General features: G+C 44.1%; 48 protein-coding genes, 5 tRNA genes and 1 pseudogene (2 of these 54 only partly in view). 22 read left to right on the forward strand and 32 right to left on the reverse strand.

What is annotated here, in order from left to right; translation table 11 throughout:
- The 4 genes in view from ACAY30_RS09435 to sdhC are tightly spaced (at most 12 nt apart) and all read right to left on the reverse strand, a layout consistent with a single transcriptional unit that may run on beyond the window.
- On the reverse strand, nt 1-346 hold the start of the coding sequence (locus tag ACAY30_RS09435; RefSeq protein ID WP_290251126.1) for a succinate dehydrogenase iron-sulfur subunit. The gene continues 365 nt to the left of window position 1, outside the view; 346 of the gene's 711 nt are visible here — the first part of the coding sequence; its start codon is at nt 344-346; the stop codon falls past the left edge of the window.
- 12 nt (nt 347-358) lie between these two features.
- A complete protein-coding gene (gene sdhA / locus ACAY30_RS09440; RefSeq protein WP_290251127.1) occupies nt 359-2131 on the reverse strand; it encodes a succinate dehydrogenase flavoprotein subunit in 1773 nt (590 codons plus the stop codon).
- Nucleotides 2132-2479 carry a succinate dehydrogenase, hydrophobic membrane anchor protein gene (gene sdhD, locus ACAY30_RS09445; protein ID WP_290251128.1) on the reverse strand — a complete coding sequence of 116 codons (348 nt, stop codon included), beginning with the start codon at nt 2477-2479 and terminating at the stop codon, nt 2132-2134.
- On the reverse strand, nt 2473-2847 hold the full coding sequence (sdhC, locus tag ACAY30_RS09450) for a succinate dehydrogenase, cytochrome b556 subunit (protein WP_290251129.1): 375 nt from the start codon (nt 2845-2847) through the stop codon (nt 2473-2475). Before sdhC ends, sdhD begins: the two co-directional genes overlap by 7 nt.
- A 546-nt stretch (nt 2848-3393) precedes the next feature.
- Between sdhC and ACAY30_RS09455 the strand changes: the two genes are divergently transcribed.
- The gene (locus ACAY30_RS09455) at nt 3394-4689 is read left to right on the forward strand and encodes a citrate synthase (RefSeq protein ID WP_290251130.1); all 1296 of its coding nucleotides are present in this window, start codon (nt 3394-3396) and stop codon (nt 4687-4689) included.
- Nucleotides 4690-4976: 287 nt separating this feature from the next.
- Complete coding sequence (locus ACAY30_RS09460) at nt 4977-6047, forward strand: hybrid sensor histidine kinase/response regulator (RefSeq protein WP_290251131.1); 1071 nt, start codon at nt 4977-4979, stop codon at nt 6045-6047.
- A gap of 54 nt (nt 6048-6101) precedes the next feature.
- Here ACAY30_RS09460 and blaDIM read toward each other — a convergent pair whose 3' ends face one another.
- The 3 genes from blaDIM to ACAY30_RS09475 all read right to left on the reverse strand — a co-directional run bounded on the left by blaDIM (nt 6102) and on the right by ACAY30_RS09475 (nt 8486).
- Nucleotides 6102-6821: a DIM/SIM/IMP family subclass B1 metallo-beta-lactamase gene (gene blaDIM / locus ACAY30_RS09465; protein WP_290251132.1), complete on the reverse strand. Its 720-nt coding sequence runs from the start codon at nt 6819-6821 to the stop codon at nt 6102-6104.
- Between the two features lie 114 nt (nt 6822-6935).
- Entirely contained in the window at nt 6936-7565 is a 630-nt protein-coding gene (locus ACAY30_RS09470; protein WP_290251133.1) for a hypothetical protein, read from the reverse strand.
- Nucleotides 7566-7694: 129 nt separating this feature from the next.
- Entirely contained in the window at nt 7695-8486 is a 792-nt protein-coding gene (locus ACAY30_RS09475; RefSeq protein ID WP_290251134.1) for a hypothetical protein, read from the reverse strand.
- 421 nt (nt 8487-8907) lie between these two features.
- On the opposite strand from ACAY30_RS09475, the gene ACAY30_RS09480 reads away from it, so the two are divergent.
- Nucleotides 8908-10062 carry an IS110 family transposase gene (locus tag ACAY30_RS09480; RefSeq protein ID WP_371189881.1) on the forward strand — a complete coding sequence of 385 codons (1155 nt, stop codon included), beginning with the start codon at nt 8908-8910 and terminating at the stop codon, nt 10060-10062.
- 372 nt (nt 10063-10434) lie between these two features.
- Here ACAY30_RS09480 and ACAY30_RS09485 read toward each other — a convergent pair whose 3' ends face one another.
- Complete coding sequence (locus tag ACAY30_RS09485; RefSeq protein WP_290251890.1) at nt 10435-11025, reverse strand: hypothetical protein; 591 nt, start codon at nt 11023-11025, stop codon at nt 10435-10437.
- A 742-nt stretch (nt 11026-11767) separates the two neighbouring features.
- Between ACAY30_RS09485 and ACAY30_RS09490 the strand changes: the two are divergent.
- Nucleotides 11768-12737 (forward strand): annotated as a pseudogene (locus ACAY30_RS09490) (integron integrase).
- Between the two features lie 25 nt (nt 12738-12762).
- Here the strand turns inward: ACAY30_RS09490 and ACAY30_RS09495 are convergent.
- Together ACAY30_RS09495 and bamC are read right to left on the reverse strand one after the other, a co-directional pair.
- The gene (locus tag ACAY30_RS09495; protein ID WP_290251889.1) at nt 12763-13233 is read right to left on the reverse strand and encodes a GNAT family N-acetyltransferase; all 471 of its coding nucleotides are present in this window, start codon (nt 13231-13233) and stop codon (nt 12763-12765) included.
- Nucleotides 13234-13535: 302 nt separating this feature from the next.
- The gene (gene bamC / locus ACAY30_RS09500) at nt 13536-14615 is read right to left on the reverse strand and encodes an outer membrane protein assembly factor BamC (protein ID WP_290251888.1); all 1080 of its coding nucleotides are present in this window, start codon (nt 14613-14615) and stop codon (nt 13536-13538) included.
- A 341-nt stretch (nt 14616-14956) separates the two neighbouring features.
- Here bamC and ACAY30_RS09505 point away from each other — a divergent pair, with 341 nt between their 5' ends.
- On the forward strand, nt 14957-15484 hold the full coding sequence (locus tag ACAY30_RS09505; RefSeq protein ID WP_290251887.1) for a glycine cleavage system protein R: 528 nt from the start codon (nt 14957-14959) through the stop codon (nt 15482-15484).
- A gap of 8 nt (nt 15485-15492) precedes the next feature.
- The gene (bcp, locus tag ACAY30_RS09510) at nt 15493-15966 is read left to right on the forward strand and encodes a thioredoxin-dependent thiol peroxidase (RefSeq protein WP_290251886.1); all 474 of its coding nucleotides are present in this window, start codon (nt 15493-15495) and stop codon (nt 15964-15966) included.
- A 69-nt stretch (nt 15967-16035) separates the two neighbouring features.
- Here bcp and ACAY30_RS09515 read toward each other — a convergent pair whose 3' ends face one another.
- On the reverse strand, nt 16036-17112 hold the full coding sequence (locus tag ACAY30_RS09515; protein ID WP_290251885.1) for an AI-2E family transporter: 1077 nt from the start codon (nt 17110-17112) through the stop codon (nt 16036-16038).
- 5 nt (nt 17113-17117) lie between these two features.
- On the reverse strand, nt 17118-17345 hold the full coding sequence (locus ACAY30_RS09520; RefSeq protein ID WP_290251884.1) for a sulfurtransferase TusA family protein: 228 nt from the start codon (nt 17343-17345) through the stop codon (nt 17118-17120).
- A 53-nt stretch (nt 17346-17398) separates the two neighbouring features.
- On the opposite strand from ACAY30_RS09520, the gene ACAY30_RS09525 reads away from it, so the two are divergent.
- From ACAY30_RS09525 to ACAY30_RS09540, 4 genes are all read left to right on the forward strand, one after another.
- A complete protein-coding gene (locus ACAY30_RS09525; RefSeq protein WP_290251883.1) occupies nt 17399-17533 on the forward strand; it encodes a hypothetical protein in 135 nt (44 codons plus the stop codon).
- Between the two features lie 104 nt (nt 17534-17637).
- Nucleotides 17638-19101, forward strand: coding sequence for a M48 family metalloprotease (locus ACAY30_RS09530; RefSeq protein ID WP_290251882.1), 1464 nt, complete (start codon nt 17638-17640; stop codon nt 19099-19101).
- Between the two features lie 35 nt (nt 19102-19136).
- Complete coding sequence (arsC, locus tag ACAY30_RS09535; RefSeq protein WP_290251881.1) at nt 19137-19487, forward strand: arsenate reductase (glutaredoxin); 351 nt, start codon at nt 19137-19139, stop codon at nt 19485-19487.
- Between the two features lie 20 nt (nt 19488-19507).
- The gene (locus ACAY30_RS09540) at nt 19508-19948 is read left to right on the forward strand and encodes a DUF2069 domain-containing protein (protein WP_290251880.1); all 441 of its coding nucleotides are present in this window, start codon (nt 19508-19510) and stop codon (nt 19946-19948) included.
- A gap of 160 nt (nt 19949-20108) precedes the next feature.
- On the opposite strand, the gene dbpA is transcribed toward ACAY30_RS09540, so the two are convergent.
- Nucleotides 20109-21512, reverse strand: a complete 1404-nt coding sequence (dbpA, locus tag ACAY30_RS09545) for an ATP-dependent RNA helicase DbpA (protein ID WP_290251891.1) — start codon at nt 21510-21512, stop codon at nt 20109-20111.
- 467 nt (nt 21513-21979) lie between these two features.
- Between dbpA and ACAY30_RS09550 the strand changes: the two genes are divergently transcribed.
- Together ACAY30_RS09550 and ACAY30_RS09555 are read left to right on the forward strand one after the other, a co-directional pair.
- Nucleotides 21980-23896 carry a hypothetical protein gene (locus ACAY30_RS09550; protein ID WP_290251879.1) on the forward strand — a complete coding sequence of 639 codons (1917 nt, stop codon included), beginning with the start codon at nt 21980-21982 and terminating at the stop codon, nt 23894-23896.
- Between the two features lie 143 nt (nt 23897-24039).
- On the forward strand, nt 24040-24654 hold the full coding sequence (locus tag ACAY30_RS09555; RefSeq protein WP_290251878.1) for a GDSL-type esterase/lipase family protein: 615 nt from the start codon (nt 24040-24042) through the stop codon (nt 24652-24654).
- A 167-nt stretch (nt 24655-24821) separates the two neighbouring features.
- On the opposite strand, the gene hda is transcribed toward ACAY30_RS09555, so the two are convergent.
- Both hda and ACAY30_RS09565 read right to left on the reverse strand, forming a co-directional pair.
- Nucleotides 24822-25523, reverse strand: a complete 702-nt coding sequence (gene hda, locus ACAY30_RS09560; RefSeq protein ID WP_290251877.1) for a DnaA regulatory inactivator Hda — start codon at nt 25521-25523, stop codon at nt 24822-24824.
- Nucleotides 25523-26641 carry a DUF2066 domain-containing protein gene (locus ACAY30_RS09565; protein WP_290251876.1) on the reverse strand — a complete coding sequence of 373 codons (1119 nt, stop codon included), beginning with the start codon at nt 26639-26641 and terminating at the stop codon, nt 25523-25525. The genes hda and ACAY30_RS09565 overlap by 1 nt, the downstream gene beginning before the upstream one ends.
- Before the next feature lie 171 nt (nt 26642-26812).
- Here ACAY30_RS09565 and purM point away from each other — a divergent pair, with 171 nt between their 5' ends.
- The 3 genes from purM to ACAY30_RS09580 all read left to right on the forward strand — a co-directional run bounded on the left by purM (nt 26813) and on the right by ACAY30_RS09580 (nt 29365).
- Nucleotides 26813-27853, forward strand: coding sequence for a phosphoribosylformylglycinamidine cyclo-ligase (purM, locus tag ACAY30_RS09570; RefSeq protein WP_290251875.1), 1041 nt, complete (start codon nt 26813-26815; stop codon nt 27851-27853).
- The gene (gene purN / locus ACAY30_RS09575) at nt 27853-28503 is read left to right on the forward strand and encodes a phosphoribosylglycinamide formyltransferase (RefSeq protein WP_290251874.1); all 651 of its coding nucleotides are present in this window, start codon (nt 27853-27855) and stop codon (nt 28501-28503) included. The genes purM and purN overlap by 1 nt, the downstream gene beginning before the upstream one ends.
- Nucleotides 28504-28600: 97 nt before the next feature.
- Nucleotides 28601-29365 carry a DUF3108 domain-containing protein gene (locus ACAY30_RS09580; RefSeq protein ID WP_290251873.1) on the forward strand — a complete coding sequence of 255 codons (765 nt, stop codon included), beginning with the start codon at nt 28601-28603 and terminating at the stop codon, nt 29363-29365.
- Between the two features lie 108 nt (nt 29366-29473).
- Here the strand turns inward: ACAY30_RS09580 and ACAY30_RS09585 are convergent, their stop codons facing one another.
- Complete coding sequence (locus ACAY30_RS09585) at nt 29474-30334, reverse strand: class II glutamine amidotransferase (RefSeq protein WP_290251872.1); 861 nt, start codon at nt 30332-30334, stop codon at nt 29474-29476.
- Nucleotides 30335-30820: 486 nt separating this feature from the next.
- Between ACAY30_RS09585 and fadE the strand changes: the two genes are divergently transcribed.
- Nucleotides 30821-33289 carry an acyl-CoA dehydrogenase FadE gene (gene fadE, locus ACAY30_RS09590; RefSeq protein WP_290251871.1) on the forward strand — a complete coding sequence of 823 codons (2469 nt, stop codon included), beginning with the start codon at nt 30821-30823 and terminating at the stop codon, nt 33287-33289.
- Nucleotides 33290-33529: 240 nt separating this feature from the next.
- On the opposite strand, the gene ACAY30_RS09595 is transcribed toward fadE, so the two are convergent.
- Nucleotides 33530-33967: an SRPBCC family protein gene (locus ACAY30_RS09595; RefSeq protein WP_290251870.1), complete on the reverse strand. Its 438-nt coding sequence runs from the start codon at nt 33965-33967 to the stop codon at nt 33530-33532.
- 234 nt (nt 33968-34201) lie between these two features.
- Between ACAY30_RS09595 and ACAY30_RS09600 the strand changes: the two genes are divergently transcribed.
- Nucleotides 34202-35341, forward strand: coding sequence for a mechanosensitive ion channel family protein (locus tag ACAY30_RS09600; RefSeq protein ID WP_290251869.1), 1140 nt, complete (start codon nt 34202-34204; stop codon nt 35339-35341).
- A gap of 89 nt (nt 35342-35430) precedes the next feature.
- On the opposite strand, the gene ACAY30_RS09605 is transcribed toward ACAY30_RS09600, so the two are convergent.
- The 6 genes from ACAY30_RS09605 to dnaQ form a co-directional block, all read right to left on the reverse strand.
- Nucleotides 35431-35507, reverse strand: a tRNA-Asp gene (locus ACAY30_RS09605).
- 27 nt (nt 35508-35534) lie between these two features.
- Nucleotides 35535-35611, reverse strand: a tRNA-Asp gene (locus ACAY30_RS09610).
- Nucleotides 35612-35644: 33 nt separating this feature from the next.
- A tRNA-Asp gene (locus ACAY30_RS09615) sits at nt 35645-35721 on the reverse strand.
- 26 nt (nt 35722-35747) lie between these two features.
- Nucleotides 35748-35824, reverse strand: a tRNA-Asp gene (locus ACAY30_RS09620).
- 38 nt (nt 35825-35862) lie between these two features.
- A tRNA-Asp gene (locus tag ACAY30_RS09625) sits at nt 35863-35939 on the reverse strand.
- 178 nt (nt 35940-36117) lie between these two features.
- A complete protein-coding gene (dnaQ, locus tag ACAY30_RS09630) occupies nt 36118-36846 on the reverse strand; it encodes a DNA polymerase III subunit epsilon (protein ID WP_290251868.1) in 729 nt (242 codons plus the stop codon).
- A gap of 93 nt (nt 36847-36939) precedes the next feature.
- Here dnaQ and rnhA point away from each other — a divergent pair, with 93 nt between their 5' ends.
- Together rnhA and ACAY30_RS09640 are read left to right on the forward strand one after the other, a co-directional pair.
- Nucleotides 36940-37407: a ribonuclease HI gene (gene rnhA / locus ACAY30_RS09635; protein WP_290251867.1), complete on the forward strand. Its 468-nt coding sequence runs from the start codon at nt 36940-36942 to the stop codon at nt 37405-37407.
- Nucleotides 37408-37757: 350 nt separating this feature from the next.
- Nucleotides 37758-39068, forward strand: coding sequence for an IS4 family transposase (locus tag ACAY30_RS09640; protein WP_371189879.1), 1311 nt, complete (start codon nt 37758-37760; stop codon nt 39066-39068).
- Between the two features lie 89 nt (nt 39069-39157).
- On the opposite strand, the gene ACAY30_RS09645 is transcribed toward ACAY30_RS09640, so the two are convergent.
- Entirely contained in the window at nt 39158-44179 is a 5022-nt protein-coding gene (locus ACAY30_RS09645) for a S8 family serine peptidase (RefSeq protein WP_290251742.1), read from the reverse strand.
- 730 nt (nt 44180-44909) lie between these two features.
- On the opposite strand from ACAY30_RS09645, the gene ACAY30_RS09650 reads away from it, so the two are divergent.
- A complete protein-coding gene (locus ACAY30_RS09650; RefSeq protein WP_290251743.1) occupies nt 44910-45782 on the forward strand; it encodes an MBL fold metallo-hydrolase in 873 nt (290 codons plus the stop codon).
- A gap of 194 nt (nt 45783-45976) precedes the next feature.
- Here the strand turns inward: ACAY30_RS09650 and ACAY30_RS09655 are convergent, their stop codons facing one another.
- Together ACAY30_RS09655 and ACAY30_RS09660 are read right to left on the reverse strand one after the other, a co-directional pair.
- Nucleotides 45977-46495, reverse strand: a complete 519-nt coding sequence (locus ACAY30_RS09655) for a DUF2919 family protein (protein WP_290251744.1) — start codon at nt 46493-46495, stop codon at nt 45977-45979.
- Nucleotides 46496-46600: 105 nt separating this feature from the next.
- Nucleotides 46601-47311, reverse strand: a complete 711-nt coding sequence (locus tag ACAY30_RS09660) for a DUF599 domain-containing protein (protein ID WP_371190269.1) — start codon at nt 47309-47311, stop codon at nt 46601-46603.
- A 265-nt stretch (nt 47312-47576) separates the two neighbouring features.
- On the opposite strand from ACAY30_RS09660, the gene ACAY30_RS09665 reads away from it, so the two are divergent.
- Nucleotides 47577-49919 (forward strand): carbohydrate binding family 9 domain-containing protein, encoded by a 2343-nt coding sequence (locus tag ACAY30_RS09665; protein WP_290251746.1) that lies wholly within the window; start codon nt 47577-47579, stop codon nt 49917-49919.
- A 126-nt stretch (nt 49920-50045) separates the two neighbouring features.
- On the opposite strand, the gene ACAY30_RS09670 is transcribed toward ACAY30_RS09665, so the two are convergent.
- From ACAY30_RS09670 to ACAY30_RS09685, 4 genes are all read right to left on the reverse strand, one after another.
- A complete protein-coding gene (locus tag ACAY30_RS09670) occupies nt 50046-51134 on the reverse strand; it encodes an alkene reductase (protein ID WP_290251747.1) in 1089 nt (362 codons plus the stop codon).
- Nucleotides 51135-51432: 298 nt separating this feature from the next.
- Nucleotides 51433-52806 (reverse strand): RDD family protein, encoded by a 1374-nt coding sequence (locus ACAY30_RS09675; protein WP_290251748.1) that lies wholly within the window; start codon nt 52804-52806, stop codon nt 51433-51435.
- A gap of 83 nt (nt 52807-52889) precedes the next feature.
- The gene (locus ACAY30_RS09680; protein WP_290251749.1) at nt 52890-54062 is read right to left on the reverse strand and encodes a VWA domain-containing protein; all 1173 of its coding nucleotides are present in this window, start codon (nt 54060-54062) and stop codon (nt 52890-52892) included.
- Entirely contained in the window at nt 54062-54907 is an 846-nt protein-coding gene (locus ACAY30_RS09685) for a MoxR family ATPase (RefSeq protein ID WP_290251750.1), read from the reverse strand. Before ACAY30_RS09685 ends, ACAY30_RS09680 begins: the two co-directional genes overlap by 1 nt.
- Nucleotides 54908-55216: 309 nt before the next feature.
- Here ACAY30_RS09685 and cysK point away from each other — a divergent pair, with 309 nt between their 5' ends.
- Nucleotides 55217-56185 carry a cysteine synthase A gene (gene cysK, locus ACAY30_RS09690; RefSeq protein WP_290251751.1) on the forward strand — a complete coding sequence of 323 codons (969 nt, stop codon included), beginning with the start codon at nt 55217-55219 and terminating at the stop codon, nt 56183-56185.
- A 107-nt stretch (nt 56186-56292) separates the two neighbouring features.
- Here cysK and ACAY30_RS09695 read toward each other — a convergent pair whose 3' ends face one another.
- Nucleotides 56293-56796, reverse strand: coding sequence for a GNAT family N-acetyltransferase (locus tag ACAY30_RS09695; RefSeq protein WP_290251752.1), 504 nt, complete (start codon nt 56794-56796; stop codon nt 56293-56295).
- Nucleotides 56797-56844: 48 nt separating this feature from the next.
- A protein-coding gene (gene ggt / locus ACAY30_RS09700; RefSeq protein ID WP_290251753.1) for a gamma-glutamyltransferase crosses the window boundary here: on the reverse strand, nt 56845-57671 show its final stretch. It continues 928 nt past the right edge of the window; only the last 827 of its 1755 coding nucleotides appear in the window; its start codon lies beyond the right edge, outside the window; it ends in the stop codon at nt 56845-56847.

The following is a 57671-nucleotide window of genomic DNA, read 5'->3' on the forward strand; positions in this document are numbered from 1 at the left end:
TGATCTTCTCGTATTGCGTGTAGAACTGGGTCATATCAATAATCAAGTCACGTACAACCGGTAAACCTGGCAATGGACGTAAAACGATTTTGCCGCCCTTTAACTCAGATAACGGGGTGATACACGCGAGACCGTTTTTGCCGTTCATGTTCAGACCGTCTGAACCACACACACCTTCGCGGCATGAGCGACGGAATGACAATGTTGGATCTTGTTCTTTTAACAAGATAAGCGCATCAAGCACCATCATGTCTGAGCCTTCAGAGATCTCTAGCTCGTAGTCCTTCATGTAAGGTGCATTGTCTACATCAGGGTTGTAGCGATAAATCGAAAACGTTTGTTTCATCGTTAATGCTCCTTAGTAAGTACGTGCTTTCGGTGGGAAAGCTTCACGGTGAACTGGTTTCATGTTCACATCGCGTTTTGACATTTCTTCGTTACCCGGTGTGTAAATCGTGTGACACAACCAGTTCTCATCATCACGATCAAGGAAGTCTTCACGTGAGTGAGCACCACGAGATTCGGTACGGAAGTTCGCAGCTTTTGCCGTACAGTAAGCTGTTTCCATTAAGTTATCTAACTCTAAACACTCAATGCGTTGGGTGTTGAACTCTGATGACTTATCGGCAAGGTGGGCATTTTGCAGACGCTCACGAATTTCCGTTAACTCTTTCATACCTTGAGCCATGGCTTCACCTTCGCGGAATACCGAGAAGTTAAGCTGCATACATTGCTGTAGGTCTTTGCGAATTTGTACTGGGTCTTCACCACCAGTTGAGTTTTCCCAACGGTTGTAACGAGCTAGTGCCGCTTCAAGGTTAGCGTCGTTTGCATCGCGAGATGTATCGGTTTCTGCAAGGTACTTACCAAGGAAGTTACCCGCCGCGCGACCAAATACCACTAAGTCAAGCAATGAGTTACCACCTAAGCGGTTAGCGCCGTGCACTGATACGTTGGCAATTTCACCAACAGCAAACAAACCTTCAATGATTTTGTCTTCACCCGTTTCTGGGTTGAACTCAATTGCTTGGCCATTGACGTTACAAGGAACACCACCCATTTGATAGTGACAGGTAGGAATAACTGGAATTGGCTCTTTTGCCGGATCAACGTGTGCGAATGTTTTTGACAAGTCACAAACGCCTGGTAAGCGCAGATTTAGTGTTTCTGCACCTAAGTGGTCAAGCTTCAACTTGATGTGCTTACCAAATTGCGGGTGATCACAACCGCGACCTTCGCGAATTTCGGTCATCATTGAACGCGCAACAACGTCGCGGCCCGCCAAGTCTTTGGCGTTTGGCGCGTAGCGTTCCATGAAGCGCTCGCCGTCTTTATTCAGCAGGTAACCACCTTCACCGCGACAACCTTCAGTAACAAGTACACCCGCACCGGCGATACCGGTTGGGTGGAACTGCCACATTTCCATATCTTGCATTTGTACGCCAGCACGCAGTGACATACCAACACCATCACCCGTGTTGATATGGGCGTTTGTTGTTGATGCGTAAATACGACCAGCACCACCTGTCGCTAATACCGTTGCACGTGCCTTAAAGTACACAACTTCACCGGTTTCGATACAAATTGCCGTACAACCAACAACATGGCCGTCGTCATTTTTTACTAAGTCTAATGCATACCACTCAGAGTATACATTGGTTTGATTTTTAACGTTTTGTTGGTACAGACAGTGTAGCAACGCATGACCGGTACGGTCAGCCGCTGCCGCTGTACGAGCCGCTTGCTCACCACCGAAGTTTTTCGACTGGCCACCAAACGGACGTTGATAAACTTTGCCGTTTTCAAAACGAGAGAACGGCAGACCCATGTTTTCTAATTCGATAATCGCTTCAGGGCCTGTTTTACACATGTACTCGATCGCATCTTGATCACCGATAAAGTCAGAACCTTTAACGGTATCGTACATGTGATATTCCCAGTTATCTTCATGGGCATTACCCAACGCAACGGTAATACCACCTTGAGCAGATACCGTGTGCGAACGGGTTGGAAATACTTTAGAAATCAAAGCACAGCTTTGACCTGATTCAGAGATAGCTAAAGCGGCGCGCATACCTGCGCCACCAGCGCCAATTACAATGGCATCAAATTCACGAACAGGAACGCTCACTTATACACCCCACACTGACAACAATACCGCTGCAACATAAACAAACAGGGTAATAGTAAATAAAAATTGTAAAACACCACGCAAAAATGTTGCTTTAACGTAATCTGTCAACACTTGCCAAATACCAATCCACGCGTGAAACAGTACGGCGACTACCGCTAATACGGTAAAGATTTTCATGCCCAGGTTAGAGAACAAACCGGTCCACGCTTGATACGTCACCTCGGGTGTCATCACAAACCAAGCCATCATAAATACGCTGTATAAAGCTAAAACAATGGCACTTGCGCGAAGAAGAATAAAGTCGTGAACGCCACTTCTACCTAGCGTTGCTGCGTTGTTTACCATACCCAAGCTCCTGCTAATACTGCTAATACAACCCAAAGAGCAATAGCGATACGAGCGCTAGTTTGACCAGAGCCTTTCTCTTCAAGGTGACCTAAATCCATAATCAGGTGGCGAATACCACCAACGAAATGATATGCAAGGGCGGTAATAATACCCCACGCAACAAATTTACCCAGTGCACCAGTAAAGCATTCTTTAACCGATGCAAAACCTTCTGGAGAAGATAGCGACACAGAAAGTGCCCAAATTAGGATACCCACGCCGAAGAACATCACCACACCACTTACGCGATGCAAAATTGATGCTTTTGCGGCAGCCGGTAACTTGATTGTTGTTAAATCAAGATTTACAGGTCTTTGTTTTTTCACAGTTATCTTGCCTAATACGTTATTTTTCTAACAACATCTACCAAGTTTCACGTCGCAGTAACATACGTTAATGAAGAGCACACAGTTCAATGTGATTACGTCAATGCGCTCGCCACAAAGCCGACACCTGCTGATTGAGCTTGGTAATAAAATGTTTCTTACCCACTTTCGGATCGTCGGGAATTATATCCATGTGGATCAAAAATTACAATTTTATCGACGGTTTATTTAAACTTGGTTAGAGTATTTGCACAAAATATCAACAAATGTATGTTTTTCTATCATTTGCTAAACATTTAAATTGACTTTGCACCCCGCTTTTGGAGTAGAATGTTGTCACTTTTTCGTCGCTGGTTATCGACAAAACATGCATGACCCATGCATAACTTTGTGTTTACAGCCCATTACAAAGCGCTGTTGTATACAAATAAAACATGCTTTTTTGCATAGTTATTTAAGCGCCGTTACACCCCGTAATAAGCGTTATCAAATGTGATAGTCGGCATTTAAGACATACAGAAATTGAAAGAATATAGAGGAAGAACTATGGCTGAGAATAAAGCCACTCTGAGCATTAATGGCAAAGAGGTTGCTGAACTACCCATCCTATCAGGTACTGCAGGAAACGATGTTATCGACATTCGTACACTAGGTAGCGCTGGCTATTTTACCTACGACCCTGGCTTCCTAGCAACAGCGTCTTGTGAATCAGAGATCACCTTCATCGACGGCGCCAAAGGTGTATTACAACACCGCGGTTACGCTATTGATGATTTGGCAAAAAACGCTGACTACTTAGAAACGTGTTACATTTTGTTGAACGGTCAGGCGCCGACGCAAGAGCAATACGACGAGTTTGTTAACGTTATCACCAACCACACCATGGTACACGAAAAGTTAGTTAACTTTTTCCGTGGATTCCTACACAACGCGCACCCAATGGCGATGGTATGTGGTGTCGTTGGCGCATTATCGTCATTTTATCACTCAGACCTAGATATCAATGACCCAGCTCAACGCAAGCGTTGTGCACATCGTTTAATCGCGAAAATGCCGACCATTGCCGCTATGGCGTACAAATACAGCTTAGGTCAACCGTTCGTATACCCGCGCAACGACCTTTCGTACTCTGAAAACTTCTTACACATGATGTTTTCTGTACCTGCTGAAGAATACAAAGTGAACCCTATCCTTGCTAAGGCAATGGATCGCATCTTTATTCTTCACGCTGACCACGAGCAAAATGCATCAACGTCAACCGTTCGTTTAGCGGGTTCATCTGGTGCTAACCCATACGCGTGTATCGCTGCTGGTGTTGCGTCGTTATGGGGGCCTGCACACGGTGGTGCCAACGAAGCGTGTTTAAACATGTTAGAAGAGATTGGCGACGTAAGCCGCGTTGACGAATTCGTTGCTCGCGCTAAAGACAAAAACGACCCGTTCCGTCTAATGGGCTTTGGCCACCGCGTTTACAAGAACTTCGACCCGCGCGCAACGGTTATGCGTGAAACCTGTCATGAAGTTCTCAACGAGCTAGGCATCAAAGATCCACTACTAGATGTGGCTATGGCACTTGAAAAAGTGGCGCTTGAAGACCCGTACTTCATCGAGAAGAAACTTTACCCTAACGTAGACTTCTACTCAGGTATTATTCTTAAAGCCATCGGTATTCCGACCAATATGTTTACCGTTATCTTTGCCCTATCTCGCACCGTTGGTTGGTGTGCACACTGGGATGAGATGTTAAGTCAGCCAGGACAAAAAATCGGTCGTCCTCGTCAAAACTACACCGGTGAGTTGAACAAAGAGTTCACGCCGTTAAAGCATCACGACAAAGATTAATACCGAAGCGTATTCGTCTTCACTCGTTAAAAGCCAGCGTATGCTGGCTTTTTTATTGCAGGTCACTTTATTGGCGTAAGTAACGATTGGTTGCTCTATTTGTCCAGTTAATACTCACTCAAATACCCCTGCCATAGCCAAGCAAGCGATTGCGTTTTGCTTTAGCTGTTAGCAAAAATGCGTGGCAGCAGTGATTTGTTCAAACGCGTTGCTGCACTTGCATTATCGCAATTTTACCTTAAATTTAAGAGAGTTATTTTGCCGATATAGACAAGGTTTTTAAACGCGTGACTGATGCAGATAAACCGACCATACTCGTTGTCGATGACGAGCCGGCTAATATCGACTTAGCCGCTGCTCTACTAAAAGATAAGTATCACGTCAAAGCGGCTACACACGGTAAAGTGGCGATAAAAATTGCCCAGTCAAACCCGCACATCAGTCTCATTTTACTTGATATTATGATGCCAGATATGGACGGCTACCAAGTGTGTGAACAGCTCAAAGCCGATGCTCAAACCCAAGCTATACCAATTATCTTCCTCACTGCTCGCGCTGACATTGCAGACATCACCCGAGGTTTTCATTTAGGTGCTGTTGATTACATTACCAAACCATTACAACCCGACGTATTGCAAGCGCGGGTAAAAACCCATATCACCTTGCGACAAAGCCAACTGGCACTTGAAAATCAAGTTGAGACACTGAACGAAAATATACGTCTTCGAGAGGATATTGAAAACCTAACCAAGCACGACTTAAAAGGGCCGCTTGGCGTGGTGTTATTCGAAACGGCAAAGCTCGAAGACCGGGCCATAGCAGAGTCCATTGAAGAGTCGGTGAACAACGTGATTAACATGCTCAATAACACCCTCGATGTATTTAAAATTGAGCAAGGTCGTTACCCGTTTTCCCCCGATATGGTGGATTTGACAAGATTAGTGGACAAGGCGATTAAATCGGTGTCGCGCTTGGCGAATAAAAAGGCGATTTCATTCGACGTAAACACCGACCGCAAGCCCACATATATCGATGCAGAAGAGTTGCTGTGTTTATCCATTTTTAATAATTTGATCAAAAATGCGGTCGAGGCTTCGCCTGATCACCATTCAATCCAGATCGACATCATAGAGCAAGATGAGTGGGTTGAGTTTCGGATAAAAAACACAGGCGTTATCCCCACTCAATTGCGCCCCACCCTATTTGATAAGTACGCCTCATCGAATCATCAACGAGGATCCGGGCTCGGTGCGTATTCGGCTAAACTGATGACCGAGGCGCAAAATGGGCGTATTGAATTTCGTATCATCGATGAAACCTTCACCGAGTTTAGGGTACAGTTACCCGCCTACAAATAAGCGACATTTACAAAGCAGACGTCGTGTTACGCCTTAATCAGCCAACGCTTTACATTAATTTGTTACAGCTGATTTGGCGAGGTCTATCGTATGATCTAAGATATCAGCCTGACCAACCGTGCCGTGCCCCGGAACCACCATGTTAATGTCGTAATTTTTCGCTTTAATGTTTTCAATTGAATCAGCCCAAGAAATAATTGAGGCATCACCCACGTAACCCAAGCTTTCCCATTCATGGCTTCTCACTATGCAGCCACCAAAAAGTATTTTGCTTTTAGGTAGCCATGCGATGATGTTGTCCTCGGTATGGCCCGCGCCCGGATAGTAAAGTTCAACAAGACCATTTCCTAATGAAAACTCACTACCGTTAAAAGTATGAGTTGGAATGGGTTTTCCGCCCTGAACAAGAAGCTCCTTAGTTAATTCAGATGTGTAAGTTTGAATCAACCGTGAATTCAGTAGCTTGATCCCAGCAGTGCGGTCCGCGTGTGAGTGAGTAGAAATGCTGGCCTTAGCCTGATAACCATTATCCGCAATCCAAGTCAGCAGAGTTTCTGTGTCATCTTCTGACCAAGGCGTATCAATAATATAAGCTTGATTGGCATCTACAACGATTAACCCATTCGAATCAACTAGCCCATAGCCTTCGATGTTTTTGAAGGAAGTATGAAGATATACCCCCTCAGCTATCTCACTAATTTTCAACGACGTATCTTTTTGCGCCATAGCTGGTAATGCCATAATGGTGACGATAAATGTTAATATAAATTTCATTGGCTGCCCTGACTTCTAACACCTCATTAAGAGGTAATTTTTAGTTAGCCATAATGTTCAACGCAGTAGAAAACAGCCAACTGTAAATTTACTTGCTTTAATGACTTGTTGTGTTTACATGATCACCACTGGTATATTCCAGTTTGTTTGATCGCTACCTCCAATCCCTTGATATTTTGCATCGTCATCAACACCTTTAACTATGCTTGATGTATCAATATTTGGATGTTTTTTAGAAAATATATCGAGATCAATTTCAGACTGGTCACTATAGTTGACCTGTACCCCTGTAACAGTAAGCCCCAAACTATCAGTTTCAATAAAGTCAAAGTTACCTAAATATGTTGCTTTGCCTGACTCTATTTGAAACTCAATTGAGATAGGATTTACAGGCTTTATATGTGCATAACCACTATGGACTCCCCACCGCCATACTTTGTAATTCCCGGCTGGTAATTCAACTGCAAAAACCTCTCCTTTACGGTTTAAATGAGAGAAGTCACCTTTAGGAGGAATTGGGAGTAAAGCAACCCCTTCACCAAATTGAATTTGCCCGCGAACATCATTATTTAATCCATGATAAAAAAATGAATAGCCAGCATAGCTTCCTTTATAACTAACCGAAGAAATTAATACACCATTACCAGACTTTTGGTTAAGCGCATAATCACTCTTAATAGTTTTAGTTGAAGCACACCCGGTTAAAACTAGAGACATTAAAATTAGGCTAAATAATTTCTTCATATAAACTCTACTTGATTGTAAACATAACGCCTTGCTCAAGAACGCATAACTGCTTGGCTAAAATTAGCCAAAAAATGAGAGCCAGCCAAGCTGTAAGGCGTCCATTATTAAACAGCTTGTTAAGCGCATTTAGCACGGAACTAGCGCCCCAGCATGCCCAACTGCTGATAATAACCCATTAATTATTTTTGTAGTGACTCTAGCTTTATTAAAAACGATATCGCAGAGTATTGCGAAAACAACCATTAAATAAACAACGAAGCCTAAACCTGTGTAATTACTATACAGGACTGTATAGAACCAATTCTGCTCAAATAAGTAAAAATAGGAGCAGATTACGGTAGAAATGAATAGCAATGTACTTGGCAAAAATAAGTGGTTTACTGCTCTTGGCTTAAAGAACGAAGCCATGAAAAAGACAATAAAAACCAGAGAATTTGTACCAAGGAAAATTCTTACATCAAGTGTAAGCTTGTGCACAATTTCCATATATTTTGTTTGAGTAAATTGAGCTAGCTTACTCTTTGCCTCCTCGACAGATTCAATTCGTGAAAGTAGAGACTTAGTAAGTCTTTCTTTCCATTTCTGCCTGCACTCACAATCTAAGTTGCGCACTTCAGCTATACGCTTAGCGATAATAGCAGGTGCATCGTTTTTCAATTGTTGTTTGTAAAATTCTAGCTCTTTCTTTGCTTCCGAATGAAGCGCTGTGGCTCCTTCTCCGAGTACTTTTTCCAGAGAAGTATTTTTAGGAATATTAACGGAATCTATCTTTTCAAAGACTTCTTGCTTCACTCGCCATTCGATAAATGATTTTCCTGATTTCTCGACTAACTGCGGATCAGCGAACGTAAATAGGAATAATGGCAAAAATAGTAGAATGCCAAAAAGTCCAAATCCTCTTAATGTACGAGTTTTCACTTCACTTCCTTATGTGCTTAATGCGCTTGTTATATATACACTGTAAAATAATTTAAGCTACTTTTTAATAACGCAATTATTTTTAATTTTCCCTTCTGAATCAATACATATATTTTTGTCTTTCTTTACGCAATCATACTCAGGATCCTGTGTAACTGCATTTAGACCACCCAAAATAACGGCTGTTAAAGCATCAGAACTTCCTTCCGCTCCTTCTACAACATTACAACTGTGTTGCTCAAAGTTGTTGGAGCTACATGCAGATAAAAATAAACTGATGAAAAATAGATATCGAGTGTGCACTACTATGCCTTCTATGTATAGACATAATGACTCCCCACGAGGTGCTAGCCTCCAATCGTGGGTTAGCTTAAAGCCAGAGCCATAATTAGTTTGTTAAATAACTAAAGCGGAGGCTAGCATGAATAAACATAACATACTTTTCATAGGGTTAGATACTCATAAAGAATTTTCTCAAGTCGCACTACTTGAAGATGGGCGTGGTGTGAAAGCTGTTAATTACGGCAAAATAAAAAGCACCAAACAATCCTTTATTAAACTCGCTAGAACACTTCAATCAAAATACCCAAGCGCAACACTTCATTTTGTTTATGAAGCAGGTCCCTGTGGCTATTGGGTTTATCGGTTATTAACAAGCCTTGGACACTGTTGTTATGTGGTAGCCCCTTCTCTCATTCCCAAAAAACCTGGCGAGCGAATTAAAACCGATAAACGCGATGCACTGAAATTAGCTAAATTACTCAAAGATGAAGAGCTAACCGCTATCTATGTGCCTGAACCAGATGATGAAGCTATCCGCGACTTATCTCGCGCAAGAGACCGCGCTATGAACGATTTAAAAGATGCCAAATATCAACTTAAGGCGTTGTTTCTGCGCAATCATATTCAATGCAAGGTTAATGATAATTGGAGCAATCAACACTTACGTTGGTTAACCGAATTGGTTCTGCCTCACCCGAGTCAGCAAATCGTCCTAACAGAATACATTGGCACCATTACTGAACGCTTAAAGCGACTACAGAGGCTAGATAACGAATTGCACAATCAAATCAAAAACTGGCGCTTCTATCCTGTAGTAAAAGCCATTCAAGCTATGCGAGGTATTCGCATTGTTGCCGCCACTGGGATCATTGTTGAGCTTGGCGACTTACGCCGCTTTGATCATCCACGAAAATTAATGGCCTACTTAGGTCTTGTTCCATCAGAGCATACCAGCAGCGACAAGCGAAAACTTGGTAGCATTACCAAAGCTGGAAACATCCGCGCAAGGCGCTTATTGGTGGAATGCGCGCATTCCTATAAACACAAACCAAACGTATCGACAGAGCTTAAAAAACGGCAAGAATCCATCAGTAAAGAAGTTAATGATATCGCTTGGCAAGCTCAATTACGTTTATGCCGTCGATACCAACGATTGATGGCAAGAGGCAAACACCGAAGTGTGGTGGTAACGGCTATCGCCAGAGAGCTGATTGCTTATATTTGGGCAATATCTAGGGAAGTCGCCGTAGCGCCAGTAAAACCTGAACTGCGTATTTCTAGGGTTCCGGCATGATAGAAAGATTTGAGATAGCACATTGGATCAAGCATCGGCTGTGGCACAACTCCCGAGGGCGTTAGGCTGGCAGGGTTAAGTCATTAACCTTGAACCGCGAACATAGACTGAAGCACGGTGCCACGACGAAACAAGTAAGGTAGGCTCTGTTAATCAACAGATTAATAATCCACGAATACCAGCAAGATAACCGACGAAATTACTGGCTTCATTCAATGTGTTAACTCATTTATTTGAAAGTAAATAAGCAATGGCGTGAAAATAAATGCTAGGGATCAGTGTGATTTTTCTTGACGTGGGGAGTCATACCAACGCCGCGCTCTGCGGCAAATTTGGAGCGCAGCGGAAAATTTGTCCGACAGCAGCGCCTTGTTAGCCATAACTACTACCATCTGGAAATTCACGTCGGAAAACCTCAGCAAAGGAAGACTTGTGCCAAATTAACTTTCTAGCCAATAGCGGATTCCCATTCATTCTTTCAGGACTTAGAGTTCCTGATTTGTAGAGTCGCTTGTGCATTCTATATGCATATACCTCATCAATTTTGGGGTGAGATTGAGATGTAATATGCTGATAGAAAATAAAATACGCTGGATTATCCAGCGAAATTTTACGAATCTCATTTAAAAAATCGCTATCCTCGTAGGATCCGTTTATTTTCTTCCCAAGGTAGCTATCTGAATACCTTTTTGTTCCATGCCAGCCACGTTTAAACCTAACTTCAATTCCTTCCTTTCTCGTCACCTCGCCAATTTTAATGAAAGGAGAACTATCATTTTTAAAACGATAAAAGTAAGTCCCAATGGCAGATGAAAGCCCTTCGTTAGTGAGAGCAGATAACACAGGATTGTTTTCGCCATTTAAAATGTCGTCGGGGGACGTAAGCAAGCAAGATATGACCTTCTCTTGACCTGAGCCTCTACCCGAGTCTGCATCATATTTTTTACATAAATAGCTGCTCATACTTTTCCTGGTTGGCTAACGCCCTGTTAAGGGGCTGATCAATGTTTGGCTAAAATGTGAAGCGAAGCGAAACTGAGCCAAACTTTAGCAGTTCCGCACTTAAACAGCTTGTTAGGTATACTTTTGACCTATTTCTTTTGTGAACGATATAACCATAAACCACCAAGCCATGACAAAAAAATTGGCAAAGGAAGCATAATTAAAAAGTACCCTACGTTAATTTGAACTAGAAAATGACTAAGCCCAATAAGAACCCCCAAAAGAACCAAGTTTTTATTAGGCAAATTTACCTTGTTTGATGATATTCTTGTTAATGCAAAGCCAATGTAGCCCAAAATATTCCAAACTAAAACATAGGTACAAAATAGAGTGAACAGGCTAAAACAACCTAAATGAACATCGCAGTTATCAAATCCGTAGATACTAATTAAATAAATACAAAATGCAGGTATGGATGAACATATAATAAATATGAAAAACCGTTTCAACTTACTCTCCATAGCCAGCGTGTATACCTAACAATTTAATAGTGCGCAAATCGCGCATATTTCTGATTTGCAATCGCGCACTTTTCTCAATGGATTAGTTTTAACAAAGTTGATAACTAGTTACCAGCGTTATTAAAAATATCTGTTGCTAATTTTTTGAGAAAGATAAAAGTGCGCAATTTGCGCATTTTCTTGAATATGGGGGAAACCACATTATAACTGTATACATATACAGCCCCAATACAGAGGCGTTTATGAAAACACGCTCACCGTTTTTGAACTCTATTGCTGATTACATGTTAAGTCGGCATTATTCGCTTAGAACCGTTGAAACCTATTTAAAATGGATAAGTTCTTATATTCATTTTCATGATAAACGTCATCCTGCGTCAATGGGGAATAATGAAGTGACGACTTACCTGGATCATATAGTACTCAAAGGTAATGTCTCACCTCGGACTCAAGCAACGGCATTGAATGCATTAGTCTTTCTATACAAACACATCATCAAAATGAACTTTCGTTAAATTTGGATTTTGTCCGATCTAAAAAGCAGCTCAAATTACCGGTTGTTATGACACCAGATGAAGTAAAGCAACTTATGAGTCATTTATCCAAACGATACTACCTAATTGCAGGGTTAATGTACGGTAGTGGCTTGCGGGTCATGGAAGCTGTGCAACTTAGGGCAAAGGACATTGATTTTGACTATAAATGTATTCAAGTCTGGAATGGAAAAGGCAATAGCATCGAATTGTTACACTAGCTAGTGAATTGATCCCATTACTTAGGAATCAAATTATGCAGGTGGAAGAGTATCTAAAGTTGGATTTACACAATGAGCAATATGCCGGTGTTTGGATGCCCAATGCATTAGCTCGCAAATACCCATCGGCCAACAAATCATTGGCTTGGCAATATTTATTCCCGTCTTATAAATTAAGTGGTGACCCAAAGACAGGCGAGATACGGCGTCATCACTTTCATCATACTTGTGTTAGAAAAGCGGTAAAAAAGGCGCTTAAGCAGACTAATATTACTAAGCTTATAACGCCTCATACCTTTCGCCATTCTTTTGCTACACACCTGTTACAAAGTGGGGCGGATATAAGAACTGTGCAAGCTCAGTTAGGTCATTCAGATGTTAAAACCACTCAGATTTACACTCATGTTTTACAGCAAGGCGCGAACGGTGTATTGAGCCCTTTGAGCAAAATTTTCTAGCTTGTTTGTGCAGCGCAAAAGTGAGTTAGCCAATTTCGAGACGTTTTTCCATGACATACTGAGTCAGCACTTGACCGCGAATGTTTACTGTTTGTTGCTTAACTTGGGTGAAGCCAAAGTGCTCAAAAAACGGTTTTGCGGTAATGCTTACATGAGAATATACACGCCGGATACCGTTGTGTTGCGCCGTTTTGAATATTTCGTTGATCAGCGCTTTGCCAATACCTTTGCCCTGATAATTGCAATGACAAAAAAAATGATCAATATATCCATTGTCTTGAATATCGGCATAGCCGACGAGTTGATCGTTTAACACGGCCACAAATGGATTAATCTCACTCATGCGTTTGTTCCATTGATGCGGGTCGTACTTTGCGGGAGCCCAAGCTTGAACCTGTGCTTCTGAGTAGTCTTTAATGTTCACATGTCGAATGGTATTGAAAAATATGGCTCTTAACGCCAACTCATCACCTTGTTGAAATCTTCTAATGCGCATTACCGTCTCCCTTTTTAAGTTAAGTCGTTATGTGTGCGACACGCTAACCGGTGCAAGTTAGCATCTAGCGAAACACTGGTTTGCCGTATTTTCTCCACAAGTAGACTGTAAAGGTTTCGACAAGAGCCAAGCAATCATCCAATAAAAAATCCCATAGGTCCTGCGTTGAGTATGCAGAACGTATGGGATCTTTACGTTGATGTGTGCCATTAACCTTAGTGATCGGTGAATGGTTTGCGCCATCGAGCGTTTTGCTTTTTGTTTTAGCCTGCGTTTATGCGCTGTGCGCCGCAGTCACTTATTTAGCGAAACGACAATCCCGGCTCGAGTGATTCAAAGTTTTCTTTTAACACTTGTTCACCCACGTTGTTGTTGTCTTTGTCGGTGATCAGCAAGTCGGTTTTACCGTCTCGCTCAACAAGCTTAAAGCGATAATCGCCATCAGCTAATGTTAACACTGGTTTGTCATCACCCCACATTGTCTGCCACACGCTGTTGTCAGCTTGGGTGTATTGCACGTCGTAGATAAAATTTGATTCGTCTAAATCAGTTACCGTAAAGTTATACTGCTCAAAGAAACCCGGTAAATACGTCCACAGTTGATCGCGTTTAAAATCAATCGATAATGCAGGCTCGCCGTTTGCCGTATCGGCAAGTGTGACAATTTGCATGTTGGCTCGGGCGATTGCATCGTCGCGACGGTTTAATCGATACAAATAACCTAGCTCAGAGGTAACGCTATTTAACATTTCCATTTCAACGCGATTTTTCTCCAGCGCCGATAGCGTAGTGCTGGTACCTTGTTGATCTTGCTTAAAGTACTCGACGAGTTCAACATTTAAGCCGATACTGCGACCATGAGGTTTGGTGACCAACGAGTATGCAAAGCGCCATTTCTCGATCGATTCAACGTCTTTGAACGGTCCAATACCACTTTCTTGTTCGGTTGTGAACCAGCCCGACTCAAAGCGATTACCGTCATCAGATTGTTCAACAAATTCAACGTTCTCGTCCTTGGCAACATTTTTAATTGCGCTAACCACCACGGTTTTTAAATCGCGGTTATCATCTACCTTGTCATACCAAATTGCCGCACTTTTATCGAATTCATCAACGCGACTACCACTGGCTAGCGGTAACACTTGCGATGGCGCACGAATATCAAGGGCAGCGCCTATCACACCATCAGTTTGTTGTAGTTGCGGTATTTGATAGCGATTTGACTGAGCCGGTGGTGTCATACTTTCAGGTACGTTCAACTCAGCACTTGGTTTGATGTTGACGTAATCGAAGTCCCCTTTGGCTTGCTTGCGTGTTTCAACACTTGAACACGCACTCAGCGCTAAGCCTAGTAGAGAAATATAAAAAATTCGGCGTTCCATGAATACTCCTGAGGGAAATGCCAATTTGTCATTCGAGGTCGCTGTCAGCCACCTGGGTAAACAAATAGGTTTTGTTGCTATTCGACTGAGCAACTGCTTGTTAGTTGCCTGTAACTCACTATTTATCATTGTTGTATCGGAGTTATGGCGATATTTATTGGTCATTAATGTTACTTGCCCTGTCTGTTAAACACAAGCACTCAAGTTTAAATGTGATGAAAATTTTAGTTCAATAAATAGGGACGATTAGATTCGTCTCTTGCCACCTACAAATTTGTGTAAAAAAGCAGTAAAATAAATCGATTAACCGCATTTACAGCAAGTAATTTTGAGTAGCTTCTATGTCCGAATATCTGGTCTTTACCGCAATTGGCAGTGATCGAACTGGCATTGTCAGTGAAATCACCCAACTCGTCAGTACCTTTGGTTGTAATATAGATGACTCTCGAATGGCGATATGGGGTGAGGAATTTTCGTTAATCATGCTGGTTAGTGGTTCAAAAAGCGCTATTAATCAGCTCGAAGTGCGCTTGCCACTGCTGGCTCAATCTCTACAACTATTAACGGTTTGCAAACGCACTCAAGCCAACGATAAATATCGTATTCACCAGTGTTTGCAAGCCACCTTTCGCGCCCCTAACGCGCCGGGGCTACTGCATAAAGTAACCCAGTTTTTTGCCGAAAAAGGCATTGACCTGTCGTCGTTAAAAACCTTGCCCGATGAAGAGTCCAACGAGGTTGCTATTCACATGTTGATCAACCTGCCAAAGCACATCGACAAAGAGGTGCTGATTGATCAATTTCAACAATTGTGCCGTTTACTCAATGTTTATGGGCAAATAAGCCCACCGCAAAAACACATTTTTTAAGGAGCATCATGAATACATTACAAGTCGGTGACAAAGCACCGCTATTTTCACTGCAAGATCAACACGGTAATAGCGTTAATCTACAAGATTACCTAGGTAAGAAACGGGTGTTAGTTTATTTTTATCCCAAAGCGATGACGCCCGGCTGTACCGTTCAAGCGCAAGGGTTGCGCGACAGCAAGGACCAACTCGAAGCACTGAATACCGCAGTATTTGGTATTAGTCCAGATCCAGTGAAAAGACTCGATAAGTTTTGCGTGCGCGACGAATTAAACTTCACCTTGTTATCCGATGAGGACCATCAGGTTGCCGAGCAATTCGGCGTTTGGGGTTTGAAAAAGTTCATGGGTCGCGAATACGACGGCATTCATCGCTTGAGCTTTCTCATTGGCTTAGATGGCAACATTGAGCACGTATTTAATAAGTTTAAAACCAAAGATCACCACCAAGTTGTTTTAGATGTTATCAACCAATTAGGGTAACACTCGCAAGTATTATCAGTACTGCGCTAGGGTCTGTTAGTACTCAGACCCTAGCAGCCATAACGGCTATTACGAGTCAGGTTGAGCCTCTTGAGCGTCAGATGAGCTTGGCCACGCATTAATTACCGCCTTGACTAGGGTCGCTAATGGAATGGCGAAAAACACTCCCCAAAAACCCCACAATCCACCAAACACAATCACAGCGATAATTATCGCCACAGGGTGTAAATTGACCGCTTCAGAAAATAACAACGGCACCAGAATGTTACCATCAACAATCTGAATCACCGCATACGCCAACATCAGATACCAAAACTCAGGCGAAATGCCCCACTGAAACAATGCCACTAACATAACCGGCACGGTAACCACAGTTGCGCCGACATAAGGAACCAATACCGATAAACCGACTAAAGCCCCCAACAACACAGCGTAGCGCAAGTCTAGGATCCAAAACGTCAGCATCGACATAACACCGATGATCACAATTTCAACCACCTTACCGCGAATGTAGTTGTGAATTTGCTGATGCATTTCCTTGCCCACTTGCGATGTTAATCGACTTTCTTTTGGCAAAAAGCGAATCGCACCGTCAACTAACATGACTTTATCTTTAAGAAAGAAAAAAACCATAATAGGTACTAATATCAGGTAGATAATTAGTGCTACAACATTTGAAATCGAGTTTAGCGAGGCTTGTAAAATAGCTTGACCCATAGAGATCAACTCACCGCGAATTGAAGCGATCATGGCATCGATTTGCTCGGCCTTGATAATATCGGGGTATTTTTCAGGTAGCGTCAGTAAAAACGCATTGCCCTTAACCAACATATCCGGTACTTCGGCAACCAAGTTACTGGTTTGTTGCCACAGTAATGGCAATAACCCAAACAGCAAAGCAAGGCTTAGTCCGGTAAACATCAGCATCACTAATATCACCGACTTGTTGCGATTTAAGCCAGTTCGCCCCAAATTGCGTACCGAGGGTTCAAGTAAAAAAGCTAACACCAAGGAAATAATGATCGGCATTAACAAATTGCCAAAGAAGGTGAGGATTAAAAAGCTCAGCGTCATTAGCAAGGTTAAACTCACCACATGAGGGTCAGAAAACTTGTTTTGATACCAGCTTTTTAAATAATTAATCATCGGCATTACTCTTTTGTTATCGTTAGTGTGACGCTGTTGTCTTGGCGCGTAATTTGTTCAACACGCACGCATTGCGTTGCTAGCCACGCAGGAATGTCCCTAAGCGAGCCAGCATCTTTTAAGTGCACCACAAGCTGTCCGTCACAAGTGAGTTGTTTTAACAACACCTTGGTTTTCACCAGTGGTAGCGGGCATTTATCTGCACGCCCGTCGTAAACATCAATTTTTGGCATGGCGTTTAACGCGCAATAACACAATGAAAAAATGATACCAAGAGCACTGGGTAATGGGAATAAAAATATCGTTCAAGGGCATAAGCTTTCGCCGTTATCGTTACCGCACGGTACTTTACCTTGCTAATGACCTTGCTAATGGACGCTATTTAATTCAATATAACTTGAGCAAAGACAACAACTCGTAACGAGTTTGACACGAGTTAGAATGTCGAGTTTATGCAACTTACCGAACAAATGACCATCTAATGGTTTTATTATCAAATGTGATGTCCCCTAAAGTTGGAGTTAGATGAACACAGTTGTAAGGGTAAAACCCATCTTGGCGGCGTTGATGTCGACTAGCCTGCTATTTAGCGCCACGGCTTCGACCAATAGCGACAATCGCAATGCCTTGCCTGAAATTGGAAAATCGGCGATAAGCACGCTCGCCCTTGACAAAGAGCTGCAATACGGTAGTGCGATGATGAAATCTATTCGGGCATCGCAACCGATCATTCACGATCCGGTGTTGGTTGAATACATTAACGATCTGGGAAATCGGTTAGTAAAAAATGCCGAGGATGTGCACTACAAGTTTAACTTTTTCCTGATCAATCAAAGTGAAATCAACGCCTTCGCGTTTTTTGGTGGCAATGTCGGTATTCATGCTGGTTTATTAACCGCCGCCGACAACGAAAGCGAACTCGCCTCCGTTTTGGCCCATGAAATTGCCCACGTAACTCAACGCCACCTCGCTCGACGTTTAGAAGCGCAAACCCGCAATGTGCCGCTGACCACTGCCGCGATTATTTCGGGTATCTTAGTCAGCTTGGTCAATCCTCAAGCCGGTATGGCCGTGTTGCAGACGTCTATGGCGGCAAGTCAGCAAGCGGGTATTAATTACACCCGTAATAATGAAAATGAAGCCGATAGAGTTGGCATGGACATTCTCGTTAACAGTGGCTTTGACGCCAATGGCGCGCCTAACTTTTTTAGAAAGCTCGCCAGTAAATACCGTTACACCTCAAAACCACCGGCAATGCTGATGACGCACCCGTTGCCAGAGTCGCGGATTACCGATTCTCGCCTGCGAGCCAGTCGTTACCCAAACAAGTTACTCGCGCCGTCGCTGCCGTTTGAGTTGGCAAAATCTCGACTCAGATCGCGATACAAAGGTGACCCAGAGCAAAATATTGCGATATTTGAAGATGAAATTCGCTTGTCAAAGTACAACATTAAAGAGGCGGCACAATACGGTTTAGCCCTGAGCTACTTTGCCGCAAAAAAATACGACAAGGCATTGGATTTGTTACTCGAGTTACGCAAATCAGATGCTAAAAACCTCTTTTACGTTGACGCCTTAGCCGATGTGTACATTGAACAACAGGCGTTTGACAGCGCGGAGTCGATGTTGCAACAACTCGCGCTTATTATGCCTTACAACCCAGTGGTCACACTTAATTACGCCAACGTGTTGTATCACGCTAAGAAATTCAAGCAGGCTGAAACCCTATTGCAAGACTTTTTGCTGATTGATAGCCAGCACTTTATCGCCAACGACTTACTCGCCGACGTTTATCTAGCACAAGAAAAACTGGCTCCGCATCACATACAACGCGCTGATGTACTGGCCCTAATGGGACAATACAGTAAAGCCATCGACCAATTGCACACCGCGTATAACAACACGGAAAAAAATTCCTTGATGCAAAAGAAAATAAAAGCGAAAATTTTACAATTCCAAGAACAAGACAACCAATTAAAGCGTTTGTAAATGATGGCGCTTGAAGTAAAAAATAGAGAGTAACTATGTCTGCATTAACCATTTATCACAACCCGCGCTGTTCAAAGAGCCGTCAAACATTACAATTAATTAACGACGCGGGTAAAGACGTCACAATTGTTGAATACCTCAAAACGCCGCTGAACAAAGCGCAACTAGCCCAGCTTCAACAACTGCTTGGCGTTGAGCTACGCCAAATGATGCGGGTGAAAGAAGCTGAATACAAAGAACAAGGCTTGCAAAATGCCTCTGACGAGGAATTGTTACAAGCGATGGTCGATACGCCCAAACTGATGGAACGTCCGATTGTTGTGAACGGCGAGTCTACGCAAGCGATTATCGGTCGCCCACCTGAAAATGTGCAAACCTTATTTTAATCGACAAGCAAATTAAAAACATGTCAAAACAAAGATTTAGTACATCAACATTGCGTAAAATGGCAACCTTTGGCTATCTCGGCTTACTTGTCTACATGCCGCTGTGGTTGTTACTCCTCTCACCGAGCGAAGCACTATCACCAACCTTGGCATTTGTCATGTTTGTGGTACCGTTGCTATTGCCGATAAAGGGCATTTTACAAGGCAATCCGTACACGTTCGCATGGGCAAATTTCATCGTCTTGATTTATTTTCTGCACTCGCTAACAACACTTTGGGTTGCTCCTGAAGAAACGTGGTTTGCGTTAATTGAGCTGGCCTTGGCGAGCTTGATGTTTTTTGCCGGTGCGTATTATTCAAAGTATCGAGGACAAGAGCTCGGTCTAAAGATACGCAAACTCAAAGAAGACTTAAAAGACGAGCGAGACGCATTTGAGAAAAACGAAAATAGCGACAAATAAAGCGACTCATTAAACGAAGAAGCGACGCGAGATCAAATGTAAGCTGAAAAAACGCGTCGCTTTTTTTCAGCTTGTTTCAGCGAAACCTTGTCGATAAAAAGAGTCAGGTTGCCCGATCGGGGATGACGTTCACTGGCTGCAGGAAACGCTCAGCGTTTACTTATCGCAATTTGCGCACCCGAAAGTTTCGACCTTTCATTTTCCCTTCACTGATAGTTTTCAATGCCAGATTGGCAATGGCGGTATCAACGGCGACAAAGGCCATGGTCGCTTGTACCTTTATTTTGCCTATCTGCTCACCGCGAATTTTGGCGTTGGCGGTAAGCGCACCTAAAATGTCACCGGGGCGCAATTTACTTTTTTTACCACCGTCAATTTGCAAGGTGACCATCGTTGCTGGCACGGGCTTGTTGGGCAAGGTCGACTCGCTGGGCAGTTCGACAGTATCTATTGCTTGACCTTGGTAGTCTTCCAATCGAATGACCTTATGCGCTTCTTTGTGACTGATCAACGAGCAAGCTACGCCTTGCTTACCTGCTCGACCGGTTCTGCCAATGCGATGCAAGTGCACCTGTGGGTCGTGAGCAAGGTGAAAATTAATCACTAAATCGACATCGTCAACATCAATGCCTCTGGCGGCCACGTCGGTGGCAACCAGAACCGTTAAACTTTTATTGGCAAACTGGATCAGTGTTTTGTCGCGATCTTTTTGCTCTAAGTCGCCGTGCAACGCCGCGCTATCAAAGCCGCTGTCACGCAACCTATCTGCCAGTGTTTGACACTGAGCCTTAGTATTACAAAATATCACTGCCGAGTGCGGTTGAAAGTGCATTAACAAGCGTTTGCTGGCATCGATGCGTTGCTGCTCGTTATCAACTTGATAGAAATATTGGTCGATTTTGTCGTGATCTCGATTGGCATCAACCGTTACCCTTTGTGCGCCAGTCATGATATGTGCGGCAAAGCGCTCTATTTTTTCCGGAAAGGTAGCGCTAAACAACAAGTTTTGGCGCACCTTAGCGCAGTAGTCAACAATGGTATTTAACGATTGCTCAAAGCCTATTTCCAGCATTCTATCCGCTTCGTCAAGAACTAAGGTGTTGACATTATCGAGTGATAAACGACCTTTTTTAAGGTGCACCTCTACTCTACCAGGAGTTCCGACCACGATGTGCGCGCCGTGCTCTAGCGAGCCAATTTGGGGGCCCATTGGTTGCCCGCCACACAAGGTGAGTACTTTGATGTTGTGAATATTACGCGCCAGCTTGCGTATTTCTATGGCCACTTGATCGGCGAGTTCTCGAGTCGGACACAGCACTAAACTTTGTACTCGAAAACGACGCACATTCAAGTTGTGTAACAGGGCTAATGCAAAAGCACAGGTTTTACCAGACCCAGTTTGCGCCTGTCCGATGACATCTTTGCCCTCTAGCATTAGCGGTAAAGATTGCGCTTGAATGCGAGTCATTGTGTGGTAACCCAATGACGCCAAATTTTCCACTAGGGCTGATTCGAGATTAAGCGAGCTAAAATCAGCTTGCCCTGATTTTTCTGCTGTAGCGATTGTTTGATTTTCAGCGCCTGCGCGCGAAGAGGTATGAGACACAGTAGTCAACTTTTTAAGGTAAAGGGTAAGTATAACAGATCGGGGTTTGCGAGTTTAGTCAAAGTCTCCCCCGCTGCCGTCGATGCTTTGAACATGCGTATATTAAGTAACTACACGGTACACTGTAACTACACGGTAAACTGCTGTAGCGCCGCTTAACTCCGCTAATCTAGTACTTCTAGTGCTTCTAGTGCTTCAATCTAGTATTCCAATCTCGCTCGCCAAGCGCTGTACTCTAACGGCGACGAGTAGCCGATGTATTGTTTGTGATCAGAGTTTGTGGCGGTCAATGACGCCGGCGATAATCTGTTTTTACTTTCGCCTCGTAACTAAATAGTATACTTTGTATGATGACTACCATATCTAGGTTGTCATACTAAAAACGATATATGTCAATGAATTACTTAAAGGTGCGAGAACTCAGTATGAAAAAACGTGTAGCCCTGTTAACTTTGTCGTCAGCGTTCACCTTGTTTGCTTGTGGTGGCTCAGGTGACAACAATGACGGTAGTCAAACTAACCCAGACTTAATTAACGACAATGGTATTGCAGGGTTCACATCATACAATCAGGGGCAGAATGCCGATTTGCTGTTGTATCTACCTAACGACTCCGTCAGTGATATTCAATGGCAGCAAACTGGTGGCCCCAGCGTTACCTTACTCAGTGACAACACCAAGGCCATATCATTTCACGCGACCCAGACAGGCAGTTACAGTTTTGATGTAAGCTATCAAGTTGATGGCCAATTGCTATCAGAGCAAGCCCAGTTTGAGGTCATCGCTAGCGATGCAAAAATACGATTATCCAGGGGACATGCGGTTGTGGAAACCGGCAATGTCTCATTGCGTGCGTTTGTCGATGACAATATCGACCCACAGACACTAGTTTGGCAACAGCTATCAGGTCCGCGCGTTGTGTTTGACAGTAACAACACCGACACTCGGTTAGCCCTGTTTAGTGCACCATCGGTGAGCGAAGACAACATCGTTGAAATTCAAGTGAATGGGCAAACCTTTGACGGCGAAACTCACTCGGATAGCGTTCGTATCTTAATCGAAGATCGTCCTCGCATTCCAAGCGACGCCTATTTTGATGACAAACAACTTGCCAACGTGTACGTATACAACCAAAACTCGCCTTATAAAGACGTATTGGTCAATTGCGCCTACTCAAACCAACTTACCGATTCATGTCGACTCGGCGATCTGCCGCTACTGGCTCAAGATGCCAATGGCAATACGCCAACGATAGAACAAATAATGGATCGCGTTATCGTTTCTCACGACTGGATGGCAGAAAATTTCCGCCAGTTTTTACAAGCTCACGACGAGTATGATGATTTTAAAAATTTGTTGCGCGCAACCACCGCTATCGTCTTATCATCGGACATCAGACCTTCGTTTTACTGGGCAGCGACGGGTGCCATCTACTTAGATCCCGACAATCTCTGGTTAACCGCAGCCGAGCGGGAAACCATCAATGAGGCCGCAGACTTTCGCAGTGACTTTGGCGACGATTTACAATTTGTCATCCCATGGCGCTATGTGCGCAACAACGACTACGTATCCTTTTTATTTCCGATTGAAGATCAGTTAAACCGCAGTTTAAATGATTTAAAATACGAATTGTCGCAATTGCTCTACCACGAACTAGCACACGCCAACGACTTCTTACCAAGTGACGAGTGGACAGCGTATTCCGCTGACACCTCATTGTTAGAGGCGGCTGTCGCCAAAAGCCAAATATCAACGAACTTAACCCGTCTCTATCCACTACAAAGTGACGAAATGCGAGGTCTGGCCGAAGTGCGCTTTGTCACCGGCGAGCCAAACGCCTTGCAACGCAGTTATCTGCCTGATGACGTTGTCGAGTTTTATCGCCCAGATAAGGCCAACGGTTTTTACAATTACACCACAGAGCGCGAAGATTTAGCCATTTTATTTGAAGAAGCCATGATGTCGTTGCGCTTTAACGTGCAACGCGATACCGCAGTCACCAGTGTTGCGGTGTTTGATAGCGATGACCAGCTGATCGAGCAAGACAGCTATATTGTTGCATGGGGACAGCGCGGTCGAGTCAGTGAAGAGCAAATCATTGATCGCGCGAAATATGTAACATCAAGGATTTTAGCGGAAGTAAATAGCGATCAACTCGATAGCTTGCCAAGTGCGGTGCCGATGATCCCTGGCAAAAACTGGTGGGATAATTTACAACTTGATCCTGGTATCGTATCTCAGTCACAACAAATTGCACCGGCCATGAACGGCCACATAAAGAAACTAAAACCCAAGCAAGGCAATAATCGACACGGTCACTTAAAACCCTTGCCAAATAGGTAACTGCTCTGTTTTTAGCTGATCGGTGCCTCAATGCGCGATTGTGGGTTTGGCCACTCGTGTATTGAGGTACAAGGCGCAACAGTAGATATTACCGTCGCTAATCACACCTTGCTAATCGTATAATCACTCGGACTTAACGAACCATGAAAATCAAACTCATCGTCCCTCTTCTTCTATTGCTCGGTTTAATGTGGTCTTTGACCGCGACAAATAGTCCGCAGTTACCAAAACTCTCATCCAATGCAAAAATTTTAGCGTTTGGCGACAGTTTAACCGCGGGCTATGGCGTTTCTAAACAGCACAGTTACCCCAACGTGCTATCTCAGCTGACAGGGTTGGACGTCATCAACGCCGGTGTATCGGGCGAAGTAACCGAGCAAGGATTGAGTCGACTGCCGCAAATATTATCGCAACACCAGGTGGAACTTATGATTTTGCTGCAAGGCGGTAATGACATTTTACGCAGTCATAACTTGGCCCAGACCAAACATCACCTCGCCGAGATGATCGACATCGCCAAGCAACGTCAGGTAGAAGTTATTTTGATTGGCGTCCCAGAAAAAAAGCTGTTTTCAAACTCAGCCCCACTATATCAAGAATTAGCCGAGCAATACGATTTGGTTTTTGACGGGGACATTATACGTCAACTACTCACCGATCAGTCGATGAAATCAGATTCAGTCCACTTTAATCAACTGGGCTACCGACGCTTAGCTATGCGGATACAACGACTATTGCAAGAGCATGGCGCAATCTAGCAGGTTACACCATAAATCCATAGCTGTATTTAATTTACACAGGATTGGCTGTTCTCCTGTGCGCGGGATGTTTTTGTTGGCGGCGGGCAACTGACGTTAATTGAGCTGTTACACGGTCAACTAACGCCGTTGCGATCAGTCACGGCTTGCGATAGGTCGCCGCTGAGTTAAAACAAGACTTCTTTGATAAAGGGTATGGTTATTTTGCGTTGAGCGCGAATAGACGCCTTATCTAACAGATCAAGACTCTCGAGCAATGATTTCATATCACGAGATAAGCGATTCAACAAAAACTTGACCGTCTCATCCTGCATGTCTATCCCTCGACTGCGCGCTCGCTGCTGAATTGCTTGGATTTTTTGCTCATCGGGCAAAGGCTTTACTTGCTCGGTGTAACCCCAACCAATGCGAGACACTAAATCAGGAAGCGTTATTGACAAGCTATTAGCGGCATTATTACCCGCTAAAATGATCTTCTTGTTATTTTCGATAACGCGGTTGTACAGGTCAAAAATGCCTTGCTGCCAAGCCTCATTAGCCGCTATTAGATGTAAGTCGTCTAAGCAAATCACGTCGACCTGTTCAAGACCGGTTAAGACTTCTACCGATAAATGGCTGATTTCGCTGAGCGATATACACAAACTCGACTTGCCTAGCCTGGACGCGTACGAAGAGCTGGCGTGCAACAAATGCGACTTACCCACACTTTGCTGGCCAAATAAATAGAAGCCGTGATTGCTTATATCATCAGTTTCGATAAAAGCCTTGAGTTGACTGACAATGGCACCGTTATCCGGTGAGTAAAAACTGTCAAAGGTTTCATCGTCAGGTAAGTGAACCGCCAATGGCAGTTGTTCTGTTTTGGTCATTAACCTTTCCAGTAAAAGCTGACGGGTTGATTGCCCTGTTTGTCAAAATAGAGAGTGTCGTTGTTAACCATGAGGTTTTGCTCGAGACGCAATGCTTGCATGATTGCATCAACATTGGCGTAGGTACTAATCCGAAATACGCGTTTATTACCTAGAGCATGAGTTAGTGTTACGTCGTTAACTAAGCTTAATTGACTAAAAAAGTTACTCACCGAAACAAAATCTTTCATCGATGTCACGTTGACAATTTCTATATCGACATAGGTTAAGCTATTGTCATTTAATACCACAGAGTAGTGATCGTGTAACGCTTGAGCAACGTCAAACACAAGGCTCTCTAGTAAGCTGACCTTATCGCTCTGTTGATCGCCATCACGCAAATTGAGATCGCCGTTCCACAACTGCCAGTCTCCCGCAAACGCAGTGTTGTTACAGTCATCAAGTGGGGCACAATATTGCGTGTTTTGAATTTCTGCATTAACCAGGGTCGAATCCGATACCCTTAACACTAGCACAGCATCGGCCGAATAACGTTGTGACGCTTTAACTATGGTGTCTTTAAACCGCCCCCAAATATCGCTGTTTGAGGTGATCATAGCATCGGTTAAGTCCATTAATGGAAACCGTACTGCCAAGCCTCGTTGATTAAACCAATGCTGCAGCTGCTGTTTAACTTGTTGATTTGAATCGTCAATGACTGTGCGACTTGAGCCCTGCTCATCAATCATCCACACCGCGATTAGCGGGCGGTGTTTTCCCCACACCGGGGCATTGACCTGGCGCAATAAACCGTCAATTTTATCGACCTCGAATTCGGCCTGCAAAACAGGTTGTTCACCGATGCTATTGAAGCGGTACTCACTCAAAAATTTTGAGGGTTTACTGAGAGCCTGCTTGAGCTCGTCATTGTTGCGCACAAAATCGCGCCCAGCTAGCTTCACCAGTACCTGTTCCAATGCTTGTCGATAGGCTTTATCACGTCCGCCCTGCTCTTGTGAATAATTCACTTTAGCCTGATAAAGATCGTCAATTTCAATCGCTTGGCTTGCAAACGATGACATAAACGAGGCAAAGGTGATACCCCAAGTTAACGGTTTAAGTATATTTGTTAATTTCATAACGCGAATATTATCATAAAGATTAGCCATTTAGGCTAGAAAAAAAATATTTTCTGAGAAACATTTTATATCGCTCTAAGCACTGGTAGAATACGCGCCGTGAAAAGTTCGACAAAAATTTAGGTTACACATTCTGTAAACCTAGACAGCAAAACATTTTAAGGGTTCATCGTGAGCGAGCAAAAACAATCATTAAGCTACAAAGATGCCGGTGTTGATATTGATGCGGGCAATGCATTAGTTGAAAACATCAAAGGCGCAGTTAAAAAAACCACTCGTCCAGAGGTTATGGGCGGTTTAGGTGGCTTTGGTGCCGTGTGCCAAATTCCTGCAGGCTACAAAGAGCCGGTATTAATTTCAGGCACCGATGGTGTTGGCACAAAATTGCGCTTGGCAATTGATCTGAAGAAACACGACACTGTCGGTATCGATTTAGTAGCGATGTGCGTTAACGACTTACTCGTACTTGGTGCTGAGCCACTGTACTTCCTAGACTACTACGCAACTGGCAAGCTTGATGTAGACGTTGCTTCTGATGTCGTTAAAGGTATCGCTGAAGGTTGTATTCAGTCTGGTTGTGCCTTAGTTGGCGGTGAAACCGCAGAAATGCCTGGCATGTACCATCAAGGCGACTACGATATCGCTGGTTTCTGTACCGGTGTTGCTGAAAAGTCAGCGTTAATAACTGGTGATGATGTGCAAGCTGGCGATCAACTAATCGCGCTTGCGTCGTCAGGTCCTCACTCGAATGGTTTTTCTTTAATCCGCAAAGTTCTAGAAGTGAACAACACCGATACTAGCGAGATGTTAGGTGACAAGAGTATCGCCGAGCATTTATTAGAACCAACTCGCATTTACGTGAAACCTGTGTTAGCTATGCTTAAAGAGGTTAAAGCTAATGCATTGTCGCATATCACTGGTGGTGGCTTCTGGGAAAATATTCCACGCGTATTACCGCAGGGAACAAAAGCGGTGATTGATGGCAATAGCTGGCAATGGCCTGCCATTTTCAATTGGCTACAAGAGCAAGGTAATATTACTACCCATGAAATGTATCGCACCTTTAACTGTGGTGTCGGTATGATCATTGCTGTGCCAGCTGAGCAAAAAGACAAGGCCTTAGAAATCTTAGCCGCACATGGTGAGCAAGCTTGGCATATTGGTCAAATTAACACTGCTAACGATGGCGATGAGCAGGTGGAAATTAACTAATGAGCTCGGAAAACAAAAATATTGTTGTTCTGATTTCTGGCAGTGGAAGTAACTTACAAGCCATTATTGACGCCTGTGCTGACGGCAAAATAGCGGGTTCTATCACTGGTGTAGTGTCGAACAAAGCCGATGTTTTTGGATTAGAGCGCGCAGCAAAAGCCGGCATAGCTAATCTGGTGTTATCACATAAAGAATTTGAGAGTCGCGAACAGTACGACCATGCATTGATCAATAAAATCGATGCTTGGCAACCTGATTTGGTTGTTCTTGCTGGCTTTATGCGCATCTTGACTCCAGAGTTTGTTCAGCATTACAAAGGTCGGTTGTTAAATATCCACCCGTCTTTATTACCCAAATATCAAGGCTTAAACACCCATCAACGAGCACTTGACGCTGGCGACAAAGAACATGGTGTCAGCGTTCACTTTGTCACCGAAGAACTTGACGGTGGCCCCGTTATTTTACAAGCTAAGGTGCCTATTTTTGCCGGTGATAGCGTCGCTGATCTGCAAGCGCGAGTACACGAACAAGAACACCGAATTTACCCACTTGTGGTCGATTGGTTTTGCTCTGGTCGATTATCTGTAGGCGATGCTGGTGTGACTCTTGACGGTAATGTGTTACCTGAAAACGGTTATGCTAACGACTAGGTCCGCCACCGAGCGACAATAAAACCATTGACATGGAACTAAGTTCTGCCTGTATACTCCAAAGGACTATTATCAATAGTTTAGTTAAAGGGTGTATATGGGCAGTAAACTTCTATCTCTCATACTGATTGCGTTGAGCAGTGTTGTACCATCAGCAACTGCTGAGCCTGCAGTTAACACTGATAAAGTCTCGCAACTGCCAAATTTTACCGCCCAGTACCACATTTATCACGACGATAACACGGTCGGTAAAGCCACTCGTACACTAAAAAACCTCGCCGATAACACGGTTGAATTCAGTTACCAAACCGACATCGAATGGCTGATCTTCTCAGATCATCGCCGTGAGGTAACCACCAATAAAATTATCGATGGCCAAGTTATTCCAATCACCTATCACTCGACTCGCAAAGGCACAGGCAAAGACAAGCGATATTCGTGGTCGTTTAATCGACAAAAGTCACAAGTGACTGACTTAAAAAAACAAAAAACCATCGATATCGACTGGCCACAAGGCTTGCAAAGTAAGCTCAGTTACCACCTTCAATCGCGCTTAAATTTACTAAACGGGATTAAACACTTCGATTTCGCCACCTTGACCACATCGGGCAATGTTAAAAACTACACCTATGAATACATGGGTGAGGAACAAATTAGCGTGCCTTATGGCGAGGTTAAGGCGATAAAATTAAAGCGCGAAAAAAGCAACAAACAAACCACGTATGTTTGGTTCGCGCCAGAGCTCGGCAACCTAATGGTTAAGTTGCACCAAATAGACGGCAGTTTGAAAGAATTTGAAGTGAAACTGGTCAGTGTTAAAACCGAGAATGCGACAACAGAAAAAACACCTCTCGGTGAGTAAACACTCACATTTGACAACAAGACCTTATGCGTATGCCACTTCGCTGCCCTGCACAGCTTACTCTAGTTACCACTAACTTAGCGTCTTGACCGTCAAATGTGTTGGCCGTCAGTTGACTTTATCAGCCTCAGCAGGCAAGGTTGATGGCTTGAGGTCAGATTGTATATGCGACTTCACCTTAGGGGCTTGTAGCTGTCCACTTGCTATCAGTTGCCCGCCAATAAAGGCGCACCATTGACCGCTCTGCATTTTTGTCCAGCGCTCGTCAATAGTTAGTGGTGCTGTCGCTATTACAGTGACAATATCACGCTCGGTCGTTTCTTGGGTAAAATCAATGGTGACATCGGCGTCTTTCAAACGAGCGGGGCCAAACGGTGCGCGACGGGTCAAGTAGTGTAAATTGTTGTAACAATAAGCAAACACAAACTCGCCATCGGATAAAATCATATTGAACACCCCAAATTGGTTAATCGCGACACACAGTTGTGCAAGGTAAGCAAAAAGCGTCTCATTGTCGGGTTTGCGGTGACCAAATTTTTCTCGCAACTGCTCTATCAGCCAAACAAAGGCCTGTTCGCTATCGGTGCTACCAATAGCTGTTAACGATGTTGTTTGCAGTGCTATGTGATAGCCATCAAGTTGACCATTGTGAGCATAAGTCAAATTTCGCCCCCACAGTTCTCGCGTAAATGGGTGAGTGTTTTCTAAATTGACGCCACCGCTGTTAGCCTGGCGAATGTGCGATATAACTGCCTCACTTTTGATCGCATAACGACTGACCAATTGGGCTATTTCAGAGCGATAACAGGGCTGAGGATCTTTAAAGGTACGACAACCTTTACCCTCGTAAAAGGTGATGCCCCAACCATCTTTATGGGGACCGGTTTTTCCGCCGCGTTGGATCAACCCCGCAAAACTAAAGCAGATATCTGTTGGCACATTCGCGCTCATCGCCAACAATTCACACATGGTATTTTCTCCTCTATTGATCTGGTGTTACCAACACTGATTTTCTCGTATCAAATCATCGCTAACTCAGCGTGCGCTTACATTCGGCTAGGGTTTTGCCCGCCAATGAGTGGATGAGGTTGAGGTTAAATAAAAAGCTCACCGTTATTGCTCGTTAAGCTGAGCGCTATAGGCAAATTTAAACTACCCGTTTTTGGCGAAATTGGCACCATAAATTCGTAATAAATTGAGACTAAATTATACTTTATACGTATATATAAATAACTTTTGCGGCTTAAAAATGTGCTTTATTGGCAACGTCAGCTGTAACGCGGTTGCCCAGACTCGCTGTCTACTCTCGCCATTTCTTGCCAACACTTTCTTGTATAAGGAAAAATTGTTATCCAAGTTTGCAAATAAAACATTTGAAAATGTTTTCAATTGTATTTATGCTTAGCTTAAGTGGTAAGACCTCTTACCATAATAAAGAATACAACAGGAGTTAACGTGGAATTTTTAATTGGCTTACTCGTTTTTATCGCGGTCACGAGTTACCTAGCGTATGCTCGGGCCTCTTTAGGGTTATTTACCGCTGCCTATACTGTGTTAATGATTGTTGGCACCGCATTCTCGAAGGTTGGCTTTTTCAGTTGGCTAGTATTCATTGCCATTGCCGCTGTATTAAACGTCACCAGTTTGCGCCGTCAATTAATCAGTAACAAACTACTCGAAATGTTCAAAAAGGTGATGCCAGAAATGTCATCTACCGAAAAAGAAGCACTCAATGCGGGTACGACGTGGTACGAAGCCGAGTTGTTTAAAGGCGAGCCTAACTGGGACAAATTACACACCTTCCCACAACCGCGCTTATCGCAAGAAGAGCAAGCGTTTTTAGACGGCCCAGTAGAAGAAGTTTGCCGTATGGTCGACGACTGGGAAGTGACTCATGAGCTAGCCGATTTACCGCCGCATATTTGGCAGTATCTAAAAGATCACAAGTTTTTTGCGATGATCATTAAGAAGCAATACGGTGGACTCGAGTTCAGTGCTTACGCTCAATCGCGCGTACTGCAAAAGTTAAGCGGCGTTTCAATTGTATTGGCAAGTACCGTAGGTGTGCCTAACTCATTAGGCCCGGGCGAGTTATTGCAGCACTACGGAACGAAAGAGCAGCAAGATTATTACCTACCGCGTTTGGCGACTGGTGAGGAGATCCCCTGTTTTGCCTTAACCAGTCCGGAAGCGGGTTCAGACGCTGGTGCCATTCCTGATTACGGCATCGTTTGTAAAGGTACATTCAATGGTGAAGAAGTGCTCGGTATGCGTTTGACTTGGAATAAGCGCTACATTACTTTGGCACCTGTTGCGACAATTTTAGGCTTGGCCTTTAAGTTGCGTGATCCTGACAACTTATTGGGTGATGAAGAAGACCTTGGCATTACCTGTGCCTTGATCCCAACCGACATAGATGGCGTGATCACTGGTCGTCGTCACTTCCCGTTGAACATTCCATTCCAAAATGGTCCAACCCAAGGCAATGACGTGTTCGTGCCGCTCGATTTCATTATTGGCGGTGCAAAAATGGCCGGCCAAGGCTGGCGCATGCTGGTTGAATGTTTGTCGGTTGGTCGAGCAATCACATTACCGTCTAACGCTGCTGGTGGGGTTAAGCAAGCCGCAATGGCCTCAGGTGCATACAGCCACATTCGCCGTCAGTTCAAACTGCCGATTGGCAAGATGGAAGGTATCGAAGAGGCGTTGGCGCGCATCGGCGGCAATGCCTATCTTATGGACGCAGTCACCACAATGTCGACAGGCGCTGTCGATTTAGGTGAGAAACCGTCGGTTATTTCGGCCATTTGTAAATATCACCTAACCGAAAAAATGCGTGACTGTATTAGTGATGCAATGGACATTCACGGCGGTAAAGGCGTGTGTATGGGACCTAGCAACTACTTAGCCCGTGGGTATCAAGGTGCGCCAATTGCCATTACCGTAGAAGGTGCCAACATCCTAACTCGCAATATGATCATTTACGGTCAAGGTGCGATTCGCTGTCATCCTTACGTATTGGCAGAAATGGAAGCGGCAAACAACAGAGATATGGTACAAGGTCAGCAAGACTTTGACCAAGCGCTATTTGGTCACATCGGCTTTACTTTATCTAACTTAGTGCGCTCTAAATTGTTCGGCTTTTTTGGCACGCGCTTCGTCAAAGCACCATTTAAAGATGAAACGCGTCATTACTATCGTCAAATGACCAAGTTCAGCGCTAATTTAGCTCTTCTGTCGGACCTATCAATGGCCCTGTTAGGCGGTGACTTAAAACGTCGCGAACGCATCTCAGCCAGATTAGGCGATGTGCTAAGCTACCTTTATCTCGCCTCGGCAACGTTGAAGCGCTTCCACGATGAAGGTCGTCAAGTTGAAGACAAGCCATTGATGATGTGGGCTGTTGAAGATAGCCTGTACAAGTGCGAACAAGCGTTGAAGGATATCTGTGAGAACTTCCCAGTACCATTTGTCGGTAAAGCGTTCAAACTGATGGTGATGCCTTTTGGCCCGTCATTGACCAAACCATCAGACAAGCTTGACCACAAGGTAGCGCGTATTTTACAGGTGCCAAGTGAGACCCGTAACCGCATTGGCCAAGGACAATACCTCGACAAGACCGATGGTAATGTATTTGGTCAACTTGAAGTGACGCTTGAAAATATTATTCAGGTCGAAGCTATTGTTGATAAAATCAACGCGGCAACATCGCAACGCCATCGCATTATCAACCTTGACCAGCTAGCCCAAATGGCTCTAGAGAAAGGCATTATTAGCGAGCAAGAAAGCGAGCTAATGATCTTAACTGAAGCACAGCGCAAAGCGGTTATTAATGTTGATGACTTTGATCCGTTTGAGTTGGTTGCTAATAAAGAAAAGCATTTAGCAAATAATAGTGCTGATAAAGACGAGCAAGCAGCTTAAAAAACACATTATCCCGTATTTTGCCTAGGTAAAATACAGTATAATTACCAAGGCCGAATCAATTGATTCGGCCTTTTTGTCAGCTAATGCGCAACAGCTTGCGTGCTAGTCGCTCCCTCGCCAGATAACTTACCTACACATGACAGCGGCTTTTAGCTAAAACCTTTATTGATGTTGTAGAGTGGAGATATTTAATCGCGAGCAAGTCGCAATCAAAGCGGACAACGCAAGGCGCGTTAACTAATAGGCGTTTTCGACAAAATCTTTGAATAACTGCTGGTGTTTAATGGACTGCTGCTTAAACATATTTGGCATAAGAAGAGACAACACTCGAACAAAGCCAGTGCACTTAAACTCGTTGGTACACACCCATCGAGTCCGTCCCTGTCCAAGATCGATAAATGAGTTTTCAACTAAATTCCACACATTAGCGGTTTCGTACACGGCGTTAAACGTTTGTGGCAGCGATTTTTTAGTGATCACTTCAGTCATCACGATCTCTCGCTTTCCCATTTGATAAACCAAACGCGCTTCACTGCCCACTTTGCCAGGCGCACCACTGATTGTATCTACACTGATCAAATCTGGTTGCCAATGACGCATATTCTCACTGTTATCGAATAAATCGATAACCCGTTCAATATTGGCATCAATGTCAATTGTCACCGTGTATTTCATGTGGGCTCCGTAAATTGAATGCCTTCACTATAAGATAGAACCCGGTAAATACAAGTTTTACAAATTGATCGTTTGCCGGTAATTTGACCACATTTACCCGCAAAGTTGCGATATTTATCAGCCTACTTTCTCACGTAAACTGGCAATAAGTACATGTTTTCATAAACTTATCATATCCATTTAATAATCTCCCCCAGTCATTAACGCCAGTTATGACCCTTAAGGATAACAAAAATGAATACGCTAGAAACCGTTGGCGATAACCTGACCGCTTTTTTTAACGTCGTTGCACAAAATTCATTACTACATACAGCCCTGGCACTGCTGCTGGCATGGATCGTCGCTTGGATTTTAGACCGAATTGTTATTGCTTGGTTGCGTATCGTCATTGCCAAAACCAACCTTGGCTTAGACGAATCACTCATAAATTTACTGCGTAAACCCCTGTTTTATACCATTTTTGTACTCGCCTTTATTTTTGCTAATACCTTAGTACCCATATCAAGGTTTATATCGACCATAGTGATCCCGATTTTTATTAGCCTGTTACTGATACTTTGGACGGCATTCTTACTTAAAGTAACCAAAATTTTATTGCAGAGAATGGCCAATAACGAGAATCATTTTCCAATGTTAACTCCACAAACACTACCGGTGTTTCACAATTTGGCAATGATTGTCATATGGGTATTGTCGATCTATTACATTTTATCGAGCTGGGACATCGACATGTCGGCACTACTAGCGTCAGCTGGTATTGTCGGTATTGCCGTAGGCTTTGCCGCTCGCGATACCCTAGCCAATTTATTTTCAGGGGTATTTATCATGGCGGATGCGCCCTACAAAATAGGTGATTGCGTCGTTTTAGAATCTGGGGAACGAGGAGAAGTGACCAACATAGGCCTGCGTAGCACACGCATACTTACCCGAGATAATATCGAAATTACGGTACCAAACTCGGTTATTGGCAATACAAAAGTGATCAATGAATCGGGTGGCCCGAATACGACTTATCGTATCCGCTGCAAGGTTGGGGTTGCCTATGGCAGTGATATTGACCAAGTACGACAGACCTTACAATCGATAGCCGATGAAGACAACGATATATGTGATTTTCCAAAGCCAGTGGTAAGATTTCGAAACTTTGGTGACTCAGGTCTTGAGTTTGAATTAATGGGCTGGATACGAGAGCCACAATTTCGCGGACGTATCACCGACCAAGTATTGACTACCATTTATAAACGCTTTGCTGATTGCCGTATCGAAATCCCCTACTCTAAACACGACATTTATATTAAACAGCACTCAATGAGTCGTGATGATGATCTACCATCAACAGCTATGTTGCATTTAAACCAGCAACCAAGAGAGTGAAGTTAAATTGGCGAATGAAGGGGTTTATCAGGCGACAGATACAAAAAAATCGCCTTGAGGCGATTTATGACGATACAGCTGAAGATACGTGGCGGAGTGGACGGGACTCGAACCCGCGACCCCCGGCGTGACAGGCCGGTATTCTAACCAACTGAACTACCACTCCGCATAGGAATCTTGCAAACTTATATCGTGGCGGAGTGGACGGGACTCGAACCCGCGACCCCCGGCGTGACAGGCCGGTATTCTAACCAACTGAACTACCACTCCGCATAGGATATAATGCAAACTTTTGAAAATCGTTGGCGGAGTGGACGGGACTCGAACCCGCGACCCCCGGCGTGACAGGCCGGTATTCTAACCAACTGAACTACCACTCCGCATAGGATTTTCATGTTTATATCGTTGGCGGAGTGGACGGGACTCGAACCCGCGACCCCCGGCGTGACAGGCCGGTATTCTAACCAACTGAACTACCACTCCACTTAGGATATAAACGACAACAACACATCAAACAAGATTGGCGGAGTGGACGGGACTCGAACCCGCGACCCCCGGCGTGACAGGCCGGTATTCTAACCAACTGAACTACCACTCCGCTAAGGCTTAATTCAACACGTTGTCGTTGAATGCGGGGCGAATAATAAGGGTACTGTTGTCATGAGTCAACAACTTTTTTAAGAAAAATGTTCAAGCGAACATTTGTTAATCAATCCGTTGCTTTTGCCAACACAAACCCGTTGCATTGCACATTTATTATTCACCTGAAAAATGATTTAGGCGTCAAGTGTCGCCTCTTGTCTCCAGATAGTTTTTCCTGCTTTGCTCTCAATTGCGCTCAACCGCTGATCATGTGCCTCTAATTCTTGTTCAGACGCACTGACAACGCGAAGTGGCGGTCGATTAGCGCTCAAACGACGGATACCATCTGCCTGCGTACCTTCTTGTTCTTGATGAAGTGACAACGTATTTTGATAGCGCGTCATTTCAATGTAAACGTAGGCTAGCAACTGAGCATCGATTAAAGCGCCGTGATAGGTACGGTCGACAAGCTTTTCAACACCGTAGTGTTTGGCGAGAAAATCGAGCGTCTTTGGTGAGCCAAATTCGTCACGTGACGTTTTTAATGTATCGGTTACCGTGCAAATATCGCTGGTCATCGGCAAACCGCGACGCGTCATAGCAAATTCATGATCCATAAAACCAACGTCAAATCGAGCGTTGTGAATGACCAGTTCGCCACCTTTAATAAAATCAATAAACTCGTCAACCACTTGATTAAACAGCGGCTTGTCCGCTAAAAACTCGTTGGTTAGACCGTGAACATTAATAACCTCTTGTTCCATGTGCATTTGCGGATTAATGTAGGCGTGGTACGTTCGACCGGTGAACTTGCGGTTTACCAACTCGACACAACCAATTTCTACGATGCGATGCCCTTGCTTTGGATCGATACCGGTGGTTTCGGTATCGAGGACAATGAGTCGTTCTTCTTGCTGCTGCATAATACCTGCTAACTCAATAAATATTTAACCGTGCTATATCCTTGTCATATTACCTGATAAACTGCCTTTAAAAAACATTCAGTGATAAACAAAATGACAAAACACGTGCAAATATACACCGATGGTTCTTGCTTAGGTAATCCAGGTCCGGGTGGCTATGGGGCGATACTGATATACAAAGACATTCGCAAAGAATTGAGTCAAGGCTATCGCTTAACCACCAATAATAGAATGGAAATGTTGGCCTGTGTCGCCGCCTTAAAAGCGCTCACGCAGCCGTGTCGCGTCACCCTAACCACCGACAGCCAATACGTGCGCCAAGGTATTACCAGCTGGATTCACAACTGGGTAAAAAACAATTGGCGCACGGCCAGTAAACAGCCGGTCAAAAACGTTGACCTGTGGCAGCAACTATACGAACAAACCAACAAACACGACGTGCAATGGCACTGGGTGAAAGGCCACAGTGGTCACCCTGAAAACGAACGTTGTGACGAGTTAGCTCGTAACGCCGCCGAACAAAGTAACTTGTTAGAAGATAGCGGATACAAGCCAAGCTAGTAGCGGTTTATCAGTAAATAGTACGCGGCACTAATCAGGTGTGCGGTACTCGTTTTTACGGGTCACATCAAGTTTGTCAAATAACACCTTTGACTTCTATGCCAGAGTTTTTTTTTAAGCTTAATGGGCAGGGCTTGTCTAGACAGATGTTTGTCAGGTAAATGACTGCAGATTGATACTGATATCAGCAGCGACTCAGTCTCGCTTGATGCTTAATGGTTTAAAAGTTTTTCAAGATAGTAAAAGAGGGTCTTAATAGACTAATGCCGATCAGTTAAGAAAATGATCGGTTGACCGATCTAAACGATCATGCAAAATCCGTAATCAGTTTTCTGATTACGGATTTTTTTATGCAACTTTCTACCGCTCTCGACTCAATTAACCACTTTAGGCCTAGCCAAGTCGAAACATTAGCTGATTTATTACCACTTGAGTTGATTGAAGAAGCATATGAACTGACAGAAACGGTCACCTTAAGAAAACGTAAGCTCACTCTAGAGTCTATGGCGTGGTTATTGATTGGAATGGCTATATACAACGATAAATCGATGGCTGACGTTGTAAACATGCTAGATATAGTAGATAGAGATGGAAAACCTTTTGTTGCTCCTAGCGCTTTGACTCAGCGTCGCAAGAATCTTGGCGAAGCAGCTATGAAAGCTTTATTTGACTGTACACAAAAACGTTGGAACAAAGAAGCTAAGCACCCTCATTGGAATGGATTAACCTTGCTTGGAGTCGATGGTGTTGTATGGCGGACAGACGACTCAAAAGAAAACAACAGCGCATATACGAAACCGACTAACACACAATACCCTCAAGTGAGAATGGTGTGCCAAATGGAATTAAGTAGCCACTTAATTACAGGAAGCGCGTTTGATGATTATACCGTGAATGAGATGGTATTAGCCGAGAAGCTAATAGAATCGACACCCGATAACAGTCTGACATTATTTGATAGAGGGTTTTATTCTCTTGGGCTATTGCATAAATGGCAATCTACAGGAAATGAAAGACACTGGCTAATACCACTGAAGAAGAACCTTCAATATGACGTTATCAGAAGCCTTGGTCGTAATGACAAACTGGTTCGACTGACCTCAAATCCCAGAGCGAGGAAGCTGTGGCCAGAGCTTCCGAACGATATTGAAGTAAGGTTGATTACGCGAAAAATAAACGGCAAAAGTCAAAGTGTACTCACGTCAATGATTGACCCTATGCGATATCCTTCAGCCGATATCGGCGATTTATATAGCCATAGATGGGAGATTGAACTTGGATATCGAGAGCAAAAACAATATATGCTTGGCAATAGGTTAACGCTGAGAAGCAGGTTGCCAGAGCTTGTAAAGCAAGAACTCTGGGGAATACTTCTGACTTACAACCTAATTCGATATCAGATGGTAAAAATGTGTCAAACGCTCAAAGGGAATTACCTTCCATACCAGTTGAGCTTCAACGGAAGTTTGGCGCATGTAATGCGGCTACTCGTCGGATTACCGTACTCTTCACCAGGAGCGATTCCACGCCAGCTTAAGCACTTCTACTCCATGGCTGATAGCCTAATACTGGAGCCACGGCGGGGGAGAACATTTCCAAGAACCGTGAAACCAAGACCAACACGGTACCCTAAAAATAAAGATGCCGCTCACCTTAAGTGAACGGCATTAGTCTCAATAGACCCTCTTTTATTTAAAGGACAATCAAATCAATCCCCTTCAACAAAATATGTGTTGCTGAAAAGGCGATATTATTTTGCTTGTCGGCGCAGTAACGCACTAGCGACGATCAGTAGTAACCAGTACATAGTACCACCTGACTCTGTCTCTTTATTTTTTAGCTTATCTTTGTCCTTATCCTTTTCGTACTCACAGCTACCGTCATCTTCGTTAGCATTGCTATCGTAGTTTGATGCCTCGCTATCCGTACAGCCTTTTTCAATGCCATCGGAGATCACCGTCAACATAAATGTTGTCGAAGCAAAGTCACTGGCATGCTCTATATCGCGAACCGTAACCGTAACCATGGTTTCACCATGCGTATCAGCATCAGGGATAAGGTTGAACGTATCACCATCGATTTCTGCACTGATATTCTCACCGGTTACTTCGATAGTGTTTGGCACTTTGTTACCGTCGACATAGAAGACTTCGATACCATCAATGCGACCATTCTCGTCAACCGTCATGTCCGCGAATTCAGCAATTTTCAGGTTGCTGGAAACCGATACATTATGACTTAAAGCCACGCTGTCCTGACCTTCAAGGTCGTAGTCAAAGTTAATCGTTAAGTCTTTGCCTGTCGCTTCTGGCTGAACCGCAACTTTGAATGACACTTCGATTTCACTTTGCTCCGGACCTACGTAGTCGAAACATACCACCAAGTCATCTTGTAAAACTTGGTCGAGGTTATCAAAACCAAGCACTTTCCACAGATAATCATTTTTAGGACCCACATTAACGGAGAATGGAGAATCGAAACCTTCAATCATGACCACACCTTTGGCCAGATCGGCACCGAGATTATCGTATGCGTAGATGATCTCATGCATGCCTGGATGATCGTCAATACCGCTGCGCAGAATCATTTCAAAGTCGAATTCATCACCGGTATTGCTGTCGGTCACGTTATCAAACTCAAGGAATAATAAATCTCCCAGATCTGGACGTTCCACAGCGTATTGCGATGCAATGGTTAAACCGCGAGGGTTGTCCGGATTGCGCAGGTAATCCATGGTAAAGCTACCGCGCCAGAAAGGTGCAAGTGACTCATACAGGAAGCCTGGACCACGATGCAGGCGCATCATCCAATACGCTTGGTTAAACTGCATGGCTCCTACCGCGTGCATACGCATAAAACCACCATTTTCCTGATTGTAAAGTTTGAAGCTCGCGTCGTGATTCCAGAACAGCCAGTCAATCGGTGCATCGACGTAATTTCTGTGATCGCCCACCATCCACTCGGCGTTTGGTTGCATGCGGTATTCACCATGCAGGTCGATATAACCACCGTCTGAATACTCATCAATCAGAGGTGTATGACACATCTCATCGGTGAGGTTAGTGGTCATGACATAGTCACGCATGACATCTCGAGTAGATAACTGCGTACCCGCTAACGTCAAGCCATTTTCATCAGCCTGAATAGCTGCTTTGATTTGCGGATTATTCGCTTTGACGGTTTCCGGTGCTAAGCGCATGCCTTCTGGTAGCGTAATGGCGAAGTTATAATTGCGATCATCTGATTCCAGGTTTGGCTTAACCTTCATGGTAACGTCGATAACGTCCATGGATTTTGCTCTATCCTGACTGACTTCCCAGCTCACTGCGTCACCAGTGTGAGTGAAATTCAATGCAGTAAAGCCGATAGTGCCTTCAGCACCTGCGGTATTGCCTAGGTCAAAACCACCATAGTACTTATCACCTTTCTTCGCACCCGGAATATCCCAACCGATAGTCAGCGGGTAATCACCATTTCCGTCATGCGATACTGGCGCCGTTATACTCAGCTGACCGTTGTCTGAATTGTTACCGATTAAGGCAACACCGGTATCGATGGTTGTGGACTCACCGGTTGAACCATTAATGGCCATGGTTGCTATCCAGTACGTACCTGGCGTTGGGTCAATCAGATTACAGTAATTGTTTTCTGCTTGTGAGCTCGATAAACAAACCACCTCGTCGCGGTACTCATCACGCATGTGAATACCTTCAGCAGCCTGTTCTTCGGTCGGAATAAAACTGCCATTAGCATTTTTGTCTATCCCTACGGCAATAAATGGATTAAAGCTCGCGTATCTTGGATTATCCTCCATAAATTGATTGCTATAATCGTGAGATTGCACTTCCACCATTAAGCGTTTGGTGCCTGCCGGCACTTCAATCGCTCTAATGTCCCAGCCTTTCTCAATATTGTTATTCGACAAGAATGGACTTACCGTGGTCAACTCTGCGCTATGAATTTCTGGCTTCACCAGACCATAGTATCTTGGCGTTAACTGGGAGTAATCATCGGTGTTAACGATAATGGTGTCCAAACCTTGCTCACGAGTGATATCGATATTGTGAGATACCGGTAACTGCGCCGCCACGTTGGCTGCAACAATAGGCATATGAACATCCGGCGCATTGCCATTATTTTCGCTTAACACAACTTTACCGTTAAAGAATGCGAAGTTGTTTAGCTCCACTTCCCAAGGCGCTCCTGGCTCACTCGGGTCGACTTTTTGCTCAATAATGCTAGGCAGTGATGCCTTAATGATAATGCTCTGGGTTTCGCCAGCTTTCAGTGTAAAGTTGGCAGGAGAAACGCTAATCTCTACGCCCTCTTCCTGACCGATACCGGTAACCGTCCAACTGCCATCTTTGGTGGCTTTTACGGTGCGCATCCAGGTACAAGTACCTTCACACTCCATTTCTACCATAGATGGAATGTTTAACCAGTTATCAAAGCCACCGTTACGTGGGTTAGCATTGATGTAGTTTTCAATCGTTTCATCCATGACAAGGCCTGTGTTGTTGGCGCGTTCTACATTAATAGAACCGGCACCGGCCATGAAGTTGTAATAAGGCTCGAGTAGTTGATAACCATTGTTTAACCACACATCACCAGCGGTCAGCATTAATGCCGATTGGATTTCCGCCGGTGTCCAGTCTGGGTGTAACTGGCTCAATAACGTCATTGCACCTGTTACATGTGGTGTTGCCATTGAGGTACCACTCATAAATGTCCAGTCGGACGCACGAGGATACATGGTAAATGGCTGGTCATCAGCGTTTGCCGCATAAATATCAACACCCGGTGCGACTAAGTCCGGAACAAGCGTGTTGTTGGTACGGCTTGGTCCCATGGAACTGAAAGTAGCCAGGTTATTGGCCTGGTTTTCATCCATGTAGTAATCGTTGGTTGCTACATTGATGGTTGCCCGAGCGGTACCCGACGTTGAGTTCTTGATCCAATTCTCAAGTTTATATTTATGGTTAGAAGCAACATTAATACCTGGAATTACAAAGTTGTCGGCAACAGTCGCCTGACCGTATTGAGTATTAATTAATACAATACCTCCAGCGCCCCCCGCGGCAACGTTTTTCGCTTTATCAACACGAGGGATATCGCCGCGTTCACAAACAACAATTTGATCTGACGTAAATGTGTCTGCCGGGAATGGCACGTTACACGAGTATGGCGAGTACGCATCGTTTTCGTCTGGGTCTGGGAAACTGGACGCTAATACAAATTCACCGGTAATTTCTTCGGTAAAGCCTTTACCTGTAATCGGCGAGCTTGGAATGCGCCATGCTGGTGCATCACCTTCAAAGCCTGAAATAGACGTTTTACCGGCATCGATAACCCGATCATGCTTAGTGGCGCCAACGGTCGTTACCCAAGGAGATGAGTGATCTGCAGACCAATAGTATGGGCCTGAATTACCTGCCGCAGCCGCTACGCTAATGCCCGCTTCACGAGCTGATAAAAATGCCAACTCCATTGGATCTTCCCAAGGAAAGTTTTCTGCACCACCGATTGAAAAGTTGATCGCATCGACACCATCGGCGATGGCATCTTCAAACGCTGATAGGATCGCAGATTCTGGACAACCAGCGTATGGATCGCCCGCGCCTCCTGGCCAACATACCTGATAGGAAATAATATGTGCGCGAGGCGCTACACCGGAAGTTTTTGGAAAGTTAAATGGTAAATCGACACCATCACTGGTTTCGGTACCGTCAACGGTTTGCAGCGGTACATTTTCTACCATATTACCGGCAGTGGTACTGGCGGTATGAGAGCCGTGACCATTGTAGTCTTCGCCGTTAGCTGGGCGAATCATCTTTGACTGCCACGAATACTGTTGGAATTCTGGTGCAGAATACACGTCGGTGATTTCCGAATAGGAGCGAACACCAATCAGTTTGTCATTACAAAGCGTTGGATCTTCAACACAGTCACCAACAAAAACGCCAGGGCCGAAGGGGTTTGAGTTGGTATACTCTTCATCACTGGCAAAAGCGACGTGGTCGGTATTGATACCGGTATCTATGATACCTACCACCATGCCCTCACCTTTGGCCCCCACACCATTAGGTGCTGATGTGTCAGTCCAAGCCGCATCGGCGCCAATAAACTCAGGACCGCGGTCGGTACGAAGCTCAAATATACGGTTTGGGGTGATGCGTTTTACGCCCGGCTGCTGAGCCATTAATAGCGCGTCCTGCTGGGTCATTTCCACCAGCATTGCGTTATTGGCAAGCGTGAAACGCTTTTCTACTTTTACAGTTGCGCCTTTACTTCGTACCTGGTTTACAAATTGCTTTTGTTGAGAGACCAGATAGTTTTGGTAATCAATCGCAGCCGCAGACTTAACATTCACGTGTCCACGAGCCATCAGAGATCTGTTTTTTGGGGCGGCAGTCGCCGCCAGTCCCGAAATGGAACCGTCGTAGGTGGCAAGAGGTTCATCGTCCAGTTGCACAATGTACTGACGCTTGCCTGTTACACCTTCCTCGGCTTGGAAAATTTGCTCTGGGCTGCGAGGGTTAATGATTTTGTTAGCAACACCCGGTTGACCAATAAATACATCACCACTTAAGAAATGCTGACGTTCTTTTTGTACCTGAGCGATATCTTCAGCGGTAAAAGTGGGTTCATAGAAACTCGTACCAGGGACTTTTTTGACCCCTGGCTCAGCCACTACCACGCCGGAGGAACCGACATACATAGCAGTGACAGTGGCTATTAAACTTTTTTTAAATAGCTGTTTATTATTTATCATAACTTCTTTTCTTAATTATTATTTTAAGTAAAAGGAAATTTCCTTCCATGTATTCGAACTTTCATTCGAATGAAACAAACTACCGCAACGATGAAAAATCAATCAATGACATTTGTGTAGCAATTTGTATAACAACTTATTAACAAAACTGACGAAGCTTCATGCGTAAAAGGTGAGGCAAGGTATCATCGACACGCAGCAGGTATTTCAGGCGATTTCAATAGCTGACTGCAGTTGGGTTTAGTCGCAATGACGCAGTAAATGCTGCAATTATTGGAGAACTTATACGGGTAAGTGGCAAGGTTTGGTACTGGGGTGTTGAACCCTGATGTTGGTAACGCCTAAATAATCTGCGATAACCGTCTAAGTTAGCCGACAAATCAAGTCATTAAAGGAGGTGGGATCTATCCTTGTCGCATTAAACACGTAGCACACAACGATCACAACGTATTTGTCCAATGTGAAATAATAAAAAGGTGGGATTTATTTGAGACCCGTTAATTGCATCGGATAGTTCAAGATGAGACTTGCACAACTTAACAACTGCCAAAATCTCTCGGTCCCCTTAAATAAAACCTCTGTATACATCATTTACGCTGGCTGTTAGCCCCCTTATGCATTTTTGCTATAAATTAGTCTTAAAACGCATTTTAGCCTTGATCAGCTAAAAGCAATCAGGCAGTATGCATGCCGATAGTCTCACTAATAAATAATATTCTAAGAGCAGATTATGGCATTACAGATCCAACACTTTTTCCACCAAGCGTCGTTTACCATTAGTTACGCTGTTTATGATGATGTCAGTAACGAATGCGTGGTCATCGATCCCGCACTCGATTACGATCCTGTGTCAAGTCGCATTGATACTCAACACAGCAGTAAACTTATTGAGTTTATACAAGCGAAACACCTCAAGCTGACGTATATTCTTGAAACGCACGCTCATGCCGATCACATTTCCAGCGCATTTTACCTGCAGAAAAAACTCGGTGGGCAAATCGCCATAGGCGCCAATATTAGAGCTATTCAAAAAACCTTTAAAACGGTATTTAATTTAGCAAAAGACTTTAATACCGAAGGCGTACAGTTTGATTTATTGCTCAAGCAAGGAGACCAACTGTCACTTGGCGAACACACCATTAAGGTACTAGAAACCCCAGGTCATACCAATGACTCATTGACCTATGTGATAAACGACCATGCGTTTGTTGGTGATACCTTGTTTATGCCGGACTCGGGCTCTGCGCGTTGTGATTTTCCAGGTGGTGATGCGGCCACTCTTTACCAGTCTATCCAAAAAATTTATGCGCTTGGCGATGAGACGAAACTGTACATGTGTCACGATTATCAGCCCAATGGACGAGCATTGCAGTTTATTACCACGGTAGCCGAGCAAAAAGCCAATAACATTCAAATTAATCAGCACGTAAGTGAGCAAGAGTACGTTGCGCTGCGCAATGCACGCGATGCAACCCTGGCCAACCCCAAGCTGATTTTTCCTTCGCTACAGTGCAATATTCAAGCAGGCCAATTACCAGACGCGGAATGCGATCAACAGCACTATTTTAAAACCCCGATTCGCGGTATTGAATGCCTGTCTTGACACGACATATGTAAACCTCGATTGAATAAGTTGCGATGCCCCGACGCCCCAGGACGCTATCAACTGGGACCTCGGGGCTTGTTGTTAGTATTGAGGAAACTCGTGAGGTGTGCGGTGACAATACGACTTAGTTAGTTGCTGACATTGGCGCAACACGACAGGCTCGATATAACGATAATGAAGCCATTACCGTATTAGGTCTTTTGCTTTTTTCCGTTACTCGGCTCAGTTTCTATTGGTTCAGGAAACTCAGATAAATTAATTTTCGCTCTGTGATCAAATGCTAAAATACCTAACAGGGCTAAGCTCAGCGCACTTTGCGCTAACGCGCTAACGACCTGTGATTTATAATCAGGCTCCACCAACAACCACACGAATACAGTTTCAACAATAACTGCCACAACCAATAGATGATAAAACTTGCGCCACAGGCGCTTGATCACGGTTGCGGCACCGGGTCGCCGCGCCAATATAACGACAAGCAAAAGGATACCGGGAATGCCGGTTAATAGGCTGGTGTAAAAACTGTCAGGATTCGGATATACATAGCGGATAAATGCTAATTTATCTCGCATGTTACTCAAACTCAATAAAGCGACCACGTAACCTTTGATCAAAAACGCAATCGTTAACCAATACCAAATCGATATTTTCAAACAATTGTATTTATCAAAATCGTTTACCGAAAAACGTGCTAACTGCTTATTCATCATTTACTACTTATCTAAAACACGGCTTTTACCAAAGGATCAAAACGCCCTGTACATTTGGCGCTAACGCTGGTTTTATCAAAGTTTTTAAGCGCTGTCGAGTTTGGCTCATTGTTGGTCGTGCTGATTTAAGTTTTCGATGCCCGCACCGATAGCTCTTAATGTTTTAGAGCGAAACTCTCGATAATAGAGTACGTACACGACCCATATACTGGCACCAACAAACAGCAACGGATGAATAAACCAACCAATCGCAGCCAGGGCAAAATAATACGAACGCAGGCCGTAGTTATAGGCGTGGCCGGCTTGATCTTGGACGATGCCCATTTGTGTCGCGTAATCGAGTAAATGCGGTTGTTGAGTTTTATAAGCTACTGGCGATGCACCGATCATAATGTTAAGAAAACCGTATTGACGCATTGACCAAGTAAATTGAAAAAATGCAAATACGAAAATCAGCACCAGCAAAGCTAATTTTAATTGAATAGTGTGCGTTGTTTGATCCGGCGTGATGGTGATCGCTTGGAGCACCTCGGTGACTTTATCGACTTGCGTAAATAAAGTGAGTAAACCTGCCAATATAAGCAATGTTGTCGAGGCAAAAAATGCCACATGGCGCTCTAAATTAGCCAGTAAACTGGCATGCGATACACGTGCATCATTATCAAAAATTTGTCGCATCCAATAAATGCGATGCTGATGCAACACGCGCGCGATACAAACGGTATCTTTGGCTTTTCTGCGCGAAAATTGAGTGTAGCCAACCCAGCAAGCAAAAAATATCAATACCGCAGCAATATCAATCACACTTAATACCACGTTATTCCCCTGTAGCGATATCATGTCAATCCATAATGCACATGATAACACGCTGTTAAGTTTAAATATAACATACAGTTAGTCTGTATAAACCGAAGTATTACCGCCTGTCATTATACATATTTTTTTTACAATATTATTACACAAGAAAGCGATTTATGGCATAGTGGGTAGGTACTTTCCACGGCGTAGAAACGACTGTTTTTGGCCATTTCCGCGTCGTGTAGAATTCTTATAATAAAAAGAGCAAACATAGGTTGTTGTCATGATTTTGCCCGTTAATATTGCATTTAGTCACGCTTGGCTTGCCCTTGCTAAGTTGAGTAAGTTGGTATTCGCCATGTGCTTATTCAACATCCCAGCCGTTTATGCTACGGCAAAGACCTATGACATTCCCCAACTTGATTATCAAATTAATTTCGATGGTGAACTCGACGAACCTGTTTGGCAAGACGCGAAAAAAATCGAGTTAAACATCGTCAACTATCCCTATGACAACACTAAAAGTCCAATAGATACCACAGCCTATTTATACGAAGATGGGGAAAACTTATACATAGGTTTCATTGCCAACGACCCCAACCCTCAGCAGATTCGCGGTTTTTATCGAGACCGAGATAAAGCCTTTGCCGATGATGTCGTCGGGATAAAGTTAGATACCTTTAACAACAATCGCTTGGCATACAAGTTTTTCGTTAATCCTCTGGGCGTGCAAAACGACGGCATAACTAATGAAATGACGGGTGATGATAACAATCTGTGGGATGCGATATGGCCTGCTTTTGGTAAAATCACCGACCAAGGCTATCAAGTCGAGATGGCCATTCCTTACCGCGAGCTTAACTTTGATGAAAATATTGACATCAAACGCTGGGGCTTTGAGTTAATTCGCATTTATCCGCGCGACACTATTTTGCGCATATCAAATATGCCAATCGATAAAGACAACCACTGCTGGGTTTGTCAAATGGACGACTTACAGGGCTTTACTGATGCCGAGTTAGGCGACAACCTATTAGTAACGCCATCCTTGGTATATCGCATTGAAGAAAACAGAAATGTATACAGCGATAACCGGGAACTCGGTGCATGGCAAGATACTGATGAGATTGACCTTGGGGCTAACATTCGCTGGGGGATAAGTTCAGACATTTTATTTAATGCCACCATAAACCCTGACTTTTCAACGGTTGAAGCTGACAGCGGTCAATTGTCAGTAAATAAAACGAGCGCGCTTTTTTACGATGAAAAACGCCCTTTTTTTCTCGATAATGCCGAGTATTTTTCTACCCCATTTAACCTAGTTTATACCCGTAATGTCGTCGACCCTAAGTGGGGTTCAAAACTGACTGCTCGCAGTAATAAGCACTCTTTCGCCGGCTTCTTAAGTGAAGACAATAGCACCAGTTTTATTGTACCCGGTAATCTTTTTTCAACCGTTTCAGTGATTGACGAGCAGAATATATCCGGTGCGTTTAGGTATCGCTACGATATAAATGACGATCTATCTATTGGGGCGGTTGCCACTATGCGCGACGCCGATAGCTATGATAACTATGTCAGTGGGGTTGATGGTAAGCTTAAACTTACCGATAGTGACACCATAACCGGACAAGTATTGCAATCTAACACCCGTTATCCCGAACAGCTATTTACCGATTATTGCCCCGACGACTATTGCTATTTAGCATCATTGAACGATGCCTCTGAACAGCAATTTAGCGGCGCAGCCTACCAGTTACGCTATCAGCACAGCAGTGAATACTGGCGCTTTGACAACCGCTACGAAGATATTTCCGAGTATTTTCGCGCTGATTTAGGCTTTCAAACCCACAACGATTACACCAAATTTTCCAGCACCTTAAATCGCTATTTCTACAGCGATAGCAGTTGGTGGTCAACGCTGACACTCGGCGCGCAATACAATATTGAACACAATCAAAAAAGACAGCTTATTAGTAAAAGTCAGCGCCTAAGCGCCACCGTTGAAGGGCCTTGGCAGTCGCTGTTCGATCTGGTGGTCAGCGATGAGCAACGCGTGGGTTTGCGCTATAACACCAACCAAACAGACATTGATAACAATACCAGTTTGTTCGCACTTACCTATGTTGATTTATATGCTGAAGCTCAACCGGTAAACAACCTAGTCATCGGTGCCGCTAGTCGCGTTGGTGATAGCATAGATTACAACAATGATCGGCTCGGTAAAATATATGAGCTGTCGCCCTACCTCACCTGGAATGTAACATCTCATTTAGAAGCGCAATTAAACTTAGTCTATGCGCAACTCGACGTCGATAATGACTATGTATTTCGTGAAAACATTACTGATTTTCGCCTAACTTACGCGTTCAATATTAATCATTTGTTGCGCTTGAACATGTTATTCAACAACACCCGTTATAACCTTGATAATAACCCCCTGCTCGACGTTAGCGAACAACAACAGCGCTACTTAGCAACTGAGTTAATATACTCGTACAAACTCAACCCGCAAACGGTGTTTTTCTTAGGTTATTCTGACAACGCAATCAATAGACCCCAACAGCGTTCGCTTATTCGGGATCATCGCAATGTGTTCTTGAAAATGAGTTATGCATGGATGTAATGGGGTTTGCGAGTTGTGCAAAAAGGGATCGCGTTGCGATCCCTTTTTTGGTTGCGGATAGCTGGTTAGGCTTTGTTTATTGTAATAACAGCGTTATCGCTATATTCGCCGTTATATACACGGCGGTTACTGATCAACCGTTTGATTGATAAATGGGTAATCGGTATAGCCTTTAGCCTCACCTAGGTAAAAGGTGTCAGGATCGGCACTGTTTAACGGCGTATTACTCGCCAGGCGCTCCACTAAGTCCGGATTGGCAATGTAGGGCACACCAAAAGCCACGGCGTCAACTTTTCCTGAGGCGATAGCCTCTTCTGCTTCATCAGCAGTGTAACCCATATTGGCAATTAAATTACCTCGATAGAGTGCTCGTGCAGGGCTGATAACATCACCAGTTTGTTGTTGTAAAAAATCGCTGCGCATTAGGTGCCAATAAGCCAAGTGATAGTCATTAAATCGCTCTGCTAAATACTTGGTCAAGCCAATCGGATCACTATCGTGCATACTGTTAAAGCTATTTAAAGGTGAGGTGCGCACACCAACACGGCCAGCTCCCCAAACATCGACTACGGCGTCTAAAACTTCAAACAATAAGCGTGCTCGATTTTCAACACTGCCACCGTAGCGATCATCTCGCTGGTTACTGCCGTCACGTAGAAAGTTATCGAGTAAATAACCATTCGCCGCATGCACTTCAACGCCGTCAAAACCGGCTTGTTTGGCGTATACTGCCCCTTGTTTAAAGCCGGCAACAATCTCAGCAATACCGTCGCTTGTTAGTGCGTTGGGTACGGTGTAAGCTTTTTTGCCGTCACTGGTGTGTACTTCATCGTTAGTAATTGCCAACGGACTGGCGGCAACGGGGGTGACGCCATTGTTTAAGTCTGGATGACAGGCTCTGCCACCGTGCCAAATTTGCAAAAATATTTTACCGCCTTTCGCGTGTACCGCGTCAGTTACTTTCTTCCAACCATCTACGTGCTCTGGTGAGTAAATACCGGGGCCATTTAAAAACGCAGCGCAGTTTGCCATCACCGCCGTTGCCTCAGCGATCAGTAAGCCTGAACTAGCGCGCTGTGCATAATGCTCGGCCATTAACTCATTGGCAATATCACCAGACGCTCGTGTTCGAGTTAGAGGTGCCATTAATACGCGATTTTCAGCAGTAATATCCCCCAACTGTAACGACTGCATCAAGTGTGGATAGTGGCTCATAAAAACTCCATATAGTTTGTTTATATCAATCTGTACCCGTTGATATGGCGATCAATTTACCAGATACAAGGCGAGATTAAGTATATGATATTACGATATGCCATAACGGCGAAGCGAGTGATTGATTAATGCAATGAGTCAGCGGGTGATACACGGGTTGACCACCCCGTGTTATTCACAGCCAATAATGCGCACAGGTATTTACGCAGTGCACTATACCCACTAAAACGGTGTCTGCATTGCCAAACACCACGGCCAACGAGCCGCCACCGCCTCTAAATCAAGACAAATGGCGGGTTTATGAATTTTCATGCGTTGTGATGGTGCTTGTCGTTTCAGTTACTTGCTCATCTTCTGCTTGTTCATCTTGAGGGTGCTGTGCACTGGCTTTAGCGGCATCAATAATTGCTTGATCAACTTTTTTGCGCTCATCAATCACCACGGTTGCCGAAATTTTGTCGTGAATGGCTTGTCGATTGGGATCCCAATAAATCTGTAAAAAGCCCAATAAACCAGTGGCGATACCTGCACCATAACCACCGTAGCGACCAAAACTATCCCATACCGATAACGGTGTACCATCGAGTTGTAATACGCGAATTCCCATTAACCGTTTACCAGGGGTTTGTCCTTGCCACCAACTGGTAAACACAGTGAAATACAAAGCTGCCCAACCAAACCCCAAGCCGAGATCATCAATAATTGCTTTCACGTATTCAATAATTGAATATACGGGTCGGCGTGGAGCATCAGCCGGTCGTTGACTTTTTTGTTGGCGAAGCTGTCCGAGTTGGGTGTTATCAATGGCACTGCTGATTTCATGCGGTTGAGCAGGTGCTTGCGCTGAAACTGGGGTGTTGCTGGTCGCTGCTCTCGCATCGCTATCGTCTGTATTGGCTGGGTTTTCGTCCTGCTCCCCTTCTGCAAGCGGTTGATCTTTATTTGAGCCGTTGTACTGGCTCATTAAATCATCTCTCAGTTGTTTGCTATCAGCGTCGTTAAGCCCGAGTTCGCCGACAATTTTTGCAAACAATGTTTGCGCCTGCTGGTCATTTAATTTAAGTTTTTTGGCCGCTTTGGGAACTTCGTCCATCACCTTCCCCCAACAATCAACATCTTGACAGTTTCGTTGTTCACCTTGAGTTACAACTTTAATAGTCAAACCTGCGATGGTGAGCGCTTCACTGATGCCCATTTCTGTACCCACCGCCCCTTCAATGATGTCACTAGGGATATTACCATTCTTGGTATTGCCATACTGTTCCTGCCACTGATTGTACTCACGAGCTTCCTCTATAGCATGATCACTTAGAAAGCGGTTAACCATAGGTGCTACGTTGTCGAGTAACACCACCAACACGATAAAAGCACCAATAAAACGGGCCAGCGTACGACGTTTATACCCTTGTTGCACGCCCTGCTCATTGGCTCGTCTTTTACTTCCAAGGCGAAATGCCATAACGGCAATGGCAACAGCCAACATCTCGCCTCCAGCACTACTTAATATGGCAATAAGCAGTAAATCAATCAAAATGGCAATTGCTCGTTTATAGGGATTAGCTATCGGTGTACCAAATACTGACTGATTGAGCTTAAACGCAAATGGGGTGATGACGTCTTGCGTTTCGTCTTTGGTTAATTTGCGTTGATTAAACAACTTTTTTATTACCATGGTGTAACCTTTTTGCTAGGGCTGAGGCCAAAATCGCTTTACTGTGCGTTAAAGTAGAATTATCAAACAAAGATAAACACGCCCTAGAGCAACTCAGCGATACCATCTGAAAGCCCAGACAAGGTCATGGGATACATTCTTGATGACATAATTTGTTTTATTAAATCAATAGATTGATAATAATGCCAGTAGTTTTTAGGCTGTGGGTTAAGCCATATACAATGTTCAAAGTGATTGACGATACGTTGCATCCACACACTGCCGGGCTCTTCATTCCAATGCTCTACACTGCCCCCTGGAAAGCCGATTTCATAGGGCCCCATGGTTGCGTCGCCAACAAAAATGATCTTATAGTCTTTCGAGAATCGTCGAATAATGTCCCATACATCAGTCGTTTGTTGATGACGACGTTGATTATCAGTCCATACTTTTTCATAAACACAATTGTGGAAATAAAAGTATTCTAAGTGTTTAAACTCGGTATGAACGGCAGAAAACAACTCTTCGCATACCCGAATATGAGCATCCATGGAGCCACCAACATCAAAAAACATTAACACCTTGATGGCATTGTGGCGCTCTGGCTGCATTTTTATATCAAGATACCCAGCGTTTTTCGCGGTTGAGCGAATAGTATCATCGAGATCAAGGGTGGTGAGAGCGCCGGTTCTTGCAAATTGACGCAGCTTTCTCAGCGCCACTTTTATGTTGCGCGTTCCCAGCTCGACATTGGCATCGAGATTTTTAAACTCGCGCTTATCCCAAACTTTACTTGCTGAAAAATTTCGATTGCCATCTTGGCCAATGCGAAACCCTCCGGGGTGATAACCATGGGCACCAAATGGTGAGGTACCACCGGTGCCTATCCATTTGTTACCTCCCTGATGTCGCTCTTTTTGCTCTGCTAGGCGTTGACGAAGTGTTTTCATCAACTCGTCTAAGCCGCCCATTTGTTGAATTTGCGCTTTCTCTTCATCGCTTAGGTGACGTTGAAAGCGCCGCTCAAGCCAGTCTTTAGGAATTTGTGCAAGATTGAGATCTACCTCACTAACACCTTGAAAATAATCGGCAAAGGCTCTGTCAAACTTATCAAAATGGCTTTCATCTTTAACCAAAATAAGCCGTGAAACCAGGTAAAAATCGTCAATCGAGCACGATATAACTCGCTGTTTCATCGCATTGAGCAAATCTAAAAGCTCTCTTAGCGTACATGGAACTTGGTATTCTCTGAGCTTAAAGAAAAAATCAATTAGCATTAGCGCTCACCACGATGCATAAAAGCGAGTTTTTCAAATAAATGAACGTCTTGTTCATTTTTTAATAACGCGCCGTGTAATGGCGGTATGGTTTTGCTTATATTGGTTTCGTGTAGCGTTTGCGTATCAATGTCTTCAGCCACCAACAGTTTTAGCCAATCAATAAGCTCCGAGGTTGATGGTTTTTTCTTCAACCCTGGTATTTCTCTGAGGTTAAAGAAAACCGCCAATGCTTCGTCGAGCAGTTGTTGTTTCAAATTATCAAAGTGGACATCGACAATTTGTTGCATTTCGGCTTTGTCTGGAAATTTTATGTAGTGAAAAAAGCAACGGCGCAAAAACGCATCGGGTAGTTCCTTCTCGTTGTTGGATGTGATGATCACGATGGGTCGTTGCTTGGCGACAATGCGTTGTTGCGTTTCATAGACATAAAATTCCATTTTATCGAGCTCTAGCAAGAGATCGTTTGGAAATTCAATATCGGCTTTATCGATTTCGTCAATCAGCAAAACCGGACGTTTGTTTGCGACAAACGATTGCCATAACTTACCTTTAACTATGTAATTACTGATATCTTTAACGCCATCATTGCCAAGCTGTGAATCTCTTAATCTCGACACCGCGTCATACTCGTACAAGCCTTGCTGTGCTCGTGTCGTCGATTTGATGTGCCATTGAATTAAATCGGTATCGAGAGCCTGCGCTAATTGCTCAGCTAACATGGTTTTTCCCGTACCGGGCTCACCTTTAATCAACAACGGCTTTTCTAATGCTATCGCCGCATTAACCGCCAGTTGTAAGTCGTGACTCGCGATGTATTGCTCGGTACCTTTAAATGTTGCCATAATCTTCCTATTCTCGGGCCTGCTGGTTTTTGCGGTATGGATGTTATTCGAATTAAAAGATATTTAATCGACGCGCAGTGACAACGATATGGTCATCCCATACCAATGACGCGTAAAACATACAGCAAAACTCAACAAAGCCTACCTTATTGTGTTTTATCTTTTATACCTATTAGGAATACCAATATTAAAAAGATAGGTTATTAGTTATATCTAACTGTTTCTTGTTTAACCGATGAAAGGTTATTAATCTTATCTATAATTAACTAAATCTTAACGCTTTTAGCGATCATTTCATAGGAATTGGCAATGGCAAATCTGTATCAAGATAATCCACAAACTATTGGTAAAACCCCGTTAGTTAAATTAAACCGCGTCACCAGTGGTAATGTGTACGCAAAAATCGAAGCGCGAAACCCAAGCTTCAGCGTCAAATGTCGCATTGGTGCCAATATGATTTGGGATGCAGAAAAGTCGGGTAAGCTCACCAAAGACATCACCATTGTTGAACCGACAAGCGGTAATACCGGTATTGCACTTGCCTTTGTTGCCGCGGCAAAAGGCTATAAATTAATTCTTACCATGCCTCACACGATGAGTTTAGAGCGCCGTAAATTGTTGGTGGCACTTGGCGCCAAGCTCGAACTGACCGATGGGGCTAAAGGAATGAAAGGGGCAATTGAAAAAGCCGCCGAAATCAAAGCACAAGATCCCGATAAATACCTTATTCTGGGACAATTTGAAAATCCGGCAAACCCAGCGATTCACGAACAAACCACGGGTCCCGAAATCTGGCAAGACACCGACGGTGATATTGATATTTTTGTAGCAGGTGTCGGTACCGGCGGAACGATTACAGGGGTTACTCGCTACATCAAGAATACGCAAGGTAAAGCAATTCAATCGATCGCCGTCGAGCCAGCAGACTCTCCTATTATCGGGCAAAAGTTGGCTGGTGAAGAATTAACACCAGGCCCTCATAAAATCCAGGGAATTGGCGCCGGTTTCATTCCCGACAACCTCGATTTAGAACTACTCGATGGGGTTGAGCGGGTCACCAACGAAGAAGCGATGGAAATGGCGCATCGATTGATGAAAGAAGAAGGTATTTTAGCCGGTATTTCGTCAGGAGCAGCCGCTGTTGCTGCCAAGCGCATTGCTGAGCGCCCAGAAAACAAAGATAAAAAAGTTGTTGTCATTCTCGCCAGCTCGGCAGAGCGTTACTTAAGTAGTCCATTATTCGCCGACGCATTCACCGATGCCGAACTTGTGCAATAACGCCCACTAACCTAGCATCCTAACACTTAACCCCCTCAAACTAAGATGACTTAGTGTGAGGGGTTTTTAATAAAAAACAGCCCGGATACTGCGGTAAATCGATAAGACTAGCGGTCAGTCACCACATATCGTTGCACAATCTGATTGTCTAATACCAGCTCTGATGTTAATACACCGCCATTGCCAGTAATGGCTTTAGCCGATGCCACATTGTCCTTGTAGCAATGAATGTGTATTGGTGATACCCCTAAGTCGTTAAGCTTGGCTATCGATAGCGACATAAGCTCAGTGCCGTACCCCCTACCACGGTAAGACGGCCTGATCCCTAAACCAATATGCCCGCCACAATGGCGAATTTGTTGATTAAGCCGATGACGGATATTACTCACACCGACTAATTCACCAGACTCTATTAGCCAATAAGTCGAACTTTGAACAAAACCAGATGGCAAATTAACGCCCATCGAAAAATCGTTAATTTTGGCAAGCATGTGGCTAAAATCGCCATGATCAAAATCCATCACAAACGGGTATCGATTTTCATCGCCAAGCTCTTCAACATAGTCAATGTAACTCTGTTTATAACGCTCTGTTGGTAAAATTAAATCCATTTTTCTTATCCATTAATAACCGCGATCAGCGACACACGAAGTCAATGACTATTGCCCTAACGCGACCCCTTCTCGTCGGGGATCTGCACCGCCAAATAACTTACCTTCTTTCACTTCAATAGCGTGAATACCACTGTTTAAACTGCGCACCGACACGCGATGACCAAGTGCCTCGAGTTGCGGTTGTAACAGACTGATTTCACGTCCCTGTTCTAATGACGTAACATCATTTCTGTGCGTTACTTTGGGTAAATCAATGGCACTTTGTACGTCCAAATTATTGTCGAGAACGGCTAACATGGTTTGCGCAACGTAATTAATAATGCGGCTTCCTCCCGGTGAACCAACCACCAGACGCAGCGAATTATCTTGATTAAATACCATCATTGGCGCCATAGAACTGCGCGGTCGCTTATTCGGGGCCAATGCATTGGCCACTATTTTGCCGTCAACCATCGGATCTAATGAAAAATCAGTCAATTGATTATTCAATAGAAAGCCTTCAACCATCACCGCCGAGCCAAATGCCATTTCAATACTGGTGGTCATGGATAGTGCGTTGCCGAATTGGTCAACGATGGAAATATGTGATGTTGACGGCATCTCTATCGCATTGTCAGCGGCTCGAGATAAGTGTTGTACTGTTCCAGGCTCCGCTTTGTGCATATCTCGTTCACCGATTAACGCACCGCGCATGGCGGTGTAATCGTCGCTGATCAACAAGGCTGATGGCACGTCAACAAAGTCGGGATCGGCTATATAGTGATTGCGATCGGCAAAAGCCAAACGCGAGCTTTGGGTAAATAAGTGCACCCACTGAGTCGAAGTAGGCTTTAACGCCGACATCGAATGCTGCTCAAGTTGTTTGAGTATTT

This window comes from Thalassotalea ponticola, assembly GCF_041379045.1.
Taxonomy (GTDB): Bacteria; Pseudomonadota; Gammaproteobacteria; order Enterobacterales; family Alteromonadaceae; genus Thalassotalea_A; species Thalassotalea_A ponticola.

Excerpts from the sequence above, each read along its gene's own strand:
- sdhD (WP_290251128.1), bottom strand. The coding sequence starts at position 2,479 with ATGGTAAACAACGCAGCAACGCTAGGTAGAAGTGGCGTTCACGACTTT.
- ACAY30_RS09455 (WP_290251130.1), top strand. The coding sequence starts at position 3,394 with ATGGCTGAGAATAAAGCCACTCTGAGCATTAATGGCAAAGAGGTTGCT.
- blaDIM (WP_290251132.1), bottom strand. The coding sequence starts at position 6,821 with ATGAAATTTATATTAACATTTATCGTCACCATTATGGCATTACCAGCT.
- ACAY30_RS09470 (WP_290251133.1), bottom strand. The coding sequence starts at position 7,565 with ATGAAGAAATTATTTAGCCTAATTTTAATGTCTCTAGTTTTAACCGGG.
- ACAY30_RS09480 (WP_371189881.1), top strand. The coding sequence starts at position 8,908 with ATGAATAAACATAACATACTTTTCATAGGGTTAGATACTCATAAAGAA.
- ACAY30_RS09485 (WP_290251890.1), bottom strand. The coding sequence starts at position 11,025 with ATGAGCAGCTATTTATGTAAAAAATATGATGCAGACTCGGGTAGAGGC.
- ACAY30_RS09495 (WP_290251889.1), bottom strand. The coding sequence starts at position 13,233 with ATGCGCATTAGAAGATTTCAACAAGGTGATGAGTTGGCGTTAAGAGCC.
- bamC (WP_290251888.1), bottom strand. The coding sequence starts at position 14,615 with ATGGAACGCCGAATTTTTTATATTTCTCTACTAGGCTTAGCGCTGAGT.
- ACAY30_RS09505 (WP_290251887.1), top strand. The coding sequence starts at position 14,957 with ATGTCCGAATATCTGGTCTTTACCGCAATTGGCAGTGATCGAACTGGC.
- bcp (WP_290251886.1), top strand. The coding sequence starts at position 15,493 with ATGAATACATTACAAGTCGGTGACAAAGCACCGCTATTTTCACTGCAA.
- ACAY30_RS09515 (WP_290251885.1), bottom strand. The coding sequence starts at position 17,112 with ATGATTAATTATTTAAAAAGCTGGTATCAAAACAAGTTTTCTGACCCT.
- ACAY30_RS09520 (WP_290251884.1), bottom strand. The coding sequence starts at position 17,345 with ATGCCAAAAATTGATGTTTACGACGGGCGTGCAGATAAATGCCCGCTA.
- ACAY30_RS09525 (WP_290251883.1), top strand. The coding sequence starts at position 17,399 with ATGGGAATAAAAATATCGTTCAAGGGCATAAGCTTTCGCCGTTATCGT.
- ACAY30_RS09530 (WP_290251882.1), top strand. The coding sequence starts at position 17,638 with ATGAACACAGTTGTAAGGGTAAAACCCATCTTGGCGGCGTTGATGTCG.
- arsC (WP_290251881.1), top strand. The coding sequence starts at position 19,137 with ATGTCTGCATTAACCATTTATCACAACCCGCGCTGTTCAAAGAGCCGT.
- ACAY30_RS09540 (WP_290251880.1), top strand. The coding sequence starts at position 19,508 with ATGTCAAAACAAAGATTTAGTACATCAACATTGCGTAAAATGGCAACC.
- ACAY30_RS09550 (WP_290251879.1), top strand. The coding sequence starts at position 21,980 with ATGAAAAAACGTGTAGCCCTGTTAACTTTGTCGTCAGCGTTCACCTTG.
- ACAY30_RS09555 (WP_290251878.1), top strand. The coding sequence starts at position 24,040 with ATGAAAATCAAACTCATCGTCCCTCTTCTTCTATTGCTCGGTTTAATG.
- hda (WP_290251877.1), bottom strand. The coding sequence starts at position 25,523 with ATGACCAAAACAGAACAACTGCCATTGGCGGTTCACTTACCTGACGAT.
- ACAY30_RS09565 (WP_290251876.1), bottom strand. The coding sequence starts at position 26,641 with ATGAAATTAACAAATATACTTAAACCGTTAACTTGGGGTATCACCTTT.
- purN (WP_290251874.1), top strand. The coding sequence starts at position 27,853 with ATGAGCTCGGAAAACAAAAATATTGTTGTTCTGATTTCTGGCAGTGGA.
- ACAY30_RS09580 (WP_290251873.1), top strand. The coding sequence starts at position 28,601 with ATGGGCAGTAAACTTCTATCTCTCATACTGATTGCGTTGAGCAGTGTT.
- ACAY30_RS09585 (WP_290251872.1), bottom strand. The coding sequence starts at position 30,334 with ATGTGTGAATTGTTGGCGATGAGCGCGAATGTGCCAACAGATATCTGC.
- ACAY30_RS09595 (WP_290251870.1), bottom strand. The coding sequence starts at position 33,967 with ATGAAATACACGGTGACAATTGACATTGATGCCAATATTGAACGGGTT.
- ACAY30_RS09600 (WP_290251869.1), top strand. The coding sequence starts at position 34,202 with ATGAATACGCTAGAAACCGTTGGCGATAACCTGACCGCTTTTTTTAAC.
- dnaQ (WP_290251868.1), bottom strand. The coding sequence starts at position 36,846 with ATGCAGCAGCAAGAAGAACGACTCATTGTCCTCGATACCGAAACCACC.
- rnhA (WP_290251867.1), top strand. The coding sequence starts at position 36,940 with ATGACAAAACACGTGCAAATATACACCGATGGTTCTTGCTTAGGTAAT.
- ACAY30_RS09640 (WP_371189879.1), top strand. The coding sequence starts at position 37,758 with ATGCAACTTTCTACCGCTCTCGACTCAATTAACCACTTTAGGCCTAGC.
- ACAY30_RS09645 (WP_290251742.1), bottom strand. The coding sequence starts at position 44,179 with ATGATAAATAATAAACAGCTATTTAAAAAAAGTTTAATAGCCACTGTC.
- ACAY30_RS09650 (WP_290251743.1), top strand. The coding sequence starts at position 44,910 with ATGGCATTACAGATCCAACACTTTTTCCACCAAGCGTCGTTTACCATT.
- ACAY30_RS09655 (WP_290251744.1), bottom strand. The coding sequence starts at position 46,495 with ATGATGAATAAGCAGTTAGCACGTTTTTCGGTAAACGATTTTGATAAA.
- ACAY30_RS09665 (WP_290251746.1), top strand. The coding sequence starts at position 47,577 with ATGATTTTGCCCGTTAATATTGCATTTAGTCACGCTTGGCTTGCCCTT.
- ACAY30_RS09670 (WP_290251747.1), bottom strand. The coding sequence starts at position 51,134 with ATGAGCCACTATCCACACTTGATGCAGTCGTTACAGTTGGGGGATATT.
- ACAY30_RS09675 (WP_290251748.1), bottom strand. The coding sequence starts at position 52,806 with ATGGTAATAAAAAAGTTGTTTAATCAACGCAAATTAACCAAAGACGAA.
- ACAY30_RS09680 (WP_290251749.1), bottom strand. The coding sequence starts at position 54,062 with ATGCTAATTGATTTTTTCTTTAAGCTCAGAGAATACCAAGTTCCATGT.
- ACAY30_RS09685 (WP_290251750.1), bottom strand. The coding sequence starts at position 54,907 with ATGGCAACATTTAAAGGTACCGAGCAATACATCGCGAGTCACGACTTA.
- cysK (WP_290251751.1), top strand. The coding sequence starts at position 55,217 with ATGGCAAATCTGTATCAAGATAATCCACAAACTATTGGTAAAACCCCG.
- ACAY30_RS09695 (WP_290251752.1), bottom strand. The coding sequence starts at position 56,796 with ATGGATTTAATTTTACCAACAGAGCGTTATAAACAGAGTTACATTGAC.